Annotated in this window: 48 protein-coding genes (1 of these 48 only partly in view); 24 read left to right on the top strand and 24 right to left on the bottom strand. The window is 72.1% G+C overall.

Translation table 11 applies throughout. From position 1 onward, the window contains the following. Positions 1–95 precede the first annotated feature (95 nt). The 3 genes from AC3EUV_RS26385 to AC3EUV_RS26395 form a co-directional block, all read right to left on the bottom strand. Positions 96–929, bottom strand: coding sequence for a phosphatase PAP2 family protein (locus AC3EUV_RS26385; RefSeq protein WP_432147095.1), 834 nt, complete (start codon positions 927–929; stop codon positions 96–98). A gap of 118 nt (positions 930–1047) precedes the next feature. After that, the gene (locus AC3EUV_RS26390) at positions 1048–2097 is read right to left on the bottom strand and encodes a LacI family DNA-binding transcriptional regulator (RefSeq protein ID WP_432147096.1); all 1050 of its coding nucleotides are present in this window, start codon (positions 2095–2097) and stop codon (positions 1048–1050) included. Between the two features lie 24 nt (positions 2098–2121). Beyond that, on the bottom strand, positions 2122–3753 hold the full coding sequence (locus AC3EUV_RS26395; RefSeq protein ID WP_432147097.1) for a glycoside hydrolase family 13 protein: 1632 nt from the start codon (positions 3751–3753) through the stop codon (positions 2122–2124). A 224-nt stretch (positions 3754–3977) separates the two neighbouring features. Between AC3EUV_RS26395 and AC3EUV_RS26400 the strand changes: the two genes are divergently transcribed. The 5 genes from AC3EUV_RS26400 to AC3EUV_RS26420 are packed head-to-tail and all read left to right on the top strand — an operon-like array spanning position 3978 to position 9747. Next, positions 3978–5255 carry an extracellular solute-binding protein gene (locus AC3EUV_RS26400; RefSeq protein WP_435604022.1) on the top strand — a complete coding sequence of 426 codons (1278 nt, stop codon included), beginning with the start codon at positions 3978–3980 and terminating at the stop codon, positions 5253–5255. After that, positions 5252–6187: a carbohydrate ABC transporter permease gene (locus tag AC3EUV_RS26405; protein WP_432147099.1), complete on the top strand. Its 936-nt coding sequence runs from the start codon at positions 5252–5254 to the stop codon at positions 6185–6187. Before AC3EUV_RS26400 ends, AC3EUV_RS26405 begins: the two co-directional genes overlap by 4 nt. Before the next feature lie 2 nt (positions 6188–6189). Beyond that, positions 6190–7050, top strand: a complete 861-nt coding sequence (locus AC3EUV_RS26410; RefSeq protein ID WP_435604023.1) for a sugar ABC transporter permease — start codon at positions 6190–6192, stop codon at positions 7048–7050. Position 7051: 1 nt separating this feature from the next. Next, on the top strand, positions 7052–8695 hold the full coding sequence (locus AC3EUV_RS26415; RefSeq protein WP_435604024.1) for a glycoside hydrolase family 13 protein: 1644 nt from the start codon (positions 7052–7054) through the stop codon (positions 8693–8695). After that, a complete protein-coding gene (locus AC3EUV_RS26420; RefSeq protein ID WP_435604073.1) occupies positions 8680–9747 on the top strand; it encodes a LacI family DNA-binding transcriptional regulator in 1068 nt (355 codons plus the stop codon). Before AC3EUV_RS26415 ends, AC3EUV_RS26420 begins: the two co-directional genes overlap by 16 nt. A 126-nt stretch (positions 9748–9873) precedes the next feature. Here the strand turns inward: AC3EUV_RS26420 and AC3EUV_RS26425 are convergent, their stop codons facing one another. After that, entirely contained in the window at positions 9874–11508 is a 1635-nt protein-coding gene (locus AC3EUV_RS26425) for a serine/threonine-protein kinase (protein WP_435604025.1), read from the bottom strand. 161 nt (positions 11509–11669) lie between these two features. Here AC3EUV_RS26425 and AC3EUV_RS26430 point away from each other — a divergent pair, with 161 nt between their 5' ends. Beyond that, a complete protein-coding gene (locus tag AC3EUV_RS26430; RefSeq protein ID WP_435604026.1) occupies positions 11670–12026 on the top strand; it encodes a hypothetical protein in 357 nt (118 codons plus the stop codon). 65 nt (positions 12027–12091) lie between these two features. Here AC3EUV_RS26430 and AC3EUV_RS26435 read toward each other — a convergent pair whose 3' ends face one another. Both AC3EUV_RS26435 and AC3EUV_RS26440 read right to left on the bottom strand, forming a co-directional pair. After that, positions 12092–12280, bottom strand: a complete 189-nt coding sequence (locus AC3EUV_RS26435; RefSeq protein WP_435604027.1) for a DUF397 domain-containing protein — start codon at positions 12278–12280, stop codon at positions 12092–12094. Then, entirely contained in the window at positions 12277–13107 is an 831-nt protein-coding gene (locus AC3EUV_RS26440) for a helix-turn-helix domain-containing protein (RefSeq protein ID WP_432146636.1), read from the bottom strand. The genes AC3EUV_RS26435 and AC3EUV_RS26440 overlap by 4 nt, the downstream gene beginning before the upstream one ends. Positions 13108–13275: 168 nt before the next feature. Here AC3EUV_RS26440 and AC3EUV_RS26445 point away from each other — a divergent pair, with 168 nt between their 5' ends. Next, positions 13276–13758, top strand: a complete 483-nt coding sequence (locus tag AC3EUV_RS26445; RefSeq protein WP_432146635.1) for an ATP-binding protein — start codon at positions 13276–13278, stop codon at positions 13756–13758. Between the two features lie 289 nt (positions 13759–14047). Further along, positions 14048–14776: a CDP-diacylglycerol diphosphatase gene (locus tag AC3EUV_RS26450; protein ID WP_432146634.1), complete on the top strand. Its 729-nt coding sequence runs from the start codon at positions 14048–14050 to the stop codon at positions 14774–14776. 67 nt (positions 14777–14843) lie between these two features. Here the strand turns inward: AC3EUV_RS26450 and AC3EUV_RS26455 are convergent, their stop codons facing one another. Then, positions 14844–15161, bottom strand: a complete 318-nt coding sequence (locus tag AC3EUV_RS26455) for a cupin domain-containing protein (protein WP_435604028.1) — start codon at positions 15159–15161, stop codon at positions 14844–14846. Between the two features lie 512 nt (positions 15162–15673). Between AC3EUV_RS26455 and AC3EUV_RS26460 the strand changes: the two genes are divergently transcribed. The 3 genes from AC3EUV_RS26460 (at position 15674) to pulA (ending at position 21560) form a co-directional block, all read left to right on the top strand. Beyond that, positions 15674–18205, top strand: a complete 2532-nt coding sequence (locus tag AC3EUV_RS26460; RefSeq protein WP_435604029.1) for a winged helix-turn-helix domain-containing protein — start codon at positions 15674–15676, stop codon at positions 18203–18205. Positions 18206–18210: 5 nt separating this feature from the next. Then, the gene (locus tag AC3EUV_RS26465; RefSeq protein WP_435604030.1) at positions 18211–18735 is read left to right on the top strand and encodes a phosphotransferase; all 525 of its coding nucleotides are present in this window, start codon (positions 18211–18213) and stop codon (positions 18733–18735) included. A 176-nt stretch (positions 18736–18911) separates the two neighbouring features. Further along, a complete protein-coding gene (gene pulA / locus AC3EUV_RS26470) occupies positions 18912–21560 on the top strand; it encodes a pullulanase-type alpha-1,6-glucosidase (protein WP_435604031.1) in 2649 nt (882 codons plus the stop codon). Here the strand turns inward: pulA and AC3EUV_RS26475 are convergent. Further along, positions 21551–23698 carry an NACHT domain-containing protein gene (locus AC3EUV_RS26475; RefSeq protein WP_432146641.1) on the bottom strand — a complete coding sequence of 716 codons (2148 nt, stop codon included), beginning with the start codon at positions 23696–23698 and terminating at the stop codon, positions 21551–21553. The two genes, pulA and AC3EUV_RS26475, sit on opposite strands and share 10 nt — an antisense overlap. A 56-nt stretch (positions 23699–23754) precedes the next feature. Then, positions 23755–24537: a DUF6801 domain-containing protein gene (locus tag AC3EUV_RS26480; protein ID WP_435604032.1), complete on the bottom strand. Its 783-nt coding sequence runs from the start codon at positions 24535–24537 to the stop codon at positions 23755–23757. Positions 24538–25142: 605 nt separating this feature from the next. Between AC3EUV_RS26480 and AC3EUV_RS26485 the strand changes: the two genes are divergently transcribed. Both AC3EUV_RS26485 and AC3EUV_RS26490 read left to right on the top strand, forming a co-directional pair. Then, on the top strand, positions 25143–26021 hold the full coding sequence (locus AC3EUV_RS26485; protein WP_432146630.1) for a helix-turn-helix domain-containing protein: 879 nt from the start codon (positions 25143–25145) through the stop codon (positions 26019–26021). A 147-nt stretch (positions 26022–26168) separates the two neighbouring features. Beyond that, positions 26169–27077 (top strand): PE-PPE domain-containing protein, encoded by a 909-nt coding sequence (locus AC3EUV_RS26490; RefSeq protein ID WP_432146629.1) that lies wholly within the window; start codon positions 26169–26171, stop codon positions 27075–27077. Positions 27078–27081: 4 nt separating this feature from the next. Here AC3EUV_RS26490 and AC3EUV_RS26495 read toward each other — a convergent pair whose 3' ends face one another. The 6 genes from AC3EUV_RS26495 to AC3EUV_RS26520 all read right to left on the bottom strand — a co-directional run bounded on the left by AC3EUV_RS26495 (position 27082) and on the right by AC3EUV_RS26520 (position 31870). Then, positions 27082–27744, bottom strand: a complete 663-nt coding sequence (locus AC3EUV_RS26495) for a TetR/AcrR family transcriptional regulator (RefSeq protein WP_435604033.1) — start codon at positions 27742–27744, stop codon at positions 27082–27084. Between the two features lie 45 nt (positions 27745–27789). After that, positions 27790–28308: a GNAT family N-acetyltransferase gene (locus AC3EUV_RS26500; protein ID WP_432146627.1), complete on the bottom strand. Its 519-nt coding sequence runs from the start codon at positions 28306–28308 to the stop codon at positions 27790–27792. Between the two features lie 136 nt (positions 28309–28444). Beyond that, positions 28445–29131, bottom strand: a complete 687-nt coding sequence (locus AC3EUV_RS26505) for a TetR/AcrR family transcriptional regulator (protein WP_432146626.1) — start codon at positions 29129–29131, stop codon at positions 28445–28447. 47 nt (positions 29132–29178) lie between these two features. Further along, complete coding sequence (locus tag AC3EUV_RS26510; protein ID WP_432146625.1) at positions 29179–30264, bottom strand: PDR/VanB family oxidoreductase; 1086 nt, start codon at positions 30262–30264, stop codon at positions 29179–29181. 1 nt (position 30265) lies between these two features. After that, positions 30266–31180 carry a metal-dependent hydrolase gene (locus tag AC3EUV_RS26515; RefSeq protein WP_432146624.1) on the bottom strand — a complete coding sequence of 305 codons (915 nt, stop codon included), beginning with the start codon at positions 31178–31180 and terminating at the stop codon, positions 30266–30268. A gap of 54 nt (positions 31181–31234) precedes the next feature. Beyond that, on the bottom strand, positions 31235–31870 hold the full coding sequence (locus tag AC3EUV_RS26520; protein WP_432146623.1) for a TetR/AcrR family transcriptional regulator: 636 nt from the start codon (positions 31868–31870) through the stop codon (positions 31235–31237). 105 nt (positions 31871–31975) lie between these two features. Between AC3EUV_RS26520 and AC3EUV_RS26525 the strand changes: the two genes are divergently transcribed. After that, a complete protein-coding gene (locus tag AC3EUV_RS26525) occupies positions 31976–32398 on the top strand; it encodes a DUF4345 domain-containing protein (protein ID WP_432146622.1) in 423 nt (140 codons plus the stop codon). Positions 32399–32462: 64 nt separating this feature from the next. Here AC3EUV_RS26525 and AC3EUV_RS26530 read toward each other — a convergent pair whose 3' ends face one another. From AC3EUV_RS26530 to AC3EUV_RS26540, 3 genes are all read right to left on the bottom strand, one after another. Beyond that, complete coding sequence (locus AC3EUV_RS26530) at positions 32463–34442, bottom strand: hypothetical protein (protein WP_432146621.1); 1980 nt, start codon at positions 34440–34442, stop codon at positions 32463–32465. 98 nt (positions 34443–34540) lie between these two features. Next, positions 34541–34771: a DUF397 domain-containing protein gene (locus AC3EUV_RS26535; protein ID WP_432146620.1), complete on the bottom strand. Its 231-nt coding sequence runs from the start codon at positions 34769–34771 to the stop codon at positions 34541–34543. A gap of 50 nt (positions 34772–34821) precedes the next feature. After that, a complete protein-coding gene (locus AC3EUV_RS26540; protein WP_435604034.1) occupies positions 34822–37995 on the bottom strand; it encodes an alpha-N-acetylglucosaminidase in 3174 nt (1057 codons plus the stop codon). Positions 37996–38425: 430 nt separating this feature from the next. On the opposite strand from AC3EUV_RS26540, the gene AC3EUV_RS26545 reads away from it, so the two are divergent. Genes AC3EUV_RS26545 through AC3EUV_RS26555 form a run of 3 tightly spaced genes read left to right on the top strand, consistent with a single transcriptional unit; the run spans position 38426 to position 40798 of the window. After that, a complete protein-coding gene (locus AC3EUV_RS26545; RefSeq protein ID WP_432146618.1) occupies positions 38426–39217 on the top strand; it encodes a GNAT family N-acetyltransferase in 792 nt (263 codons plus the stop codon). Then, on the top strand, positions 39214–40098 hold the full coding sequence (locus AC3EUV_RS26550) for a lysophospholipid acyltransferase family protein (RefSeq protein ID WP_435604035.1): 885 nt from the start codon (positions 39214–39216) through the stop codon (positions 40096–40098). Before AC3EUV_RS26545 ends, AC3EUV_RS26550 begins: the two co-directional genes overlap by 4 nt. Continuing rightward, a complete protein-coding gene (locus AC3EUV_RS26555; RefSeq protein ID WP_432146616.1) occupies positions 40091–40798 on the top strand; it encodes a DedA family protein in 708 nt (235 codons plus the stop codon). Before AC3EUV_RS26550 ends, AC3EUV_RS26555 begins: the two co-directional genes overlap by 8 nt. Positions 40799–40805: 7 nt before the next feature. Here AC3EUV_RS26555 and AC3EUV_RS26560 read toward each other — a convergent pair whose 3' ends face one another. The 3 genes from AC3EUV_RS26560 to glnII form a co-directional block, all read right to left on the bottom strand. Continuing rightward, positions 40806–41441 (bottom strand): winged helix-turn-helix domain-containing protein, encoded by a 636-nt coding sequence (locus AC3EUV_RS26560; RefSeq protein WP_435604036.1) that lies wholly within the window; start codon positions 41439–41441, stop codon positions 40806–40808. Positions 41442–41655: 214 nt separating this feature from the next. Further along, positions 41656–42387 (bottom strand): rhomboid-like protein, encoded by a 732-nt coding sequence (locus tag AC3EUV_RS26565; protein ID WP_435604037.1) that lies wholly within the window; start codon positions 42385–42387, stop codon positions 41656–41658. A 137-nt stretch (positions 42388–42524) separates the two neighbouring features. Then, entirely contained in the window at positions 42525–43547 is a 1023-nt protein-coding gene (gene glnII / locus AC3EUV_RS26570) for a glutamine synthetase (RefSeq protein ID WP_435604038.1), read from the bottom strand. Between the two features lie 330 nt (positions 43548–43877). Here glnII and AC3EUV_RS26575 point away from each other — a divergent pair, with 330 nt between their 5' ends. From AC3EUV_RS26575 to AC3EUV_RS26585, 3 genes are all read left to right on the top strand, one after another. Beyond that, positions 43878–44786, top strand: a complete 909-nt coding sequence (locus AC3EUV_RS26575; RefSeq protein ID WP_435604039.1) for a Gfo/Idh/MocA family protein — start codon at positions 43878–43880, stop codon at positions 44784–44786. 91 nt (positions 44787–44877) lie between these two features. Then, positions 44878–46440 (top strand): AMP-binding protein, encoded by a 1563-nt coding sequence (locus AC3EUV_RS26580; RefSeq protein WP_435604040.1) that lies wholly within the window; start codon positions 44878–44880, stop codon positions 46438–46440. Positions 46441–46615: 175 nt separating this feature from the next. Beyond that, complete coding sequence (locus AC3EUV_RS26585) at positions 46616–46888, top strand: hypothetical protein (protein ID WP_018090148.1); 273 nt, start codon at positions 46616–46618, stop codon at positions 46886–46888. A gap of 91 nt (positions 46889–46979) precedes the next feature. On the opposite strand, the gene AC3EUV_RS26590 is transcribed toward AC3EUV_RS26585, so the two are convergent. Together AC3EUV_RS26590 and AC3EUV_RS26595 are read right to left on the bottom strand one after the other, a co-directional pair. Continuing rightward, the gene (locus AC3EUV_RS26590) at positions 46980–47546 is read right to left on the bottom strand and encodes a PadR family transcriptional regulator (protein WP_435604041.1); all 567 of its coding nucleotides are present in this window, start codon (positions 47544–47546) and stop codon (positions 46980–46982) included. Positions 47547–47620: 74 nt separating this feature from the next. Continuing rightward, the gene (locus tag AC3EUV_RS26595; RefSeq protein ID WP_435604042.1) at positions 47621–49636 is read right to left on the bottom strand and encodes an oxidoreductase; all 2016 of its coding nucleotides are present in this window, start codon (positions 49634–49636) and stop codon (positions 47621–47623) included. A 368-nt stretch (positions 49637–50004) separates the two neighbouring features. On the opposite strand from AC3EUV_RS26595, the gene AC3EUV_RS26600 reads away from it, so the two are divergent. After that, positions 50005–50874: a HalD/BesD family halogenase gene (locus AC3EUV_RS26600; protein ID WP_432146535.1), complete on the top strand. Its 870-nt coding sequence runs from the start codon at positions 50005–50007 to the stop codon at positions 50872–50874. Positions 50875–51037: 163 nt separating this feature from the next. Continuing rightward, the gene (locus tag AC3EUV_RS26605) at positions 51038–52849 is read left to right on the top strand and encodes a choline/carnitine O-acyltransferase (RefSeq protein WP_435604043.1); all 1812 of its coding nucleotides are present in this window, start codon (positions 51038–51040) and stop codon (positions 52847–52849) included. 30 nt (positions 52850–52879) lie between these two features. Here the strand turns inward: AC3EUV_RS26605 and AC3EUV_RS26610 are convergent, their stop codons facing one another. Further along, the gene (locus AC3EUV_RS26610; protein WP_432146533.1) at positions 52880–53749 is read right to left on the bottom strand and encodes an Fpg/Nei family DNA glycosylase; all 870 of its coding nucleotides are present in this window, start codon (positions 53747–53749) and stop codon (positions 52880–52882) included. A 221-nt stretch (positions 53750–53970) separates the two neighbouring features. Between AC3EUV_RS26610 and AC3EUV_RS26615 the strand changes: the two genes are divergently transcribed. Then, positions 53971–56256, top strand: coding sequence for a protein kinase domain-containing protein (locus AC3EUV_RS26615; protein WP_432146532.1), 2286 nt, complete (start codon positions 53971–53973; stop codon positions 56254–56256). 2 nt (positions 56257–56258) lie between these two features. Beyond that, positions 56259–56739, top strand: partial view of a protein kinase domain-containing protein gene (locus tag AC3EUV_RS26620; protein WP_435604044.1) — the 5' portion only. The gene runs 2177 nt beyond the window's last position; the window shows 481 of its 2658 coding nt (coding positions 1–481); the start codon lies at positions 56259–56261; its stop codon lies off the right edge, out of view.

Here is a 56739-nt window from a genome sequence, read left to right on the forward strand (position 1 = left end):
GCACCCCGACAGCCCCGCGCAGCGGACCGGCCCGCCGCAGGCGCAACGGCGAGAAAGCCAAAAACGTGGGCCGAAGGCAAAGCGCAGCGGAATGCTTAGGCCACAGCCACTTTCGCCAGCCGATGCGGCAACGACCCGTACCACACGGACGCAAACGCGAAACCGAGGGACAGGCACAGAACCCCGCCCAGCGCGTCCAGCCAGAAGTGGTTGGCGGTGGAGACGATGACCAGCAGGGTCGTGGCGGGGTAGAGCAGGCCGAGGATCCTGCACCACAGCGGCTTGGCCAGTAGCGCGATCGTGATGCCGCACCACAGTGACCAGCCGATGTGCATGGATGGCATCGCGGCGTACTGGTTGGACATCGCGGCGAGGTTGCCGGAGGCCATCGAGCCCCAGGTGCCGTGGTGGACGAGGGTGTCGACGAAGCCGCCGTCCGGCATCAGCCGGGGTGGCGCCAGGGGGTAGAGGTAATAGCCGATCAGGGCGAGGCCGGTGGTGGCGAACAGGGCCAGCCGGGCGGCGGCGTAGCGGCCGGGGTGCCAGCGGTAGAGCCAGATGAGGACGCCGATCGTGACGACGAAGTGCAGCGTCGCGTAGTAGTAGTTCATCGTGACGATCAGCCACGTCACGGAGTTCACCGCGTGGTTGACGGTGCGCTCGACGGCGATGCCCAGGAAGTGCTCCGCCTGCCAGACCCAGTCGGCGTTCTTCAGGGCCTGGATCTTCTGCTCGGGCACGGCGTTGCGGACCACCGAGTAGGTCCAGTAGCTGACCGCGATCAGCAGGATCTCGAACCAGAGGCGGGGGGAGCGGGGGGCCCGCAGACGGGCCAGTCGGCGGTCGGTCACCGGGCGGTCCGCGTGTTCCCCCTTGGGTGGCGGGGTGGTCGGCGGGCCGTCCAAAATCCTCGTATTCGCATCACCCATAGGCAGACAGTCTGCCAGAAACGGACGTCTTGCCGATCATCCTTCGGGCGGGTATTCGAGGCCCTGTATGGGACCTGGGGGGTACGTCAGAACCCCGTACGTACGGGTGATTCGGCGGTCAGTGAGCCCGCGACGGCTTCGGGATCCGGGCCGCCTTCGGGGCCGAGGCGGTCGAGCCGCGGACCACCAGTTCGGGGTGGAAGACGAACTCGCTGTGGGGGGCGGGGGTGCCGCCGACCTCTTCCAGGAGGGCCCGTACCGCCGCCTGTCCCATGGCCGTCACCGGCTGCCGGATCGTGGTCAGCGGCGGGTCGGTGAAGGCGATGAGCGGGGAGTCGTCGAAGCCGACCACGGAGAGGTCGCCGGGGACGTCGAGGCCGCGCTGGCGGGCTGCGCGGATCGCGCCGAGGGCCATCATGTCGCTGGCACAGACGATGGCCGTGGCGCCCCGCTCGATCAGCGCGCCCGCCGCGGCCTGGCCGCCCTCCAGGGTGTAGAGGGAGTGCTGGATGAACGGCTCCGCCTCGGCCGGGCCGAGCTGGAGCCGGTCCTGCATGCTGCGCACAAAGCCCTCGATCTTGCGCTGCACGGGAACGAAGCGCTTGGGGCCGAGTGCCAGCCCGATCCGCCGGTGGCCGAGCGCGCTGAGGTGGGTGACCGCCAGGTCCACCGCGGCCCGGTCGTCGGGGGAGACGAACGGTGCCTGCACCTTGTCGGAGAAGCCGTTGATGAGGACGAACGGGACGCCCTGGCCGCGCAGCTGCTCATAGCGCTGCATATCGGCGGAGGTGTCGGCGTGCAGCCCGGAGACGAAGATGATGCCGGCCACTCCGCGGTCCACCAGCATCTCGGTCAGCTCGTCCTCGGTGGAGCCGCCCGGCGTCTGGGTCGCCAGGACGGGCGTATAGCCCTGGCGGGTCAGTGCCTGCCCGATGACCTGGGCGAACGCCGGGAAGATCGGGTTCTCCAGCTCCGGAGTGATCAGTCCGACCAGCCCGGCGCTGCGCTGCCGCAGCCGCACCGGGCGCTCGTAGCCCAGCACATCGAGGGCGGCAAGCACGGACTGGCGGGTGGTGGCGGAGACACCGGGCTTTCCATTGAGCACCCGGCTGACGGTGGCCTCGCTGACACCCGCCTGTGCTGCGATATCGGCAAGCCGGGCGGTCATGGGTGGGACTGTACCGTTCGGCTCTCAGATTGCCCACCAGGTGCAGCTGTCGCCGGGGAGCACCGCGGCGGCGCCGTTGCCGGTCACCGGGGCGCTGGCCAGCAGCAGCGCGCCGGGCGGCGGCAGCTCCACGTCGTGACCCAGTGTGTTGACGGCGCACAGCAGGCCGGGGCGGGTGAAGGCGAGCACCCCGTCGGGTGCGGGGGCCCAGCTCATCTCGCCGTCGCCCAGTCCCGGCAGCCGGCGCCGCAGTGCGAGGGCGGTGCGGTAGAGCTCCAGGGTGGAGGCGGGGTCGCCGGTCTGGGCCTCGACGGTGAGGGTGGCCCAGTCGCGGGGCTGCGGGAGCCAGCTCCCCCCGTCGCCGAAGCCGTACGGCGGCAGCTCGCCGGACCAGGGGAGCGGCACCCGGCAGCCGTCGCGGAAGCCGTCCTGGCCGCTGGTGGCGGCGGCGCCGGGGGTCCGGCCGCCGCGGAAGAAGGCCGGGTCCTGGCGGACCTCGTCGGGCAGGTCGGTGACCTCGGGCAGGCCCAGTTCCTCGCCCTGGTAGAGGTAGGCGGAGCCGGGCAGGGCCAGCATCAGGAGGGTGGCGGCGCGGGCGCGGTCCAGGCCGCCGCCGAGCCGGGTGGTGTGCCGTACGACGTCGTGGTTGGACAGCACCCAGGTCGTCGGGGCGCCGACCGAGGTGGTGGCGGCGAGCGAGGCATCGATGACCTCGTGCAGGGCGCCGGCTTCCCAAGGGGCGTTCAGGAACTGGAAGTTGAAGGCCTGGTGGAGTTCGTCCGGGCGGACGTAGAGGGCGAGGCGCTCGGCGGTGGGGGCCCAGGCCTCGGCGACGCCGACGACCTGCCTGCCGTGGGTCTCGCCGTAGCCGTCCAGCAGGCGGCGCCAGGCGCGGTGGATGGTGTGCACCCCGTCCTGGTCGAAGAACGGCAGCACCTGATTGCCGATCAGCTTGGCCTGCTGGCCGTGGCCGATGTCCGGCAGGCCGGGCGCCTTGACCATGCCGTGCGCGACATCGACCCGGAAGCCGTCCACGCCGAGGTCGAGCCAGAAGCGCAGGATGGCCTCGAACTCGGTGTGCACCTCGGGGTTGTCCCAGTTGAGGTCGGGCTGCTCGGGGGCGAAGAGGTGCAGATACCAGTCGCCGCGGTCGGTGCGGGTCCAGGCCGGGCCGCCGAAGACCGACTCCCAGTCGTTGGGCGGGAGTTCGCCGTTCTCCCCCTTGCCGGGGCGGAAGAGGTAGCGCTGCCGGGCGAGTTCGGGGTCCTGGAACCACGGGTGCCGGTCGGAGGTGTGGTTGGGGACGATGTCGACGATCACCCGCAGGCCCAGGTCATGGGCGGTGCGGATCAGGTCGTCGGCGTCCTGGAGGCTGCCGAAGAGCGGGTCGACGGCGCGGTAGTCGGCGACGTCGTAGCCGCCGTCGGCCTGTGGTGAGGCGTAGAACGGGGTGAGCCAGACGGCGTCCACCCCCAGGTCCTTGAGGTGCGGCAGCCGGGCGCGGGCGCCGCGCAGATCGCCGATGCCGTCTCCGTCACTGTCGGCGAACGAGCGCACATACACCTGGTAGATGACGGCGTCGCGCCACCACCCCGGACCTCGGCCCGTTCCGGGGGCCTGGGGGGCGGGGCTGGGGGAAGTGAGCTCCTGGGTCATCTGCCGTCCCTGTCGAGATCAAGAGGCGTCGGTGCCTTCATGCAATCAACGCTCGGGCGGGCGACGGGTGACGGTGCCGAGGGCGCCCGGAGGGTCCCGTTCCAGCCATCTCGTTGCAATTCGTTCCCATGGTCTTGCAGAAATTTGCCGCAAGGTCTTTCGGTTTGTTTTCCGCGCTGTTACGTTCCTGACCGCCATCTGAGGCATTTCCCTAAGGAGTTCACATGCGGCGTGGCATACGGGGCATAACGGCCACCGCGCTGGTAGCGGGCCTGGCACTGGCAGCGACAGCGTGCGGCGGAGGCGACAGCGGCAGCGGCGGCGACAGCGGGGGTGAACTGTCCGGAACCGTGACCTTCTGGGACACCTCCAACGACGCCGAGAAGGCGACCTACCGCAAACTTGCCGAAGGTTTCCAGAAGGACCACCCCAAGGTCCACGTCAAATATGTGAACGTCCCCTTCGGTGACGCCAACGCCAAGTTCAAGAACGCGGCCGGCGGCAATTCCGGCGCCCCCGACGTGATGCGCACCGAGGTCGCCTGGGTCGCCGACTTCGCCAACCTCGGCTACCTCGCGCCGCTCGACGGCACCCCCGCCCTCGACAAGACCGACGACTACCTCCCGCAGGCCGTCGGCTCCACGAAGTTCAAGGGCAAGACCTACGCCGCACCCCAGGTCATCGACACCCTTGGCCTCTTCTACAACAAGAAGCTCCTCAAGGACGCCGGCGTCGAGGTGCCCAAGACCTTCGACGAACTGGCCGAGGCCGCCAAGAAGATCAAGGCCAAGACCGGCGCCACCGCCCTCTATCTGCGCGGCGACGACCCCTACTGGTTCCTGCCCTACCTCTACGGCGAGGGCGGCGACATGGTCAACGCCCGCGACAAGGTCGTGGAGATCGACGACGGCGCCGGTGTCCGGGCGTTCAAGACGATCAAGGACCTGGTGGACTCCAAGGCCGCGGTCACCGACGCCACCGACGGCCAGGAGAACCAGCTCAAGGCCCTCAAGGACGGCACCGTCGCGATGGCCGTCGACGGCCCCTGGGACATCGAGGGCGCCCGCGCCGGCAAGGCGTTCAAGGACAAGAAGAACCTCGGCGTCGCCCCCGTCCCCGGCGGCAGCACCGCCCAGGGCTCCCCGCAGGGCGGCTGGAACCTCTCCGTCTACGCCGGCAGCAAGAACCTCCGGGCCTCCTACGCCTTCGTGAAGTACATGAGCTCGGCCAAGGTCCAGCAGGAGACCAACGAGAAGCTCAGCCTGCTGCCCACCCGTAAGTCCGTGTACGAGGTGCCGGCCGTCAAGGGCAACGAGATGGTCCAGTTCTTCAAGCCCGCCGTCGACGGTGCCGTCCAGCGCCCCTGGATCGCCGAGGGCAACTCGCTCTTCGAGCCCGTCAAGGTCCAGATGAACAAGGTGCTCACCGGCGCCGCCACGCCCGAGCAGGCCGCCAAGGCGACCGGCGCCGCCTACCGGAAGCTGCTCAAGGACTACAAGTGACCCTTGCTGTACGGGTGCGCCGGGCGCTGGGCACCCACTGGTACGCGTGGACGATGGTCGCCCCGGTGGTACTCGTCATCGGGGTGATCATCGGCTACCCGCTGGTGCGCGGCGTCTTCCTCTCCCTCACGGACGCCAACGAGGCCAACGTCGAGCGGAACATCGGCGTCAACCATCTCCCCGCCACCTACAAGTTCACCGGCCTGGACAACTACCGGGCGGTCCTCTCCGACGGCGTCTTCTGGGACCGCCTCGGCTGGACCGTCCTGTGGACCGTCGCCTGTGTCTCGCTGACGTTCCTGACCGGCCTCGCCCTGGCGAACATGCTCAACCGCACCCTGCGCGGCCGCACCTTCTACCGCCTCGCGCTGATCCTGCCGTGGGCCATCCCCGCCTTCATCTCGGTCTTCACCTGGCGGATGCTCTACAACGAGAAGAACGGCATCCTCAACAAGCTGCTGGCCGGCGGCGGCATCGACGCGGTCCCGTGGCTCAACGACCCCACCTGGGCCAAGCTCTCGGTCATCGCCGTCAACGTCTGGCTGGGCGTGCCCTTCATGCTGGTCGCGCTGCTCGGCGGACTCCAGTCCATACCGGGCGAGCTGTACGAGGCCGCCGAGATGGATGGCGCGAGCGCCTGGCAGCGGTTCCGCCACATCACCGTGCCGGGGCTGCGGGCCGTCAGCAGCACCGTCATCCTGCTCTCCACCATCTGGACCTTCAACATGTTCCCGGTGATCTTCCTGCTGACCCGGGGCGGCCCCGGCGACGCCACCGAGATCCTGGTGACCTACGCCTACCGGCTCTCCTTCATCGACAGCCCCCGCAACTTCTCCGAGTCCGCGGCCTGGGGCGTCCTGATCCTGGTCCTGCTCTCCGTCGTCGCGGTCGTCTACCGGCGGGCGCTGCGCAAGCAGGGAGAGGTGTGGTGACCATGACCCGTACGCCCACCACCCGACCGCCCCGCAAGCGCAACGAGCGGTCCAGGCTCGCCTCCACCGCGCTGCACGCCGGTCTGGCCGTCGCGGCCGTGCTGGCGGTCTTCCCGCCCCTCTGGCTGCTGGTGACGTCCTTCAAACCGAAGAACGACGCCTTCTCCACCAGCCTGGTCACCCACTTCACGTTCGCCAACTACACCCACGTACTGGCCGACACCGAGTTCCTGACCTGGTTCCAGAACTCCGTGATCATCGTCGGGCTGACCACCGTCCTCGGCGTCTTCCTCGCCGCCACCACCGGCTACGCCGTCAGCCGCTTCCGCTTCCCCGGCATGCGCCCGCTGATGTGGCTGCTGCTGATCACCCAGATGTTCCCGGTCGCGGTGCTGATCGTGCCGCTGTACAACCTCCTGGCGAGCCTCGGCCTGCTCAACCAGCCCGCGGGCCTGGTCATCACCTATCTGACCATCGCCGTCCCGTTCTGCGCCTGGATGATGAAGGGCTTCTTCGACACGATCCCGGTGGAGATCGACGAAGCGGGCCGGGTCGACGGCCTCAACCCGTTCGGCACCTTCTGGCGGCTCGTCCTGCCGCTGGCCCGCCCCGGCCTCGCCGTCACCGGCTTCTACACCTTCGTCACCGCCTGGGCCGAGGTCGCCTACGCCTCCGCGTTCATGACCGGTGAGGAGAACCTGACGCTCGCCGGCGGCCTCCAGACCTTCGTCAACCAGTACACCAACGACTGGGGTTCGATGACCGCCGCCGCCGTGATCATCGCCGTACCGGCCGCGCTCGTCTTCGCCTTCGCCCAGCGCCACCTCGTAGCCGGACTGACCGCCGGCACCACCAAGGGTTGAAATGACTCCACAGCACAACGTCACCCCTGAGAACGTCATCCCTGAGAACGTCGCTCCTGCCACCGACTGGTGGCGCGACGCGGTGATCTACCAGGTCTATCCGCGCAGCTTCGCCGACGCCAACGGCGACGGCATGGGGGACCTGGCCGGCGTCCGCAGCCGGCTGCCGTACCTGCGCGACCTGGGCGTGGACGCCGTCTGGCTCAGCCCGTTCTACGCCTCACCGCAGGCCGACGCCGGCTACGACGTCGCCGACTACCGCACCATCGACCCGATGTTCGGCACCCTGCCGGACGCCGAGGCGGTCATCGCCGACGCCCACGCCCTGGGCCTGCGCATCATCGTCGACCTCGTCCCCAACCACTGCTCCGACCAGCACGCATGGTTCCGCCGCGCACTGGCCGAGGGCCCCGGATCGACGCTCCGCGAGCGCTTCCACTTCCGTAAGGGACGGGGCCAGAACGGCGAGGAGCCGCCCAACGACTGGGAGTCCCTCTTCGGCGGTCCCTCCTGGACCCGGGTCCCCGACGGAGAGTGGTACCTCCACCTCTTCGCGCCCGAGCAGCCCGACTTCAACTGGGACCACCCCGCCGTCCAGGACGAGTTCCGCTCCATCCTGCGCTTCTGGCTGGACCTGGGCGTCGACGGCTTCCGGGTGGACGTGGCCCACGGCCTGGTCAAGGCCCCCGGCCTGCCCGACATGGGCCACGGCGAACAGCTCAGACTGCTCGGCAACCAGGTGCTGCCGTTCTTCGACCAGGACGGTGTCCACGACATCTACCGCTCCTGGCGCACCGTCCTCGACGAGTACTCCGCCGGCAGCCGGCCCGGGGCGCTCCCCGGCGACCGGATCGCCGTCGCCGAGGCATGGACCCCCACCGCCGACCGCACCGCGCTCTACCTCCGCCCCGACGAACTCCACCAGGCGTTCAACTTCCACTACTTGAACGCGGGTTGGGACGCGGCCGAGCTCCGGGAGGCGATCGACTCCTCCCTCGACGCCATGCGCCCGGTGGCCGCCCCGACGACCTGGGTGCTGTCCAACCACGACGTCGTACGGCACACCACCCGGCTCGGCGGCGGCCTGGACCGTGCCCGTGCCGCCACCCTCCTGATGCTGGCCCTGCCCGGCTCCGCCTACCTCTACCAGGGCGAGGAACTGGGCCTGCCCGAGGTCACCGACCTGCCCGACGAGGTCCGCCAGGACCCCTCGTTCTTCCGGGACAGCGGCCAGGAGGGCCTGCGCGACGGCTGCCGGGTGCCGCTCCCGTGGAGCGGCGAGGCACCCCCGTACGGCTTCGGCGACGGCGGCAGCTGGCTCCCGCAGCCCGCCGACTGGGCCGCCCTCACCGTCGAGGCCCAGACCGGCGACCCCGCCTCCACCCTGGAGCTCTACCGCACCGCCCTCGCACTGCGGCGCCGGCTGCCGGGACTGGGCGCGGGCGACGCGGTCGAGTGGCTGGACGCCCCCGACGGCGTCCTGGCCTTCCGCCGCCCCGGCGGCCTGCTCTGCACCGTCAACACGACGGAGCGCCCGGCCCCGCTGCCCGCCCCCGGCCGGATCCTGCTCGCCTCCCGCCAACTCAACGCCCCTGACGGGGACTTCACCCTCCCCGCCGATACCACCGTCTGGTGGGAAGAGTGACCCTGCCCGACATCCATGCCACCCCCCGGCTCTCCGACATCGCCGCCCAGGCGGACGTCAGTGAGGCGACCGTCAGCCGGGTCCTGAACGGCAAGGCGGGCGTGGCGGCGAGCACCCGGCAGCGGGTGCTCGCCGCGCTCGACGTACTCGGCTACGAGCGTCCCGTACGGCTGCGCCGCCGCAGCGCCGGGCTGGTCGGCCTGGTCATCCCCGAGCTGACCAACCCGATCTTCCCCGCCTTCGCCCAGATCATCGAGCAGTCGCTGGCCGGCCACGGCTACACCCCGGTGCTGTGCACGCAGATGCCGGGCGGGGCCACCGAGGACGAACTCGTCGAGCAGCTGGAGGAACGCGGTGTCACCGGCATCGTCTTCCTCTCCGGCCTGCACGCGGACACCCGCGCCGACCCCACCCGCTACGCCCGGCTGGCCTCCCGCGGCGTCCCGTTCGTCCTCATCAACGGCTACAACGACCGCATCGACGCGCCGTTCGTCTCACCCGACGACGGCGCGGCGGCCCGGATGGCGGTGCGCCACCTGGCCGAGCTGGGGCACGAGCGGATCGGCCTGGCCGTCGGCCCGGCCCGCTATGTGCCCTCCCGCCGCAAGGCCGACGGCTTCGTGGCGGCGCTGGCGGAGTCGTTCGGCCTGTCGAGGGGGCAGGCCGAACGACGCGTCCAGCACACCCTCTTCAGCGTCGAGGGCGGCCATGCGGCAGCCGCGGCACTGCTCGACGACGGCTGCACCGGCGTCGTCTGCGGCAGCGACCTGATGGCGTTGGGCGTGGTACGGGCGGCGCGTCAGCGCGGCCTGGCCGTCCCCGCCGACGTCTCCGTCGTCGGCTTCGACGACTCCCAGCTGATCGCCTTCACCGACCCACCCCTGACCACGGTGCGCCAGCCGGTCCAGGCGATGGCGACGGCGGCGGTGGGCGCGCTGATCGAGGAAATCCACGAACGCGCCCAGGGCCGCCAAACGCCGCCCCAGCGCACGGAGTTCGTCTTCCGGCCGGAGCTGGTGGTGCGGGGGTCGACGGGGCGGGTGCGGACCTGACCGCGCGCCCGCAGGGGGAGGGACGGGCGCGGGCCGGTAGACCCTGGCGGCTCGGCCCTCCGCCGCCAACAGCCGAAACGGTGGCGAAGGTCCGGCCATCCGGACCGGACCCCGCGAGGAGCGGCCTCAGGGCTTGTCGACCTCAAGGTTGGCGATCGCGATCCGGGCGACCTCGCGGCCGCGGGCGGTGACGTCGCCCTTGCCCGGATAGTCCACCCACAGCCGGTACATGTCACCGGCGTGGGTCCGGTAGTAGAACGCCTTGGCCTCGCGCGGGACGTCCCCGTCGATGTCCACGCCGGTGCCGCTGGTGCCGTAGGTGACGGTGTTCAGGGCGGCATCGCGGTCCTGGTACGTGACGTTGGAGTCCGTGCTGCTGCGGGCCTTGGTGTCCGAGGACATCGAGATCCCCGGCCCCGAGAAGGAGCCGCCCTTGATCGCGTCCGAGTCCTTGAACGCCTGGGCGTCGGCGGTCCCCGAGATGTCGCTCTTCTGCCGCACGTGGTCCCACCGGGCCAGCGCGACCGTCACCGCTCCGCTGGGATCCTTGTACGTGATCACGGAGGGGGCCGCGTCGTCCTTGATCCGGAGGTAACCGGCGGGCACCGCGACGACCGCGCTGAGCGGCGCCGCCTCCTGGCGCATCCTCCACCCGTCCGGCAGCGGCCCGGCGAACGGATCCGCGACAACCACATAGGCAGTCATCGCCAGTGCCACGACTCCAGCAGCGCCCCCTACGAGTGCCCTGCGGCCGATCCGGCCCCCCTTACCGGCCTCAGGGGCACCGGCCCGCACGATCGGGGGCGGCGGCTGCACAGCCCGTTCGAGCAGCTCGCGCACCTGCGCCGCGCTCGGCCGGTGCGCCGGATCCTTCTGGAGCAGACCCTGGATGGCCTCGGCCAGCGGGCCGTCGCCGGCCGCGGTCGGGGCGACCGGGACGGCGTTCAGCACGGCCTGAAGCGTGGCAGGAGTGTTGGTGCGGCGGAACGGCGAGACGCCTTCCGTCGCCGCGTACAGGACGACGCCGAGTGACCACAGGTCGGAGGCGCTGCCGGGCTGCTGTCCCAACACCCGCTCGGGCGCGATGAATTCCGGCGAGCCGACGAACCCGCCGGTCTCGGTCAGCTTGGTCTCGCCCTCGATCTGCGCGATGCCGAAGTCGGTGAGGATGACGCGATCGTGGCGGCCGAGCATGACGTTGTCCGGCTTCACATCGCGGTGCAGGATCCCGGCGGCGTGCGCGGCTTCCAGCGCGCCCAGCACCTCCAGCCCGATCCGCGCGGCGTCGCGCGCGCTGAGCGTGCCCTCCTGGAGCGCATCGCCGAGCGAGCGCCCCTGGACGAACTCCATGACGATCCACGGCTGTCCCTCTTCGACGGCGACGTCATGGACGTTCACCACCGCGGGATGATCGAGGCGGGCCGCGGCCCGTGCCTCCCGCCGCATCCGCTCGAAGACCCCGGCCCGCTCCCGTTCCGGCAGGTGGTCGGGAATACGGGACTCCTTGGCCGCGACCTCGCGGTCCATGACCTCGTCCCGGGCACGCCATACGGTGCCCATGCCGCCGTGCCCGAGCCTGCTCAGCAGCCGGTAGCGGCCCGCCACGAGCCGGCCCGCACCCGGATCGGACGGCGGCGGTGAAACCTGTGTGGCCGGAGCCTGCGACTGCTCCGCGGCCGGCACGTGGGCAGGCTGCGGCGGCCGCAGCCGGAAGCTGGTGGGATCGTGCGGACCCTGTGCGGTTCCCCCGTTGTCATTCATGTGCTCATCTTTATCCTCAGCGACGTCCGGCGTGCCACTGGGGTCAGGGGCAGGTGACCGCCGAGAAAGGCCACTGGAGGAATCGCCGATAGGTGAAAAATAACCCCGCTGCCTAGCGTCCCTTCCCGGACGAGCTGTCATTCCGGAAGGAAGAGAACGACATGAAGAGGCGCAGGAACGCGGGACGCACGCTGGCCATGGGCGCCATGGCCGCCTCCCTTCTGATCCTGGGAACGGGTGCCGCGCACGCCGCGACCGGCACGCTGGAGTTCTCCGGGAACGGTGAGCGGACGCTGACCAACCCCACGGACGGCGCTTGCTACAAGCTCGCCAAGAAGACGGGGCCGTGGGACTCGCTGGGCTACAAGACGATCACCAATCACACCAACAAGAAGGTGACTTGGTACACCGCGGACAATTGCAAGGGAGACGGCTCGGTCGTTGAGCCCGGCAAGACCTCGGAGTCGAGCCCCACCTGGTGGCCGCTGGTCTCCATCCGGTACGTCAAGATCGGCTGACCGCACGAGTCCGGGGCCGCGGGCGGCGTGCCGCCGTGGCCCCGGGGTCAACCCGTGCGCCGCCGTCAGGCCAGTGCGACGGCGTACCCGACGAACTCCGCCCAGGCACCGGCCGGTATGGCGAGCTGCGGGCCGGCCTTGTCCTTGGAGTCGCGGATGTGGACGGTGGCGGGGCAGGTGGCGATCTCCACGCAGCTGTCGCCGTCGCTGCCGCTGTAGCTGCTTTTGAACCAGGCCAGTTCGGTGCTGCTCATAGCGCTCCTCGCATCTGCGTCAGCAGGCTCCGGGAGTCCTCCGGTGTGAGGGCCTGCGAACGCAGTTTCGCATAGCGCATGTGCAATGTGCTGATGGTCTTTAGGTCAGGGATGAGTTGGCCGCTTCGTTGCCCCTCGCAGTAGGCGTACCAACGGTTGCTCGGCGTCTCCAGCAACTGCAACGGCCCGTCCATCCCGGCGTGAACTCCCCTCGCCAACGGCATGACTTGCAGCTCGACGTTCCGGAGCCGGGTGCTCTCCAGCACATAGTCGAGGAGTTCCCGGCAGACGTCCGCGCCACCGGTCCGCCGCAGAAAGACATGCTCCTCGACGATGAAGCTGAACGCCGTGTTCGGCCGGTCCCGCAGCAGCTTCTGCCGGTCCAGTCGGGCGGTCATCTGCGTCTCGGTCTCCTCGTCGGTCAGCAGCGGAATGCGGTGCTCGAACAGCTCCCGTGCGTACGCCTCGGTCTGCAACAGCCCCGGCACCAACCGGCATTCGTACGTATACAGACTGATCGCCTTCTCCTCCAACCGGGCCCACTGCCGGAACCACGCGGCTAATCCCGGCTGCCGCGCCAGCTGCGTCGCCATCGCCCGCAGCACCCCGAAGGCGTCCAGCACCCGCTCGGCCCGTTCGATGAACTCCGGTGGCGGGAGCCGGCGCCCCTGCTCGATCGACGCGACGGTCCCGGCGGAGAATCCCACCCGCCGCGCCAGCCCTTCCTGCGTCAGCTTCGCCCGCCCCCGGAACGCCTTGACCACGGCCCCGAACGCCCTGAGGCTGTCGGTGGTTTCGGGCTCGCTGTTGCCCGCTTTGCCGGCCATACCGGCCACCTCCCATGCGTCTGTCGTGCCCCACGCACAACTCACCCATGGTTACGGTCCGTTACCGCCGATGTCTACCCTTTGCGCTCGTACGCTGACGCTCCGTACGAGCTCCGTAGGGGCGGAAATCCTGGCCATGGCCGCCATACGGGCGCCACCGTGGAGCGCATGCCAGCCCAAGCAACCTCCCGGGCGCCCCAAGCCCCGGTCACCGTACGTGTGTTCACCCAGCGCTTCAGCGCGACCTGCCTCGGCGCCCGCCTCGCCCGGCATCTCGCCGTCCACCGGCTCGATCTGTGGGGCTTTCCCTATGGCGGCGCGCTGTCCGATGCCGCCGCCGCAGTCGTCGCCGAACTCGCGGCGAACGCCGCCACCCACGGCCGCGTACCGGGCCGGGACTTCGAACTGCGCCTCGCGACCCTGTCCTACGCCCATGGCGATACCGATGCGGCCCGCCCCGCCACCCTCCGCATCGAGGTCGCCGACACCCGCACCGAGAAGCGCCCGCCGTCCCCCGATGCCCTGGTATTGCCGCCGCCCGACGGTGAAACGGGGCGGGGCCTGCTGCTGGTGGCCGCGCTCGCCGCCCGCTGGGAGGTCGTCGACCGGGTTCCGGTGGGCAAGGTGGTCCGCGCGGAACTGGACCTCTAGCGCCACCCGGCCGCGGACGCTCGACACAGCCAGCAGATGCGCCCGCTCAGGGTTGGTGACACGGTGGTTTTACAGCTTGAGCCAGGCCCCAGGCTCTGACCCACGCGCCCGCCGGAGGCAGCGTGATGCCGTCTCCGGCAACGCCCGGCCCGCCGCGGGCCGGCACTGGTGGCAACCCTCGAAGTCCGTTCGACCGGTGGGTAGCGGACGCTTTGCCTCTTTGCGTGGCGGGACCAGGGCGTTACCGCCGGGCAGCCGCTGCCCGGCCGATCAGCGTGGAGATGCTGCGATGACCATCGAAAAGAACAGGGAGAGCACCCTCTCCGCACCGCCCGATCCCCAGTTGTGCGGAAGCACTACGGACGATGACATTCTCTGGAAAATGGCGTGGGAGTGCCAAGAGAGGCCGAAGGGGAGCCGTTGGCTCGTGGCCAAAGGGCAACAGGGACACCTCCTGGTTCCCACCGATCGCATCAAAGGGATCGAGTGCCCGGACCTGGTGTCCGGCGCCTACTCCGACAAGGATCACAACTACTGGCAGGTGGCCTGGGACAGGGCCTACGAATGGTTCTCAAAGCCGCCCTGGGGGACCTTCGGACTGGGGATCAACGCGGCCGGGTCGCGCTCTCACGAGCAGCTGCACATCCATATGTCTCTGGTCGTCCAGGGGGTGACAACCGACCTCGCCAAAGCAGCGGGCACGATCACCGGGGATTTGACTCGTTGGCCCTACCAGTTGGTCACGGTCAACGGCTGGGACAAGCAGCAAATGACGCGTGACCCGCGGAGCTACCGCGTGGTCCACACGAATAACCTGGATTTCAACCTCTTCGCTGCGCTCCATGACTCCATGATCACCATCATGGGGGAGAAAATGGCAGCCCAGACGTTGATCGTCATTGGGGCGGGAACCAGCCAGAAGGATGGGTTCTACCTTCTGAACAGCCGGAAGGACCTCACGGTTCGCCCTGATGCCCCGGGAATTGGGTACTGCGACAGTCTCCTCGTCTGCAAGTGAACAGCGAAAAGCGGCGGCAAATAGCGACGGCGAAGCACGGGGGCTGAAGACCGCCGGCCGCAAGGGATCAGTCGCCCCCTGGTCCCTCGGGTACTTCCACGATCACCAGGGTGCCCCGGCTCCCCGGCCGAACGGCATGCCGGACGCCCGCCTTCACCAGGTACATCTCGCCCGGCCCCACTGTCACCTCGGCATCCTCCACGCTCAGTTCCAGCTTGCCGTCGAGCACGAGCAGCACTTCGGCGGTGCCGTGTGCCTCCTCCTCGACCGGTAGCTCGTCCATGCGCAGCACCTTGACGCAGGCCGTCCCCACCTCACCCAGTGGACGCGAGCTCCAGGCGTCCGGCAGCGCGGCCGCGGCACGGAACAGGTTGACCACACTCATGACATGCCTCCCGGCGGGCCTCTCCGGTCATGCCTGGAGAAGCCCGCGCATCGCGATCAAGAAAGGATGACGCGACGCTATCCGGGCAGCGGCAGCAGGCGGTCGACCGTTCGGCAAAACCTCTCACCGTGCTGGACAGGTATCCGGTGGAGGGCTCGGGAGGGTTGGGAGGGGTCATTCGGTACGTCAAGATCGGCTGATCCCGGGAGTTCGGGGGCCGGGGCCCAGGGGCGCGTGCGGGGGCTGCTCCAGGGCCGTCCATGCACCCGCTCCGCCCGTTCGCACCTGGGCAATCTCCGTCCGAGGAGTGGCCACCGCTTGACGACCCATCAAACGAGCTGCTGGGGTGGCGATTTCGAGTCCCTCAGCCGGAGGTTGCCCAGGTGTCCAGGTCGGATCTTCGTGCGTTATTCCGGTCGAATGATCGTGAGCTGAAAGCCGTCGATTACTTCGCCGACCGACGGGACGAGTGGGCCACGGTGGTCGAGAGTCTCGCTCGTCATACACAGGCGGTGAGCGGGTCCGGGTTCGACGTCGAGGATCTGGAGACGCCGCGGCGTAACGTGCTTGTCTTCTACGGGGTCGGCGGCATCGGCAAGTCCACGCTGTCGCGTGGTGTCGCCGAGCACCTTGTGGACGGCGGAGCACACGATGTCGGCTGGCCTCCGCTGGACCCCCAGTTAGGGCGGGTGGCGCCTGTGCGCGTCGACTTGTCCCGTGACTCCGGCAGCGACTTCGAGTCCCTGATGCTTGCCCTGCGGCTCGCGGTCGCCGAGCTGGGGGAGCCGATGCCGGCATTCGACCTTGCGTTCCAGCGCTACTGGGAGCGCAACCACCCAGGTGAGCCGCTGGAGGAGTACTTACGGCGCCGTACGTGGTTCAGCCGGTTTCCGGGATCGCGATCCTTGTCCGGGCAGATGCAGTCAGTGCTGTCAGACGTCGCGCAGGCGGTGTCTTTGCCCGGGACGGTGGGCGTACTCGCAGGAAAGGGACTCCGGTCGGTCATCCGTGCGTTGCGGGACCGGCGTCACCAGGTCCGCTCGCTCGCCGAGTGCCGCCGTCTGGCCGACCTTCTCGAAGCTGAACCGGACCTGGAAGCACTCAGCTACTACTCGCATCTGCTTGCCTGGGACCTCAGCAGGGTTCCGGTCAAGCGCCAGGCCACACTCGTCGTCCTCCTGGACACCTTTGAGGATGTCGGGGACCGCGTGCACCGCGACCTCGAGCGGCTGATCCAGCGGGTGGTGTGGCTGATGCCGAACGCACTCTTCGTCATCACCGGCCGAAACCGTCTTCAGTGGGACGACGCCAAACTGGAAGGGCAGCTGGACTGGGCGGGACCGGACTTCTGGCCGCTGCTCGTCGGTGGCGCAGGGCAGGAACCGCGTCAGCACACTGTCGGATACCTCTCCGCGGAGGACTGCGAGAGGTACCTTTGCGAGCGGCTGACCGTGGACCGCCGGCCGCTGATGGATGACGGTGCACGGCATCTGATCACCGCCAACTCGCACGGGTTGCCGCTGTACCTGGACCTCGCGGTGATGCGGTTCTTGGACATGTACCGCAAGAACGGGCGCGCCCCGGTAGCGAGTGAGTTCAATCTGGACTTCCCGGCGCTGGTCGCCCGAACCTTCCGGGATCTCACACCGAGCGTGCGGCAGGTCCTCAGAGCGGTGAGCCTGCTGGATTCCTTCTCTGTCGAGTTGGCAGCTGCCGCCGCGGGCCTCGATCATGACGCCCCCGCGCTGGAGTTGGTCGAGCGTCCCTTCGTGGACCTGGATCCCGGCGCCCCATGGCCCTACCGGCTGCACAACCTCGTACGCGATGCCATGCGTGAGGCGGACTCGACGAGCGAGGACCGCTGGAGTCCGGCGGACTGGCGGCGGGCCGCTCAACGCACAGTCGATGCCCTGGAACATGAGGTGGACGGCGACCGAGGGCGTCTGGTCGCCGCCTTGCGGCAGGGCTTGACGATCGCCCGTGACTACGGCCTGGAGCTCGGATGGCTACAGGACGCCGCGTTCCGCTACGTCGCCGACTTCGTGTGGGAGCCCATCGAACTGCCTCCCCCAGCTGTCGAACAGAGCCGTAGTGCCCCGATCGGCAGTGCGGCGGACGCCCTGGCCATCGGGCTGTCCGCGATCGCACGGCGGCAGCGGCGTCATAGGGGTGAAACGGCTGAGCAATTGCGTGCGGTGCTGGCGTCCGGGAAGTTGCCCGACTCGCTGTTGGAGCTGCCGCGGTATTTCCTAGCGGAGTGTGACCGCGACCTCGGGAACTTCGCGAGCTCGCTGGAGGGGATGCGGCAGGTCGTCGAGGCCGGGGGACGGCTGGCGCCCACCGCGGCCCGTGGCCTGGTACACCTCGCGCGCCGCGTGGGGCGCTTTCCTGAGGTGCATGCCGCAGCCGAGGCCCTGGGCGTGGAGGGCCGCCGTGATCGGGCACTCGGCGACCTCTGGTGGACCCAGGGGGACGTGGCACTGGCCTGCTCCTCGTACGCGGTCAACCGCGATGAGGCGCTACGGCGTGACCAGCCGGGCGAGGCCGCACTGTCGCAGGCGTGCCTGGCCTTCGCTGCCGCGTTCCGGGACCGCCCACGAGCCGGGGAGGAGATCGAGCGGGCACGGGACGACCTGGGAGGAGTGTCGATCCGGTGGGCGGAGCTCCAGACGAAGATCGCATGTCTCGTACGGGATGCCGGTGTCAGCCTTGACCTGCCCGTCCGCGCGGAGGAAGTCGTCGACGAGGCCCGCGAAGCGGGGCTGACGTCGTCCATCGCATATGTGCGCTTCGCGGTCTGTCTTCACGCCGCCGTCGTGGACCAGCCTGCCCTGCGCGCCGAGGCACGGGAACGGCTGCACGAATGTGTACGAGGAGAGGAATTCGCCTACTTGGCCGAACTGTCGTACCTGATGGCAGGGGAGGATCCGCCCGAGGATCTGCCGCGCGCCGAATGGATGGACGAGCGAAGTCGGGTGCGCGCACGCTGGGTTGCAATTGTCGAGGATCGGCGCCGAGAAGCCGCCGCACACAGAGGAGCTTGATCCGGGTGGCCACATATACCAAGCTGGACGAGATCGACCTGCCCGCCGTGTCCGAGCGCTATGGGCTCCGGGACTCGCAGCTGGAACCCCTCAAGGGCGGTGCAGCGAATTCCAGCTTCCACCTGTCGAGTGCTTCCGGCGACTTCACGCTGACCATCCTCGACAATCACGACCTCGTCAGCGCCCAGCGTCTGGCGACGCACACGCAGGCCGTGTATCGACTGGGCGTACCGACCACCGAGGTTGTCCCCGACCTTGACGGAGCGCTGATCACCACTTTCGACGGCCGCCCGGTAGTCCTGAAGAAGTGGATCACAGGGGAGGTGCTTCAGCCCCTTCCGATTCCCCTGCTGCCCGAGGCGGGGCGCATCCTTGCGCAACTGCACTCCCTGGCACCGGAGTCGGAAGGGCTCGCCGACCTTCCCGTCGGCACGCGCCGCCTTTCGCCCGAGCAACTGGATGCCATTCCGCATTTCGCCGACAACGAGCTGCATTTGATCCTTCGTGAGCCGCTGTCGGCCGGTGGGTGAGCTGACCGGAGAAGTGGACGATCTCCTGGACACCGGTCCGGCCATCCGGGCGCGTAGGGCCCGCGTCAGGGCGGGTCTCCGGTTGGCCGGACCGGCTACTGCGGGAACGTAACACCCTTGCAATGTCTTGCGTAAGGTCTTGCAACGGGGAATCGGCGCGGATAGAACCATGACCCATGTCCTCCTCCACCCGCCGGTTCCGCCGGCGTCTGGCCGCCGCGGTCGCCCTGGTCCTCGGTACGGCGACCCTGCTGGTCTCGTCCCCGCAGCAACCGGCGCAGGCGGCGCCGCCCCCTCCGGACAAAGCTCTGGCCCAGTGGATCGACCGTGACACCGTCGTCTGGAAGGGCGCGGAACGCAGCGCCGCCCAGCTGGAGTTCGGTGCGCACGGCGCTCGCATACGGCTGACGCCGGGCAGCCTCTCGCCGTCCGAGCGGGCCGCCTATCCGCATCTGACGGGGTACCCGGCCTTCACCGTCGATCCCCGCGACCGCCATCTGGCCGGTACCGCGCTGCGCGGGAAGCTCCTGGCCGCCCAGCGCGCGGCGGACGGGCGGCGCACCACCACCGGCGTCCAGATACCCGGCGTGCTGGACGACCTCTATGGGGCCCGTGCCCAACATGCCGCGCTGGGGCCGGTGTTCGGCCGCGACGGCCGGCCCACCCTCGCCGTCTGGGCGCCCACCGCCCGCACCGTCGCCCTGGAACTAGACGGCCGTACGGTCCCGATGCGACGCGATGACCGCAGCGGCGTCTGGCGTGTCCAGGGGCAGCGGGACTGGGCCGGGAAGCCCTACCGCTATCTCGTGACGGTCTTTGCGCCCGCTGTCGGGAAGACCGTCACCAACAAGGTCACCGACCCCTACTCGACCGCCCTGACCACCGATTCGGCCCGCAGCCTCGTCACCGACCTCGATGACCCGCGGCTCGCCCCGGACGGATGGTCACGGCTGGCGAAGCCCGCCGCGGTGCCGCTGCGCCGGGCCCGCATCCAGGAGCTCCAGATCCGCGACTTCTCCGTCGAGGACCGCACCTCCCGCCACCCGGGGCAGTACCTCGCCTTCACCGACCGGCGCTCGGACGGGATGCGGCAGCTGCGCTCCCTCGCCCGGTCCGGCACCTCCTACGTCCATCTGCTGCCCGCCTTCGACTTCGCCACCGCACCCGAGCGGCGCGCCGACCAGGCCCGTCCCGGCTGCGACCTCGCCTCGTACGCCCCCGACTCCGACCGCCAGCAGGACTGCGTGACCAAGACCGCCGGCCGCGACGCCTACAACTGGGGCTATGACCCGCTGCACTACACCGTCCCGGAGGGGTCCTACGCGTCCGACCCGGGCGGGACGGCCCGGACCGTGGAGTTCCGGCGGATGGTCCAGGGGCTCAACGGGGCCGGGCTGCGTACCGTCATGGACGTCGTCTACAACCACACCGCCGCGAGCGGCCAGGACCCGCGCTCCGTCCTGGACCGCATCGTCCCCGGCTACTACCAACGGCTGCTCGACGACGGCGGGGTGGCCACCTCCACCTGCTGCTCCGGCACCGCGCCCGAGCACACCATGATGGGCAAGCTCGTCGTCGACTCGGTCGTCACCTGGGCCAGGGAGTACAAGGTCGACGGCTTCCGCTTCGACCTCATGGGGCACCACCCCAAGGCCAACATCCTCGCCGTCAGGAAGGCGCTCGACGCGCTGACCCCGCGGAAGGACGGCGTCGACGGCAAGAAGATCGTCCTCTACGGCGAGGGCTGGAACTTCGGCGAGGCCGCGAACGACGCCCGCTTCGTCCAGGCAACCCAGCGGAACATGGCCGGCACCGGCATCGCCACCTTCAACGACCGGGCCCGGGACGCGGTACGCGGCGGCGGCCCCTTCGATGCCGACCCCCGCGTCCAGGGCTTCGCCTCGGGCCTGTACACCGACCCCAACTCCTCGCCCGCCAACGGCACTCCGGCCGAACAGCGCGCCCGGCTCCTCCACCACCAGGACCTCCTCAAGGTCGGCCTTACCGGCAACCTCGCCGACTACGCCTTCACCGACACCACCGGCCACCGCGTCACGGGCTCCCAGGTCGACTACAACGGCGCCCCGGCCGGCTACGCCGCCGCCCCCGGTGACGCGCTCGCCTACGCCGACGCCCACGACAACGAAACCCTCTACGACGCCCTCGCCTACAAACTCCCGCCGCACACCCGCCCCGCCGACCGCGCCCGTATGCAGGTCCTGGCCCTCGCCACCGCGGCCCTCTCCCAAGGCCCCGCGCTCTCCCAGGCGGGCTCCGACCTCCTGCGCTCCAAGTCCCTGGACCGCAACTCCTTCGACAGCGGCGACTGGTTCAACGCCCTGCACTGGAACTGCGCCGACGGCAACGGCTTCGGCCGCGGTCTGCCCCCGGCCGCCGACAACAAGGACAAGTGGCCCTACGCCCGGCCCCTGCTGGCCGACCCCGCGCTCCGGCCCGGCTGCACCACGATCCGCGGGGCCTCCGCCGCCTACCGCGACCTGCTCCGTATCCACGCCACCGAACCGGCCTTCGGCCTGTCCAGCACTGCCGCGGTCCAGTCGCAGCTCTCCTTCCCCCTCTCCGGCAAGGACGAGACCCCCGGCGTCCTCACCATGCGGCTCGGCAACCTCGTGGTCGTCCTCAACGCCACTCCGGACCGGCGGCACCAGACCGTCCGCGACCTGGCGGGCCGGCACTACGCCCTGCACCCCGTCCAGGCCCACGGCGCCGACCGCACCACCGCCACCGCGTTCTACGCACCCGCGTCGGGCACCTTCACGGTTCCGGCCCGCACGGTGGCGGTCTTCCGCCAGGGTCAGCAGTAGTCGGGTGGTTCGGCCGGGCGGGCGTGGATCTGGCCGCGGGTGAGGAAGTCCTGGAGCTCGCGGTGGCGGAACTGGTAGGCGATCCCGGCGGTGCGCGTCAGACCCGCCTCGCAGCACCAGTCGAGGAAACGGCCGAGGCGCCAGGGCAGTGGCTGGTGGGACCACCAGCGGCGGGTGCAGAGCAGGAAGGCGGTGTAGCGGACACCCGCGGCGCCGAGGGCCGGTCCGGCGCCGGTCCTGAACAGGGGGCCGAACGCACGCCAGGGCCTGAACAGCACGTCGAGCGCGCCCCGGAAACCGCATCTGAACAGGCGGTTGTAGAGGAGCGCGAGCACCCGCCCGCCGCCGAGACCGAACAGCAGCATGTAGATGAGGACGGCCCCGAGCGAGAGTACGGGGCCCAGGGCGAACCAATAGAAGGGGACGAACGCGAGCCCGACGACGAGGCCGGTCGCGAACCCGGTGACGAGGTCGTCCCGCACCATGCCGCGCGGCGACGCGTTTCCGTGCGGCTTGCGCACTTCGGGCGCGTCCGAGAGCACGCCCGCCAGCCCGGATCCCACCATCGCGCCACCGGCGAGCCCTACCAGCAATCCGTAGACGAGCCCGATCACCGGCCCGACGACATTCCCGATGTAGAGCACGACGATGAGCCCTCCCCAGAAGAGCCCACCCACCAGCCCGTTCACGAGCTGGTGTCGTCCCGCAGGGGTTTTGGCGGTGACTCGTTCCAGCCGGGACGGCATGGGCCAGGGCGGGATTCCGGCGAGAAGACTGCCCGCCACCAGGAGCGTCACATTCGTTGCGTACACGTGCCAGGTATCGAGCAGGGCGGCAGACAGGTCAGCAAGGGCCCACAGCACGCTGGTCAGCAGGACGTGGACGGTGCGGGCGCGGCGCCGGCCGGTGAGCGGCCACAGTTCATGGAGTACGAGATCGGTGCCCGAGAGACGCCGGCCGGCCACCTCGCGGGCGCTGGTGGTGTTGGCGTGCAGGTAGCCGGCGAGGACCGTCAGCCAGGTGCGTACCTGCAGCCGGGTGTAGGGCGCCCTTGTGCCGCCGGTCGGGGAAGCGGCAAGGATGAACAGATGCAGCAGGTGGTCCCGGATCTGCTCGGGGGTCCGGAGGGTGGGCTGGAGGAGATCCGCGGGATCACGGGCCCAGCTGCCGTCGCCGTGACGTTCGTCGTAGACGGCGAGGGCCAGGGTCAGCCGCCAGGGTGTGGACAGGCCCCGGGCCAGTGGACCGGCCGGGGCGGCGTGGAGTGCGTTCAGGACGGGTTCCCAGCGGGCCGGCTTGCGGGCGCGAGCGGTGACGAACGCCTCGGTCGCGGCCAGGCTTACGGGGGCGATGTCGATACGGGAGGCGTCCTCGGCCCACATGTCCGCACCTTCGAGCGCGACGTAGGGGGCGCTGCGGCAGGTGAGGACGAGCTGGCCCTTGGTGGTGCCATGGACGTAGCGGTTCATGGCCTCCAGAGCGGCTGCGGCGCGGGAGTCGCGCCCGGGAGTCCTACTGGCGTCCATTTCGTCGAGCCCGTCGAGCACGGGGAGGATCAGCCGGGCGGCGACCAAGGCGGCTGCCGCGGTGGGGCGTAGCCGGTAGGCACGGGTGAGGTGGTCGGCGAGCCAGTCGTCGAGCGTGTTCCGGTGGGGGTCGAAGGTGGACAACGACAGGCGTACGGGAACGGGGCCGCCCAGCGTGCGGTCGGCGAGGAGCAGCAGTATGAGGTGGAGGGCGAGCACGGTCTTGCCGGCTCCGGGTGCGCCGGTGATGACGAGGCGGCCGGGCCGGAGCGCCTGGTAGTAGGCGGCGACTTCTTTCAACGTGCCGTGGGGTGCTGCGCCGGTGCCGTGGTGGGCCGGGGAGGGCAGGAAGGTGAACTCGACGTTGATGGTGCGGTCGCTGTCGCCGAGGAGTCTCTGCCGGGCTTCCTCCTCGCGTTTCCGGACGTCGACGGCGAGGCGGTCGGCGAGTCCGGCGGTGTCGGTGTCCTGCCATGCCTGCGAGAGCGTTGCCTGGTGCAGCCCCGCTACCGCCAGCATCAGGCTGACCAGCCCGACCGCCAGCCCGCCCGGGTCCACCTCCCCGGTGCCCGCCCGGACGGCTATGGTGACCGCCACCCCCACGGTCACCACCGTCAACGCCAGCCACCCCCACCGCGTGTGACGTGCCGTGGCAGGGTTCGCCCCGGTCACCTGCTGCGTGCGCGGAAGCGGAAGGCGGCGGCCACAGCAAGGGTGCCCAGGACAACACCTCCCGCAGCCAGCGCGATCAGACTCGTGGTGCCCCGGCTGCCGGTCGTCGCCAGGTTGCCGGAGGGGCCGGCCGAGCCCTCCGTGGTCGCGCCCGCCTTCGCACCTCCGCTCGGGTTCTGCGACCCAGTGGTACCGGAGGTGGCCGTACCAGCCGTACCACCCGTCCCGGACGGGTCCGGGCCGGCCGTCGTCCCCGCCCCAGCGATGCCGAGCGACGCCACGACGTCGTTCTGCCGGGGATCCAGCGTGCACGGCACATCGAGCTTGACCGTCATGACGCCGCTCGCGGTGACATGCGCCATGAGGTCACCGATGGTGATTTTCGCCCTGCCCGGCCGGCTGAAGGTGCGGCTCGGCGCGGCGCCGGTCGCCTTGACCACGAACGGTCCGGACGCCGGGACGCTGGTCCTGCCCACGTAAAACGGCACACTGAGATTGGTGTCGCCCTCCGGCGCTTTCACCCGGACCTTCGCTTCCACGGTGCCCTGGATGCTCTTGATGCCGGCCTTGCGCAGCCCTTTCGCGTCAGCCGCGCTCACCGGCACCGCCGCACGGATGGCGAATTTCGGGGTGGGCCTGCCGACCGCGGCCGACGTCGGGACATCCGAGTCGATCTTCACCGTGCCCGGCCGGTCGTGGGCCGCCAGAACCGAGCAGGTGTAGCGGAGTTTGAGCGATAACGGGTCGGCGGCCGCCGGCCCGGCTCCGAAAACTCCCACGCTTGCGCCCGCAACCCCTGCCGCCATCGCCAGTCCCCAGGCTCTACGGGCCACGGGACCGCTCGGGACGGCACGGGATGTCCTGTGCTGCGCACGCAGGTTCTGGATCAGCTTGTCGCTTGCCATCTTGATCCTCGGTCAAGTACGTGGGTCTCTGGACAAGGCCCACGGGTTCGTCCACCAGGCGGGGCGGTTGCGGGGCCCGTCCCACCTCAGCCGGCGGGGACCCGCCTTGCCCTGGCGCACAGCGGGTCCGTGACCGATCGTAGGGCCGGATCGTGCGCCGCGAATTGCCCGCGCGCGTAAGGAAATTGTCACAGTGCGCAACAGACAGGTCAGCGCACCCGTATGCGCATCGATCCGCCTATGGCGCGCGCTGCCCGGACTGCACCACCCTTCACTACAATGCGCGGCACCACCCGGGGGGTCTCCTGCCGTGCGCGCGAGAACCGACTCTGGACAGGCACGCTGTGAGAAGGCCGCGGTGAAGGGTGTCTTCGATGGCCTTGGGAACCTACGTTGTGGATTCGTGGACAACCCGGGACGTGACGTCGGGTGAGCGCACCGACCTCTGGGCCGAGCGCGTGACGTCGTATCAAACCCGGATGAGCTACAGGTACCCGCACACCGACGACTTTCCTGCGGGCACGATCCGCCAGTGCACCGACACCTATCAGCTCGTCCAGTGGTGGTCGGACACGATCAAGTACACCCGGACCGCGGGCCAGGTGCGGCACGACCCGGACGAGGACTACCGCTTGCTGTTACCGGTCGCCGGAGAGCTGCTGCTGCGGCAGGACGACCAGGAGCTACGGCTGGTGCCGGAGACCGGGTGCCTGCTCACGTTCGCCGCACCGTTCGAGATCCTCCAGGACGACTCCATGCGGGCGTTCATCCTGTCGATCCCCGCTCAGGAGGTGAACGGGCGACTGAACCGGTCCTCGCCGCTCGCCACCGGCCTCGACCTGACCCGCGGCCTGGGCCGGGTGGTGGGCGACATGCTGACCGGCCTGCACGAGGAGCGCGACACTCTCACCAGCGGCCAGTTCGACGCGGTGTCGGACCGGCTGGTCGAGCTGCTGTGCATGCTCGTCGCAGGCGACGACCGTCCCACCGCACCGGGCCATCTGGCCGAGGTGGAGACGGCGGTCCGCCGGTACATCCGCGAGCACGCGACCGACCCCGACCTGACCGGCGCCACCATGGCGCGGGCGCTGGGCTGGTCGCTGCGCCAGGTGCAGCTGGCCCTGAAGCAGGCCGGGACGACCCCCCGCGAGCTGATCCGCGAGGAGCGGCTGCGGTTGGTACGGGACCGGCTGCGGGCCCCCGCGTACCGGCACATGACGATCACCGAGCTGGCGTACGCCTCGGGCTTCTCCTCCTCAAGCGCGCTCAGCACCGCATTCCGGCAGCGCTTCGGGGTGTGCCCCCGCGAGATGCGGCACGCGGCCCCCCGGTCCACCGGCGACCCGCGCCGCAGCTGATTGACGTTCCCAGCCCTCCGGTCCAACCGGCCCGCGGCCAGACTTTCACGAACACCTCTGTTCGCAGAACCTCTCTCGACGCTACCTTTGGCGTCGCACGGGGCCGGAACTCCCGTTCCCCCCAAGCCGATTCGAGACGAGGTGCACATGCGAAGGGCACGATCGTTACTCGCGATACTTGTCGCGCTGCCCATCCTGGGGCTGAGCACACCGCAGGCCGTGGCGGCCGCCCCACCGGCGCAGACCCGGGCCGACTGCCCGAACACGATGATCTTCGAGGTCGGGGGTCACCTCGATGGCGATGCCACGGTCTACGACCGCAGCAACGCCGCGCTCCCCGAAGGCGTTTCGTTCACCAAAATCCACTACTCGGCGTCCATCGCCCCCTACCCCGGCGACACCAAGACGCTGGACGACTCCGTGGCCGAGGGCATCGCCACGCTCGACGCGGCCGTCAAGACCTTCCACGGCGCATGCTCCGCCGGCCACGTGACCATCGCCGGCTACTCGCAGGGCGCGATCGTCGCCGGCGATGAGCTGGCCGCCCTCTCCCGCAGCGACGCCGTCCCGCACGACCAGATCAACGGCGTGCTCTACGGCGATCCCCGGCGGCCCGGTGTGGACGGCGGCCCGGGCGGCATCGAAACGAACCTGCCGACGATCCTGCCGGGCATGACCATGAACGGACCGCGCGGCTTCGGCGACCTGACGGTCAAGGAGATCTGCAACACCAACGACGGCATCTGCCACTCCGAGAACGTGATCACGAACCTGGCGTGCTTCGCCAACGGCGTGGTCGGCTACTTCACCGGCGACCACGGCTACGACATCAACCCGCACGCCGTCTCGGGCGGCGGCGACCAGCTGCACCGCCAGACGCCGAAGGTCCCGCTCTGCGGCCCCGGGCTACAGATCCCGCACAAGACGCCGCACGCACTGTTCGACAGCGACCGCACAGCGGCCCGGCAGCAGATGGCCGGATACCGCATGATGGTCCTGCCGCTGCTGCCCGCCGGTCTACGGGACCAACTGGCGCGCTTCCCCTGGCTCCCCTAGCCGTTCAGCCAAGGAGCCGTACCGCAAGCCGGACGAGCGGATCCTCCAGTCCGCGCAGGCCCTTCAGGTCGTCCGCGACCAGGTGCGCGGTCACCAGCTGCGCGGCGGCCGCGACCAGGGCTTCGCAGCCGAAGCTCCGCTCGTCCGCACCGTCCTCGTCCTCCACCTGGAAGATCTCGGCGAGGGCGCCTGCAAACCATCGCTGCCACTCCATGCGGATGGCCATCGCCGCAGGCCCGGCGGCGTACACCTCCACGAGGAACAGCCGGGCAAAGGCGGACTGTTCGGTGAGGGTCCGCAGATAGAGGTGCAGCAGTCGGCGGAAGGTTTCCTCCGGAGGCACCGGCCCGGTTGCCTCCGGAGAGCCGGCCGCCGACTGCCGCGCGGCCTCCAGCAGGCCCGCCAGCTGCTTCGTGGCGGCGTCCAGAGCCTGGACGAAGCAGTCCTCCTTGGAACGGAACTGCTGGTAGAACGTCTCCCGCGACACCCCGGCGCGCCGGATGATCTCGGCAACCGAGGTCCCCACGTACCCCTTGTCCTTCATCGCCTCGGCGGTGGCGGTCAGCATGCGCAGCCGCTGCGAGGTCACCACCTCTTCACGGCTGAGATGGTGCCGGCCGCTGGGCAGCGGCCCGGGCCGGGCAGCATTGCGCCGGGACTCAGCCACTCTTCCCTCCACAGATCGGATCGGGCTCAAGGATCCAGGGACGCCTCAGGCGCCCAGCCGCTTTTCGAGAAGGGTGACGGCGTACGGGCTGCCGCCGTTGCCCTCCTTGGACTGCTCCCCGGCGACGGTGTAACCGGCGCCCTCGTAATAGGTCCGCAGCCGCGGGTTGGACGAGACACAGTCCAGCCGGGCCCACGCCCGCCCCGCCCCCGCTATCCGCTGCTCGGCATGCGCCAGCAGCGCCCGTCCCGTCCCGGCCGGTGCGTGCCGACGGTCCACCATCAGCCGGTGCACATAGCCCGCCTCCGGCGGCTGCGGCCCCCACGCGGGCTCGTCCTCCCACCACAACTCGAAGGCACCCACCCGCCGCCCGCCGACCTCCGCCAGCCAGACCTCCCCGTCCTTCTGCCGCAGCCGGAAGTGTTCCTCGTCTTTGTCGCCGGGCTTCCACTGGTCGATCCCGCTTTCTTGCATCCAGCGGGCGGCCCTGTCGTATAGCTCGACCAGGGCGGTGAAGTCGTCGTCTTCGCCCGCGCCGACGAGCCTGAAGGTGATGTCTCCCATGCGGTTGATTTTCCTCCTACGTTTCCGGCTTTCCCGCCGTGGGGGTTGTTCGTCGTTGCGCCTGCGGCGGGCGGGGTCCGCTGCCAGGCGAAAGAACGAGGTCCCACACGGCGGGACAGCCGAAAACGCGGGAAGGCTAAGTGAAACGCCCTAGGCGAGACACAAGATCCGCGAACATCCCATCCTCCGGCTCCGCGGCCAGTATGCGGCGGACCACGACGGCCATCTGGCCGTCGTACGCCGCACTCACCGCCGCCAGCGCAGCGAAATCGTGGACGAGCTGGCGTTCCAGTTCGGCGCGTGGGACGCGGCGGCCGTCCAGCCACAGGAGTGCGGTGGTTTCGGCGAGGGAGACCCAGGAGCGGACCACCAACTCCAGCCGTGGGGCGGGGTCGGGGATGCCGAGGTGGGACAGGATCTGTTCGTAGGCGGCCTGGCGGACGCCGTCGATCATCGCGCCGGTGCGGGTGGAGCCGATGGCCGGGCCGCCGCGCATCAGGGCGGAGAAGCCGGGGCCGTGCTCGGCCACGAAGTCGAAGAAGCGCTCCATGACCCGCAACAGCCGGGCGCCGAGCGGGCCTTCGTGCGGTTCCACGAAGCGGGCGGTGAGTTCCTCGGCGGCCCGGCGCAGCGCGGCCTCGTACAGCTGCTGTTTGCCGGGGAAGTAGTGGTAGACGAGCGGCCGGGAGATACCGGCCGCCTCGGCGACCTCGTCGATCGAGACATCTTCCGGGGAACGGTGGCTGAAGAGGTCGAGCGCGACAGCGATCAGCTGCTCACGCCGCTCCTCGACGCCCATTCTCCGTCGCGTCCCGGTCGTCATGCGGCCACCCTAACGACCTGGGGCGCGGCACGGAATCGCCGGTCTCATCACAGATCGAGCACAAGACGTCCACCGCGTGCCCGGGAGACGCAGAGCAGCAGGGAGTCCGCGCGTTCGGCGTCTGTCAGCAGGTCATCGCGGTGGTCCACCTCTCCGGACAGCACCCGTTGCCGGCAGGTGCCGCAGAATCCGCGCTCGCAGGAGTACGGCAGATCGGGCAGCGCCTGGTCGCGGATCGCCCGCAGCGCACTGGTGTCCGCGGGGACGGTGACCGTGCGGCCGGTGCGGCGCAGCTCGACCTCGAACGGCGCGTTGCCGGTGGGCGGGACGGGGGCGGCGGGTGTGAACCGCTCGGTGTGCAGGGTCAGTCCCTCGGTCACGGCGGGCAGGAGCGCCGCGACGGCGTCCATCAGGGGCTCGGGGCCGCAGCAGTAGACGGCCGCCCCCGGTGGCGCGGCGGCGAGTTCCGCCGCCAGATCGGGGCGCCCGTCCTCGTCCTCGGCGACCACCTTCAGCCGGCCGTCGCCGGGGCCCGCCAGCTCGCCGAGCTCCGCCAGGAACGGCATCGAGGCCCGCGAACGCCCGCAGTACAGCAGCCGCCACGGCACCCCGGCCCGCTCGGCCTGCCGCACCATCGGCAGGAGGGGGGTGATGCCGATGCCGCCCGCGAGGAAGACGTAGGCGGGAGCGTCCCGGAGGGGGAAGCGGTTTCGGGGGCCGCGGACCTCGACGAGCGTCCCCTCGTGCAGCCGCTCGTGCACCTCGCGTGAGCCGCCGCGGCCGTCCTCGATCAGCCGGGCGGCGAGGGTGTACGCACCGGGCGTCGCGGGGTCGCCGCACAGCGAGTACTGGCGTACGGCCCCCGAGGGCAGCACCAGGTCGAGGTGCGCGCCGGGCTCCCAGTCCGGCAGCCCCTCGCCCGCCAGGCGCAGCCGGACCACGCCCTCGGCCTCCGCCGTACGCTCCACCACCTGCAACTGCCGCGTCCCGGGCGCCTGCTGGCCCTGCCCGGAGATGGGGTGTTCCAGCGCGGGCAGGGGCCACAGGGGGGAGGTCTGGATCCGGCGGCGCAGCGCCCGCCGGGCGGCCAGGGCGCCCGCGGCGATCAGCACGACGGTGCGGACCCGGGGCATCTCAGGCACCTCCGGCGGTACGGGCGTCGGCCGCGGTCGCGGCGGGGGAGGCGGCCAGATAGGCCATGGCCTGCTCGGTGCTGCCGTAGTGGGAGGGGTGGTAGGTGCGGCTCAGGTACTGCGGGATGGAGCGGGCCATGGCCCCGGTCGTCGGCAGCACGCCCCGCCGCCCGGCGCGGACGAACTCCCGTACGCTCGCCCTCCCGTCGGTCAGCGACGGGTCGTTCGCCAGGAAGAAGCGGGTGCCGCGCTGCCACAGGAAGACCAGCGCGGTGAAGGCCGTGGCCCAGGTGCGGACCCGCCGCCGGTAGCCGCCGTCGAGGTGGACGAAGAGGTCGAAGGCCACCGAGCGGTGCTCGACCTCCTCCGCGCCGTGCCAGCGCAGCAGATCCAGCATCGTCGGGTCGGCGCCCTTGGCGTCCAGCGCGCGGGCGTTGAGCACCCAGTCGCCCAGGAAGGCGGTGTAGTGCTCGATGGCGGCGATCAGGGCGACCCGCTCCAGCAGCCACCACCGCCGGGGGCGGCCGGGCGGCAGGGTGCGGTCGCCGAGCAGCTTCTCGAAGAGCCAGTCGACCTGCGCGGTGTACGGGGCCGGGTCCAGCCCCTGCGCCTTGAGGTGCGGCAGCACCTCGTCGTGCGCCTGCGAGTGCATCGCCTCCTGGCCGATGAACCCGATGACGTCCGCCCGCAGCCGGGGGTCGCGGAGGTGCGGCAGCACCTGCTTGTAGACGTGCACGAACCAGCGTTCGCCGGCCGGCAGCAGCAGATGCAGCACATTGATGGTGTGGGTGCTGAACGGATCGCCCGGTATCCAGTGCAGCGGGGTGTCCGCCCAGTCGAAGGCGACGTTGCGGGCCTTCAGCGGGGGGTGCTCGGACGCGGCCGGCTGGGGCCGCAACGGGGCCGTATTAGACATGGCGTCAATGTACTGGGGGGTAAGGAATGCCGATACCCCTCGGGCGGCGAAAGGTCAGGGGGTTGCCTGCGGGTCCGCGGGGGGCTCCTCCTCGCCGGTCAGCAGGCGGTCGAGATCCGTCACCGGGCGCAGCGCTCCCAGGAGCGCGCCCACGCACATCTCGCGCAACTCGGTGCGGCTGAAGGTCTGATGCGTCAGCCACTCCACGCAGAGCGTGCGGACGAACACCAGCCAGCTCATCAGGACCGCCGGCACCAGCTCGCCGGGCCCGGCGCCGAGGCCGGTGGAGTCGAGCAGCCGGCGGCGCAGCTCGGCCAGCTCGTCGGTGATGACGGTCTGGATCACCGGGTCGCCGGCGAGCACCCGGTTCGCCGCGAGCACGGTGTGGCGGTTGGCGGCGAAGTAGTCGATATGGGCGTCGAGTCCGGCGCGCAGCTGCTCGTGCACGGGGCGGGCCGGATCGAGTTCCGTACGGGTCAGCAGCCGGTCCGCGGCCTGCTGGTAGACCGCGGCGAACAGGTCGCGCTTGTTCGGGAAGTAGCGGTACAGCAGGGCGCGGGAGACGCCGGCCCGTTCGGCGACCTCCTCCATGAACACCTCGTCGTACGGCTTCGCCGCGAAAAGCTGTGCTCCGGTGTCGAGCAGCTGGCTGCGGCGCTCGGCGGGGTCGAGTCGGCGGCGTGTGGTCATGGTCCCGAGGTTACTTGACACCTGTCTACTACCGGCCGTACGTTCCCATTAATAGACAGGCGTCTACCAGCGGGCATCTGCGGACGGGGAAAGGGTGGCCGGGGCATGGCCGGACTTCTCAAGTGGCTGGCGCTGGCGATGGGGGCCGCCTGTGTGGCGATCGGCGCGTTCCACTTCGCCCTCGGCATCGACTCGGTACCGGGAGAAGGCGCGGCGGGTGCCACCGTCGACAGCCGGGAGCGCTTCTACGGGGCCGTCTTCCTCGGCTACGGCCTCGCCTGGATCCGGACGGCCCGGCGCTCACCGATCCCTGCCACGGCGGTGCGGTGGCTGGCCGGCATCTTCCTGCTCGGCGGCCTCGGCCGGCTGCTGTCCCTGGCCGTCTATGGGCCGCCCCAGTGGTTCCAGCTCGCCCTGACGGCCCTCGAACTCGCCCTGCCGCCGCTCTACTTCTGGCTGGCGGCCGCCGATGAGCGAGCGGCAGCGGCCCGGCCTTCGCCACGGCGGGCGGAACGCGTGCTTCCGTAGGCCGGTCCGGTCCCCAGGCCGGTCCGGTCCCTGGGACACCCGCCGGGCGACGGCCGGACGTCCGCTAGCCGAGCGCCTCGATCCGCCCGCCGTCCGTCAGCCTGCCGGTCAGTTCCGCGCGGTCGCCCGCCTTCGCCGGGACCGCCAGCAGGCGGCCGGTCGTCCGGCCGGAGACGCCGCCGGTGGCCCGGACCGAGGCGACCTGGGTGCTGCCCGCGGCCAGCAGCCACCAGCGTTTGTCGGCGGCCTTCCACAGGACCCCGGCCAGGGCCCGCGGGGCACGGGGGCCGCAGGCGGTGCCGCCCTCGGCGCGTGCCGCGATCGTGCCCGGTGTGTACGGCTTGCCGGCCGGCGTGGGTGTCTGGATCTGTGCCATCGTGCGGCTGCCCGGGCCGCGCCAGGTCTCGGCGCGGGTGCACAGCCAGGCGGCGGTTCCGGCTCCTCCGGGCAGCGGCTGCCGGGCGAACTCCCAGGCGTTGACCGTACGGACCCCCTGGCCGCGGGCCACGGCCAGCTGGCAGGCCGTGCGGGCCCAGGCCGTCCGGGCCTTCGGGGAGGTCACGTCGCCCGGCTTGCGCGGGCTGCCGTACGTCAGGCGGGCGGGGACCAGTTCACCGAGATCGGTCAGCAGCCGGCCGCCCGTCCGCAGCGCCGGCCAGGTCGTGCACTGCCCGGTGGGCTGCGCCGTGGGCACCGGATCGGTCACCCCGCCCGCGCCGACCGCCACCGGCTGGTCCACCGCCTCCGGCTTGACCAGATCGACCAGCCGCGCCGCCTTCACCCAAGGGGCGGTCAGAAAGCGCACATTGCCCTGGGTGCGGCTCACCACCAGCGCGGTCGCCGAAGCCGCCGCCGCGCCGTCCGTCCGCGCGAAGTCCAGCGCCGCGCCGGTGCCGTCGCCCTGCCCCTCGCCGTCCGCCGCCTCCGCATAGCGCACCACCCGCAGCCCGTCGTGGAGGAGCACCACCACGGCATGGTTCACCACCCCCGCGAACAGCAGCTGGGCCGGACCGGCCGCCGGACCGGCCGGGGTGCCGGGGGTCGCCGAGACCTGGACCCCGGCCCCGGGCCTGGCCCATACGGCCAGCGCCCGCCGCAGCAGCGCCCGGTCGTGGATCCGGTCGCCGCGGGCGGGCCAGGCCGCGAAGTCCTGCCGGGCCGCGTGCTTCCAGGCGGTCGCGGAGGACACCGTCAGCTTGCCCGGGTCCAGGGCCGCCTCGGCCGCGGCGTTCTGCGCGTACGGCGGGGCGGCGGCGCCGTCCGGGCCCCAGCCCTCGCCCGGCAGCCCCAGCAGCGCCCCGCATACCAGCACGGCCGCGCCCGCCGCCAGCACCGCCCGGCCGTGCTGCCGCCGCCGGATCAGATCCGTCGGCCTGGCCTGAAGCGCACAGGGGTCGAACTCCGCAGACTCCAGCAGCGAACGGTCCCGGCTGCCGGCCGGGGTCGTGGCCCGCTCCGCCTCCTCCAGCGCCTCCCGGGGGTGCGCCACCCCGGCCGCCTCCAGCACCCGGCGGGTCTCCGGCGCGCTCAGCCGCTCCAGATCGCGCAGCACGAACGCCGCCCGGCCCGGCCCGGACAGCGCCGACAGCGCCTGGTCCAGCGCCAGTTCGTCGGCGCCCCCGGAGCGCGGGAAGAGCCGCAGGCCCCACACCTGGGGGAGCAGCGGCGGCAGCGGCAGCCACCGGCGGGTCCGGCCGCCGGCCAGGGCGGCCCGCAGGACCCGCAGCCGGACGAAGGCGTAGCCGGGGTCGATCGCCGCGTCCGCGCCGGTGCGCGGGGCGGGCAGGCCGGCCCCGCGGGTGGAGCTGCGCTGGCGCGGCAGGGTCCGCTGCACCACACCGTGGGCGGCCAGCACCCGCCGGCTGCGGCCCGGGCCGGACGGCAGGACGAGGTAGGCCAGCCGGACCAGCCGGGGGTAGTGCTCGACCAGCGCCGCCTCGGCCTGCTCGACGTCGATGACGTCACCGAAGTCCTCAAGGCTGCCGGGGGAGGTGCGTTCCGGGCGCCGGGGTGTCGCCTGCTGCTGTTTCTGCTGCTGCTTCACGTTCCGTGAAACGAGTGAATCCTGTGATGGTCACCGGCCCTCCCCGCACCCCGGGGGGCGCCGGGAGGGCCGGTGACGGGCCGCCGGGACCGGCGGCTTCAGGGCTGGAGGTCGAACTCGCCGTCCCGTGCGCCGAGGACGAAGGCGCGCCACTCCGCCTCGGTGTAGCGCAGGACCACCTCGGGGTCCGTGGAGTTGCGCATGGCCACCGCGCCCCGCTCCAGGAAGGCGATCTCCACGGCCTCCTCGGCGTCGCCGGGGGCGCGCTGCCAGGTGGCGTCGGAGATGTCGAGGGCGTAGAGCCACTCCTTCTCAGCTGCGGCACTCATACCGTGATCCCCTCGCTCGTGGTGCGTTCCCGGGTCAGCGTACGCGGCGCTCAGGCGAGCTTCCAGCGGCGGAATACGGCCGTCCCGCCGTCCCCGGAGGCCGAGTTGGCGGCGGACTGGTGCAGCCCGGTGTCCTGCCGGGCGGCGGCGCCGGGTACGGCGACGGTGGCGAGGTCACGCCAGGCCGTGCCGCCGTCGGTGGAGCAGGCGCCGGTGTAGCTGCCGGAGTTGCCGCTGTCCGTGCCGCGGGTCAGCCGGAGCAGTACGGGGGCGGTGATGCCGGTGAGCCGCCGGTAGGTGTCCAGGGTGCCGTCGCCGTTGGCGTCGTAGGACAGCACCACGCCGTTGGCGGGCGTCACCGACAGGTTGAGGAAGCCGGCGGCGTCCGGGGTGCCCGGGGCGGCGGCGGTGAGGCGGTTGCGGACGATGATGCCGGCGCGGGCCCAGGGGCCGGTCGGGTCCTGCGCGGTCACCTCGACGGTGACCGAGCCGCCCGCCGCGAGGGCGTCCGGCCGGTAGAGCGCGCCGAACTCCGCGGTGGTCTTCCACAGGTCCGCGCCCCCGCCATGGATGGCGAAACGGTCCGCCAACTGGCCGAAAACCGCCGCATTGGTGGTGACCGTCCGCAGCCCCGGGTCCAGCGGCCCGGCCACGAACAGCGTGCCGTGCCGCGGCGTACGGACCCGCGGTGCGCCCTGTGGGCCGTAGTCGACGGTGAGGTCGTAGGGGAGCGGGTGAAGCGGGGCCTCCAGGGGGCCGGCCGGGGCGGTGACCCGCCAGTGGGCGCGGCCGGTGCCGCCGGGCGGGACCGAGGGGAGCGACACCGGGCCCGAGGCGGTGGCGTCGACGCCGGTCAGGGCGAAGTCCACCCGGCCGGTCGCCCGCAGACCGTTGACGTTGCGCAGCGCCGCGGTGACCGTGGCCCGGCCGCCGGGCGGCAGCGCGGGCGGGTCGGCGGTGACCGTGACGGTGCCCTGGTAGGGGGCCTTCGCGAGGGTGTCGTGGACCCGCCGCGCGGTGCGGTAGGCGTCGGTCGTCGGGCGCAGCGGATGGCGGGTGCGGGCGCGGGTCCAGGGCTCTTCCATGGCGTACCAGTCGAAGGTCTTCGGCGGCCGGTCCGCCGCCAGGGCGTCCGCGAGCTCGTCCAAGTACGCCTGCCACTGCGGGAGATGGACCTCGCCGATCAGGCCGTGCCAGTCGCGGTTGGCGTAGTTGGCGAGCGAGCCGCCGTCGGCGGTGGGCCGGTCCGCCCAGGTGGTGATCAGCGCCCGGGCACTGTGTTCCAGCCGCGCCTCCTCCTCGGCGCCGGTCGCCATCGCGCGGGCGTCCGCCAGCCACGGCCCCAGCAGGAACTGCCGGTGGGCGCCGGTGACCTCGTCGCTGAGCCGCATCAGCCGGAGCCAGAGTTCGGACAGCGCCCGGAAGGCGTCCCGGTCCTTGCGCCGGTAGGCGTCCTGGAGCTGCCCGATCAGCTGCCAGGACCGGTTGGCCAGCGCCTGCCGGGCGGCGTCCGTCAGATCGTGGCGGTAGGCGTCGCTGCCGCGCAGCGCGGGGCGGACCGTGAGCAGCGCGGCGAACGCGGTGTCGAAGGCCGCCGGGTCGAAGGCGGGGGTGTGCGTGGCGTAGACCGTGCCGGAGCGGGCGGCGAGGTGCGGACGGGCGGCGAAGACCGAGTCGTGCGGGCGGCCGTCCTTGCTGGAGATCGCGTACGTGCTGGTACGCAGCGCGGCGAACGCGGCACGGGCGTGCGCGTCGCGGGCGCCGTAGCGGAGGTCGGCATAGCCGTCGAACCATGCGGTGCGGTCCACCGGCCGCTCCCGCCAGGCCAGTTCGCCGAACAGCTCGCACGCGGCCGGGTCGCGCTCGGCGGCCTCCGGCATGTACGCGGTGCCGACGAGCCGGCTGCCCGGCTTGTCGCGCCAGGCGGTGAAGCGCTCGGCCCAGATGTGGGTCTTGGCGCCGAGGGTGGTGCGGCCGCCGAAGTTGGGGATGGAGCCGAAGGCGTACGGCACCCCGCCCCAGTCCCGCTCCCGGTCGGTGACCGTGTCCAGGTCGCTGAGGCCGTCCACGATCAGCATCCGGTCGTGGTCGACGGCGTCCAGCAGATCGCGCCGCGGGTTGTCCTGCCAGCCCAGGATCACCCAGGTCGCCCCGGGGCGGGCGGTGCGCAGCGCCTTCTCGACCGCGCGGGCGGCGTCCGGCACCGGTACGTCACCGGGGTCGCCGCCCTCGTGCAGCAGATCCATCTTGAAGTGGTCTGCGGGGCCCAGGAGTTGCTGCTGATGGCGGTAGAAGGCGGCGGCGACGGCGGCGAAGACGCCGGTACGCGGATCGAGCCAGTCGGGGCGCTTGAGGCCCGACCAGGTGCCCTGGGGGACGGTCCGGGCGCCGGGGTTGCGGGCGGCGAAACCGTCCGGGACGGTGCCGAAGTAGCCGGGGAGGACCGGGTGCATGCCCAGCTCGCGCAGCCGATCGGTGATCCGGCGCCCCAACTCGGCGCGCTTGGCGATCAGTTCCGGGCTGGTGGGGCCGCCGTAGCCGCTCATGTTCTGGAGCAGCCACCACGGCTGGTGCGAGGGCGCCGGGAGCCAGCCGCGGGCCTCGGCGTCGGAGTAGCCGAAGCCGGTCAGCAGCCGGTGGTAGACGGCCTCGGTGCCCGGGGTGACCAGCACCTCGTTCACCCCGCGCAGCGCCAGTGCGTCGATCAGCCGCTCCCAGCGCGGCCAGTCCGCGTACGGGGCGGTGTAGCCGTCGTGGGTGTCATTGAGGGCGAACCGGTGCGGCAGCGGGGTCGCCCGCTCGACGGGGCCGTCCGGGGCGGGCAGCCGGCCGGGCAGCGCCACCTGGTCGCCGGCCCACGACAGATGGGCCCGGCAGGTGTACTTGAGATACCAGTTGACGCCGGTCAGCACCGTCGCGGGAGTGGTCCCGGCGACCGTGATACGGCCCGTACGGCCCTTGATCCGGAAGCGGTCGCCGGCGCCGTCGCGGGCGAGCGGCAGCAGCGTGAACTGGTCGGCGTGGCCGGGCAGCAGCCGCCGCAGCGCGGCCCGGGCCGGTGCGGTGTCGTCCACGGGTGCTTCCTCCTGGCGCCGGGCGGGTGGCGCCCCGGCGGAGGCGGCAGCGGGGGTGGCGGCAGCGGGGGCGGTGGCGCCGCCCAGCGCCGCCCCGGCGCCGATCGCTCCGGCGGTTCCCAGCAGTGCGCGTCGTGACGGTCGGCTCACGTGTGCCCCCAGTGCTCGGTGCTCACAACAGTCCCGTGCGGAGGGCACGCTAACGGTCGGCCCGCCGCGGTCCAAGTAGGCCGTCGGCCCGCCCCCACGACGATCAGAGCCGGTGACATCACGGCCGGCACGAACCGCGTGACCGAGACCCCGGCTCCACGTCCGGCCCGAGCCCCGGGCCCCGGGTCGCGGCGACCAGTGTTCTGCGGACCCTCACCCGTTCGCTCCCTGGGCTTCACGCGCCCGGCCGTCGGACCCGGGAACAGTCTTCCGCGTAGAGAAGGGCCAGGTCATGGGGTTATGCCCCGGCCGGGGCGTACCCGGCACCACCGCGGAGCGGCGCACCGTCCGCCTCGCACGGCCCCACCGGCCCCGCTGTCCCCACCACCCGCCGACTCACCAGCCTCCCCCCTCCCCAAGGAGAGCTCTCATGAGCATGGCACCGGCCGCGTCCGCCGCCGTCCCCCGCACCGCTCCCGCTCCCGCACCGGCGGCCGCCCCCGCCGAGCCCGGCTACACCGCGGAGATCGCCGACACCCGCGCACAGATCCGTGCCGCACAACGCCTGCGCTACCAGGTCTTCGCCGAGGAGATGGGCGCGACCCTGCACTCCCCGCTGGCCGGCCATGACATCGACGCCGTCGACGACCTCACCGACCACCTCATCGTCACCCACGACGCCACCGGCGAGGTCGTCGGCACCTACCGGCTGCTGCCGCCCGGCCGCAGCCCGCGGCTGTACTCCGACGGCGAGTTCGACCTCGGCGCGCTGGCCGACCTGCGCTCCTCCCTCATCGAGGCCGGCCGCTCCTGTGTGCACCCCGACCACCGCAACGGCGCGGTCATGACCCAGATGTGGGCCGCCCTCGCCCGCTACACCCTGCTCTCCGGCCACCGCTACCTCGCCGGCTGCGCCTCCGTCCCGCTCGCCGACGGCGGCACCGCCGCCGCCCACGCCTGGGAGCTGGGCCGGACCCGCTACGCCGCACCGCCCGAGCTCCAGGTCACCCCGCACCACCCCTGGCACACCACCCTCCCCGTCCCCGAGCGCCCCGCCCTCGCCCAGCTGCCGCCGCTGCTCCGCGGCTATCTGCGCATCGGCGCCGTCATCTGCGGCGCGCCCGCCCACGACCCCGAGTTCGAGGTCGCCGACTTCTTCGTCGTCCTGGACATGGAGCGGCTGGGCGACCGCTACCGGCGCTACTTCCTGGGGGAACGGTGAACGGCCCCTGGGACGTCCACTCCGACTGCACCCCGGACTGCGCCGCGCACGCCCTGCCACGGGTACCGGCGACCCGGATCGCCCGGCGCGGCGCCGCGTTCGCCCGCACCGTGCGGCGGGCGCTGACCGACGGCGAGCGGATGGCCGAGCCGGGCCGGCTGCGGACCCACGCCCGCGGGCTGCTCGACGCGCTGGACATCCGGGTCGACGGCGTGGCCCCGCTCGCCGCCGGGGGCGGCACCGGCACCCTCGTCGTCGTCAACCACATCTCCTGGCTCGACATCCTCGCCCTGCTCGCCGTCGAACCGGTCACCCTGCTCGCCAAGCGCGAGGTCGGCGGCTGGCCGGTGGTCGGCGGCCTGGCCCGCCGGGCCGGTACGCACTTCATCGACCGCACCCACCCCCGCCGGCTGCCGCACACCGTGCGGGAGGTGTCCGAACTGCTCGCCGCCGGACGGTCGGTGGCGGTCTTCCCGCAGGCCACCACCTGGTGCACCGCCGAGGCGGGCACCTTCCGCCGGGCCACCTTCCAGGCCGCCATCGACGCGGGCGCGCCGGTCCGTCCGGTGACGCTGGACTACCGCCAGCAGGGTCTGCCCAGCACGGTCGCCGCGTTCTGCGGGGAGGACACCTTCGCGGGCTCGCTGCGCCGGGTGCTCGCCGCCCGGGCCCTGACCGTAGGTGTCACCGCGCATCCGGTGCTGTGGCCGCTCGACGCGGGCCTGGACCGGCGGGAGCTGGCGGCGCGGGCGGCCCGGGCCGCGCTGGGCGGGCGCCCGGTGACGGCGGCGACGGGCGGCGCGGCCCGGCCGGCCGGGTCCCTCCGGCCCGCCGTTCCGGTGCCGCATGCCCCGCCGCGGGACACCCCGGCCCATGTTTGAGCAGCTGGACCAGCTCACCGCGGCCCTTCAGGGCATGCTGGGCTCGCCCTGGCTGTGGCTGGTCGTGTTCCTGGTGTCCGGCCTGGACGCGCTGCTGCCGTTCATGCCGAGCGAGACCACGGTCGTCCTGGTCGCCGTGCTCATCGGCCCCGACCCGGCGCTGCTCGCCCTGCTGGCGGGCGTCGCGACGGCCGGGGCGCTGGCGGGGGACTGTCTGGGCTACGCCGTGGGACGGTACGCGGGCCCGCGCGCGAGCGCCCGCCTGCTGCGCGGTGAGCGCGGCCGGGCCCGGCACCTGCGGGCCCGCGACCGGGTCGAACGGCACGCCGCGCTGCTCATCATCGCCGGCCGCTTCCTGCCCGGTGGCCGGGTGATCGCCGCCCTGTCCACCGGGAGCGTCCGCTTCCCGCTGCGCCGCTTCGTGGCGCTGGACGCGGTGGGCGCGGGCCTCTGGGCGGTGTCCAGCGCGGCGCTCGGCGGGCTGGGCGGTGCGGCGCTCACCGACTCCCCGGCCAAGGGCGTGCTGCTGGTCTCCGGCAGCGGGCTGGTGGCGGCGGTCGGCGTGGCCTGCTGGCACCGGTGGGGCGGCCCGGCGGACCGGGACGAGCCGCAGCCGGGCGGTCCCGGCGCGGGCGCGGCACCCGGCCGGGAGGGGGAGCGGATCCCCGCCCGGCCGGGCCTGCGACAGGAGGGCGTCTGACCCGGCCTCAGATGCTCGGCACGTACTTGTAGCCGACCCGCCGCACCGTCACGATCGACGACCGGTGCGCGGCGCCCAGCTTGCGGCGCAGCCGGGCGACATGGACATCGACGGTGCGGCCGTCGCCGACGTGCCCGTAGCCCCACACCGTGGTCACCAGCTGGTCGCGGGTGTGCACCCGGTGCGGATGCGCCACCAGATGGGCCAGCAGCTCGAATTCGAGGTAGGTAAGGTCCAGCGGCCGGCCCTGGACCTGTGCGGTGCGCCGTTCGGGGTCGATCCACACGCTCGCGTCACCGGTCGCCTCGGGCGCCTCGGGCGCCTCGGGCGCGGCGGCCGGCGGTGCGGCGGTGGCGGCGGCCTGTTCGGCCGGTACGAGGACGAGATAGCCGACCATCGGCGGGCGGCCGGGCAGCGCGGGCAGGCTGTGCTGGGGCGCCGGCAGCCAGGTCGCGCCGGAGTTCAGCAGCTCGGCGACCGACACGGCGCTGGGGTGCGGAGCCCCGTCGGCGGGGGCGGTGGCGGGCGGATGGGCCTCGTCGGGGGTCACGGCGCGCAGCCGGTGACGGTGGGCGTGCGCCGCGGAGGCGGCGGGAAGCGGAGCGGTCGCGGAACCGGCGGTCAGGGTACGGAGGTTCGTCATCAGGAGTCAGCTCTTTCGCGCAGCGGGGCGTCGGGGACGTCATGCGCGCGGGCAGGGCGGTGGACGCCGGTCAGCGGCGTCGGAGAGGCGTGTGCGGGCCCGCGCTCAGTGCGCGCGGCAACACAGACGGTCGAAGGCGTGCGCCTGCCGGGACGGCCAGAACGGCTCCAGGTCGCTGCGACCTGTCGCGGTGTCGGTGAGGCTGGCCATGGCCCTATTGAACCAGACGGTCGGTGATCTGTCCCCGGTGCGGAGCGCCCGGTGACGGGATTCCGCCGCGCATCCCCGCCCCCATCGCCACCCCGAGCGCCAGGGCCGCCAGATGCCCGGCGTCGGTGAACGTGCGGCTCCGGCGCAGCACGGGAGCGGTCGCCAGCGCCAGTAGTCCGCCGGTGGCCGCCGCCCGGATGCCGCGGTGCGGGACGGTGGCGGCGAGGGCGCCCACCGTGGCGTTGAAGCCGTAGCTGGCTCCGACGTCGATGGCCTGTGTCGTGGGGTCCGGCGGGGTGTCCCCCGTGGGCCCGTGGGCGGGACGGCCGTGCTCCTGTGCCCGCAGGCCCGCGTAGACCAGCAGGCTGGCCCCGATGTGACCGGCCATGAACACCCCCGCCGCCCGCCCGGTGCCCCAGCGCGCCTCGGCCGTACCGAGGGCGGCGAGCAGCGCGGCGCCGTACGGCAGCGGCAGCGGATGTTCGACGAACGCCGCGCTGGTGACCAGCGTCCGCCAGCGCCCGGCCCGCAGGTTGGCGACATTGGTGGAGTGCGCGCGCAGCAGCTCCGTGCGCCGCCGGGCGGGCAGCCGGGCGGTGGCGTGGGCACCGAGCTGTACGCCGCCGATATACAGCGGCGTGGCCCAGGGCACGGCGGTGCGCCGGAGGCGGGTCAGCATCTCGGGCCGGCGGGGTCCGGTCCGGGCCGGTCCGGTCCCGGCGTTGATCGTCAGCATGCCCACAGCGTGCCAGCAGCCACTGACGAACGGTCCGGACCTGTCGCGCAAGGCGGCAACGGGCCGCCGCCGCCCCGGACATGCGGAGGGGCCGGACCCCGTCCGGTCCGGCCCCGCTCACCCGCCCCTCGGAGGCGTCAGACCTGCATGCGCCGCGCCAGCTCGGTGCAGCAGGTGTCCACCATCAGCCGGGTGACCACGTACGGGTCGACGTTGGCGTTCGGCCGCCGGTCCTCGATGTAGCCCTTCTTCTCGACCTCGACCTGCCAGGGGATGCGCACCGAGGCACCGCGGTCCGAGGCGCCGTAGGAGTACGCGTCCCACGGGGCGGTCTCGTGCGCCCCCGTCAGACGGTCCTCGATGCCGGTGCCGTACTGGCGGACGTGCTCCAGCGGCTTGTCGCCCTGGCCCAGCGCTTCACAGGCGGTGATGATCGCGTCGTAGCCCTCGCGCATCGCCCGGGTGGAGAAGTTGGTGTGCGCGCCCGCGCCGTTCCAGTCGCCCTTGGCCGGCTTGGCCTCCAGCGAGGCGGTCACGCCGTAGTCCTCCGCGACGCGGTGCAGCAGCCAGCGCGCCACCCACATGTGGTCCGAGACCTCCAGCGCGGGCAGCGCGCCCACCTGGAACTCCCACTGACCGGGCATGACCTCGGCGTTGATGCCGGACAGGCCCAGCCCCGCCGCCAGGCACAGGTCCAGGTGCTTCTCGACGATCTCCCGGCCGAAGATCGCGTCCGCGCCCACCCCGCAGTAGTAGTCGCCCTGGGGGGCCGGGTAGCCGCCGCCCTCGGGGAAGCCGAGCGGGCGGTCGCCCTTGAGGAAGGTGTACTCCTGCTCGATGCCGAAGATGGCTTCCTGGTCGGCGAACTTCTCCGCGACCGGGCGCAGCAGGGCACGGGTGTTGGAGGGGTGCGGGGTGAGGTCGGTGTGCAGCACTTCGCACAGCACCAGCAGGTGGTCGCCGCCGCGGATCGGGTCCGGGCAGCTGAAGACCGGCTCCAGTACGAGGTCCGACGCGTGGCCCTCGGCCTGGTTGGTGCTGGACCCGTCGAAGCCCCACCGGGGCAGCTTGCTGCCGTCGGTCAGGATCTTGGTCTTGGAGCGGAGCTGGGCGGTCGGCTGGGTGCCGTCGATCCAGATGTACTCGGCCTTGATGGTCACGGGGTCCTCTTCACGGTCGGTGCGGGTACGGTGCGGGCGTACCGGAGCACTCTCGCAACGCGCCATTTCTCGTCCGTTGCTCGTTTGTGAACCGCAGGTTACCTAGCCGGACATCCCGGCTTTTCCAAGGTTTTCTTCGCCGGAAGCCTGGGATTGCTGCCTTGCTACGCCTGTCTTCTCGCTATTCCGATGTGACGGAGACCTCAGGCGGACGCCACGTCGGCCGCCCCTCGGACCCCGGCCGGCCCGCATCACCGGACCGGCCCCGGACCCCACGGCACGGGCCGCGAAATCGGCCTCCCGCCCCGCACCCCGCGAGACACTGGCCCCATGACGACCCTGCGCATCGGACTCCTCGGCACCGGCCCCTGGGCGCGGAGGGTCCACGCCCCCGCCCTGGCCGCGCACCCCGGCGTCGAGCTCACCGGCATCTGGGGGCGCCGGCCGGAGGCCGCCGCGGCGCTGGCCCAGGTCCACCACACCCGCCCGTACGACGGGCCCGACGAGCTGTTCGCGGCCTGCGACGCCGTCGCGATCGCGCTGCCGCCGTCCGTCCAGGCCCCGCTGGCGGTCCGCGCCGCCGAGGCCGGCCGTCACCTCCTCCTGGACAAGCCGGTCGCCACCTCCGTGCCCGAGGCCCGTGCGCCGGCCGCGGCCGCCGACCGCGCGGGGGTCGCCTCGGTGGTCTTCTTCACCGCGCGCTTCGGGGAGCAGGAGGGGGAGTGGATCGCGGCCCAGGCCGCGGCCGGCGGCTGGTTCACCGCGCACGCCGACTGGCTCGGCTCGGTCTTCGCCGAGGACAGCTCCAGCCCGTACGCCGCCTCGCCCTGGCGCCGGGCGAAGGGCGGGCTGTGGGACGTCGGCCCGCACGCGCTGTCGGTGCTGCTGCCGGTCCTCGGGGACGCGGAAGCGGTCACCGCCACCCGGGGGCCGGCCGACACGGTGCTGCTGACGATGCGTCACAGCAGCGGGGCGGCCAGTACGGCGACGGTCGGCCTGGCCGCCCCCGCCGCGGCCGCCGGCGTCGAGATCACCCTCCGCGGCACTGCCGGGATCACCACCCTGCCGCGCCGCCTGGACGGCCCGGAACCGGCCTACCACCGCGCCGTCGACGCCCTGCTCGCGGCCGCCGCGACCGGTCTGCCGAACGCCTGCGATGTCCACTTCGGCCTCCGGGTCACCGAAATCCTGGCGGCGGCCGAGGAGACGCTGAGCCCGCTGATGCCTCTGGAGGCATGACCACATGGCGAAATTGGTCGTGGAGGGCATCAGCGGCGGTCCGTAGCGTCAGGGCCGTCAGCTGTCCGCCCGGCCCAGGGAGCCCCACGCCATGACGCCCGCCACCGGTTTCACCAGCTATACCGAAGTGCTGCTCGCCGCCCTCGCCCACGACCGGTCCCGGCCCGTCCTGACCACGGCCGACGGCGACGAGGTCACCGCCGGTGCCCTGTACGACACCGTGCACCGGATGGCGGCGGTGCTGGCCGGCCGCGGCATCGGCCACGGACGGACCGTCAGCCTCCTCAGCGGCAACCGCCCCGAGGTGCTCGCCGCCCGCTACGCCGCCAATCTCCTCGGCGCCCGCGTGGTCTTCCTCTACGACGGGATGGCCGCCGAGACCCTGGCCCGGATCGCCGAGAGCGCGGAGACCGCCCTGCTCCTGGTCGACCCGGCCCTGTACGGCACCGCACGGGCGCTGCTCCAGCACACCCGCGGCCCCGCGCCCGACGTGCTGACCCTGGGGCCGGTGCCCGCGGCCGCCGGCCCGGTCCCCGACCTGCTGGCCGCCTGCGCCGCCCTCCCCGCCACGCCCGAGGTGCCGGGCGGCGCCGTCCGGCCCGAGGACGACTGGTGCATCCGGCACACCGGCGGCACGACCGGCATCCCCAAGGGAGTGCGGATGCCGCACGCCCCGTACGCCGTGATGCTCCGGCACCACCGCATGGAGGGCGCCGGGGACCCGCCCCGCTTCCTCGCCTGCACCCCGCTCGCCCATCTCGCGGGCGTCCTCGCCGATGCCACCCTCGCGGCCGGCGGCACCGTCGTCCTGCACCACGCCTTCGACCCCACGGCCGTCCTCGCCGCCGTCGCCCGCCACCGCATCACCCACCTCTGGCTGCTGCCCCCGCTCCTCTACCGTCTGCTCGACGACCCCGCGCTGCCTGACACCGACCTCAGCTCCCTCACCCGCATCACCTACGGCGGCTGCGCGGCCTCGCCCTCCCGGCTGGCGCGGGCCGCCGAGGTCTTCGGGCCGGTGCTGTACGGGGTGTACGGCATGTCCGAGGCGATGACGATCACCGAGGCCCGTCCGGAGGACCACCGCGCCACCGGGCCCGGCGGCCGGATCACCGCCGGGCGCGCGCTGCCCGGCGTCATGCTCGCCATCCGTGACGCGGACGGGCGGGAGCTGCCGGCGGGGGAGCGGGGCGAGGTCCACGTACGCTCCGCCGGTGTGATGACCGGCTACTGGAAGCAGCCGGAGCTGACCGCGCAGGTGCTGCCCGGGGACGGCTGGCTGCGCACCGGCGACGTCGGCATCCTGGACGACGACGGCCGGCTCTACCTCGTCGACCGGGTCAAGGACCTGATCATCGTCGTCGGCGGCCATGTCCACCCGGCGGAGGTCGAGGATCTGCTGCACACCCACCCGGCGGTCGCCCACTGCGCGGTCTACGGGGTGCGCGGGCCGGACGAGACCGAGGAGGTGCATGCCGCGGTCGTCCCGGCTCCGGGCCACCGGGTGGACCCCGCCGCCCTGCGGGCCTTCGTCACCGAGCGCCAGGGGGCCCTGTACGCCCCGGCCGCGGTCCATCCCGTCGACGCCATCCCCCTCACGCCCGTCGGCAAGCCGGACAAAGCGCGGCTGCGCGCACGGGCCGCCGCGGCCTGACCCGGGGGCGTCCGCAGAGCGGTCCGAGGAGCCGTCCGCGGGGCCGTCCGCAGAGCCGTCCGCGGGGCCGTTTCCGGGCCGTCAAATCCCCTCTGGCCAGGGGCTTTTGTCAGTGGTGGCCAGTAGAATGGGAACCAGTCAGTGAGGGTTTTCCCAACGCTCCAGGAGGTCGCCGATGGCCGCTGCCACACTCATGACGAAGCCTCTCCCGGCCCACCCACTGCCCAAGAAGCCGCTGCCCGCCGGATGGCCGCGCGAGCGGTATGAATCGCACAACCGCCGCCTGAAGGCCATGCGGCTGGCCATCGCCCTGCTCGACACCGGCGTCTACCGCCCCGAGCAGGCCCACAACCGCAAGATCCGCAGCACCGCGGCCGAGATAGGGGTGCACGCCCCGTCCGACACGACCTGCCGTCTGGTGCGCGCCCTGATCTACGACAACTGCTGACGGCTCCCGGCGCATCAACAGGGCGGCCGGTCCCGGGACTTCCCCCGGGGCCGGCCGCCCCATGCTTCCCCGGCGGGTCCGCGGGTGCGGCTCATCCGTCCGCGCCGTCCCCCGGGGCCGTCGCCGCGTCCAGGTCCGTCACCTCGGCCAGCGCCTCCGCCAGCCACTCCACCCAGAAGGTCTCCAGCCCGATCCCGGCCCGCAGCACCAGCCGCCGCAACCGGTCCTCCGGGTCCGCCGCCGCCCCGAAGTCGCGGTCCTCGATCTCCTGGTACTCCGCCAACTGCCGCCGGTGCAGCATCAGATGGCGCCGCAGCTCCGCATCGAGCCCGGCCCGGCCCACCACCGCCGAGGCCCGCAGCCGCAGCAGCAGCGCGTCCCGGATGGGCTTGGACTCCTGCTCGCCGGAGGCCCAGCGGGTCAGCTCGGCCCGGCCCGCGGGCAGCACCTCGAACTCCTTCTTCTGCCCCCGCGACGGCTGCTCGCTCGGCAGCGCCCGGATGAACCCGGCCTGCTCCAGCTTGCCCAGCTCGCGATAGATCTGCTGATGGGTGGCCGACCAGAAGTAGCCGATCGACCGGTCGAACCTACGGGTCAGCGCCAGCCCCGACGACGGCTTCTCTAGCAGGGCGGTGAGGATCGCGTGCGGGAGTGACATGGGGGAATCCTAGGTCGCGGCGGCCGGCCGCGGCGGGCCCGCGCAGCCCGCCGTGCCCCGGCCGCCGCCGCAGCTCACAGGGCCGCCGCGAGCTCCGTGCCCTGCTGGATGGCGCGCTTGGCGTCCAGCTCGGCGGCGACGTCCGCACCGCCGATGAGATGCACCGAGCGCCCCTCGGCCCGCAGCTCCTCGTACAGGTCCCGGCGCGGCTCCTGCCCGGTGCACAGCACGATGGTGTCCACCGGGAGCGTGGTGGCCGTGCCGTCGACCGTGAGGTGCAGGCCCTCGTCGTCGATCCGCTCGTACGCCGCCCCGGCGACGCTGGTCACGCCCCGGTGCCGCAGCTCCGCACGGTGGATCCAGCCGGTGGTCTTGCCGAGTCCGGCGCCGACCTTCGACGTCTTGCGCTGGAGCAGATGCACCTGCCGCGGCGCCTTGGGGCGCTCGGGGGCGCGCAGCCCGCCCCGGTCGCCGTAGCCGGTGTCGACGCCCCAGGCGCGGAAGTAGACCTCCGGGTCCTGGCTCGCCGCGTCGCCGGCGTCGGTGAGGAACTCCGCGACGTCGAAGCCGATGCCGCCCGCCCCGATGATCGCCACGCGTTCGCCGACCGGCGCCCCGTCCCGCAGCACATCGAGGTAGCTGACGACGCTGGGGTGGTCGATGCCCTCGATCTCCGGGGTGCGCGGGGTGACGCCGGTGGCGACCACGACCTCGTCGTACGCCCCGAGGTCCGCGGCCGTGACCGGGGAGTTCAGCCGTACGTCCACGCCGTGGGTGTCGAGCTGGTGGCGGAAGTAGCGCAGGGTCTCCTCGAACTCCTCCTTGCCCGGTATCCGCTTGGCGATGTTCAGCTGCCCGCCGATCTCGGCCGCGGCGTCGAAGAGGGTGACCTGATGGCCGCGCTCGGCCGCGGAGACGGCGCAGGCGAGTCCGGCCGGCCCGGCGCCGACCACGGCGAGCCGCTTGCGCCGCCGGGTGGGGGAGAGCACCAGCTCGGTCTCGTGGCACGCCCGCGGGTTGACCAGACAGGACGTGATCTTCCCGCTGAAGGTGTGGTCGAGGCACGCCTGGTTGCACCCGATGCAGGTGTTGATCGCCTCGGCCCGGCCGTCCCGCGCCTTGGCGACGAAGTCCGGGTCGGCGAGGAAGGGCCGGGCCAGCGACACCATGTCGGCGCGACCGTCGGCGAGCAACTCCTCGGCGACCTCAGGGGTGTTGATGCGGTTGCTGGTCACCAGCGGGATGTTCACCGAGCCCATCAGCCGCTTCGTCACCCAGGTGTAGGCGCCGCGCGGCACCGAGGTCACGATGGTGGGGATACGGGCCTCGTGCCAGCCGATACCGGTGTTGATGAGGGTGGCCCCCGCCGCCTCGATCTCCTGGGCGAGGGTGACCACCTCCTCCAGGGTGGAACCGCCCGGGACGAGGTCCAGCATGGAGAGCCGGTAGATCAGGATGAAGTCGGTGCCGACCCGCTCCCGGGTGCGGCGGACGATCTCCAGCGGGAAGCGCATCCGGTTCTCGTACGAGCCGCCCCACCGGTCCGTGCGCCGGTTCGTCGCGCCGACGATGAACTCATTGATCAGATAGCCCTCGGAGCCCATGATCTCGACGCCGTCGTACCCGGCGGACTTGGCCAGCTCCGCCGCCCGCACGTAGTCCTCGATGGTCTGCTCGACCTCGTCGTCGGTGAGCGCGTTGGGCACGAAGGGGCTGATGGGTGCCTGGAGCGCGCTCGGCGCGACCAGGTCGGGGTGGTAGGCGTACCGCCCGAAGTGCAGGATCTGCATCGCGATCCGCCCGCCCGCGGCGTGCACCGCCTCGGTCACGGTCCGGTGCTGCGCGGCCTCCGCCTCGGTGGTGAGCTTGGCCCCGCCCTCGTACGGCCGGCCCGCGTCGTTCGGGGCGATACCGCCGGTCACCATCAGGCCGACGCCGCCGCGTGCGCGGGCTGCGTAGAAGGCGGCCATCCGCTCGAAGCCGTTCTCGGCCTCCTCCAGCCCGATGTGCATCGACCCCATCAGCACCCGGTTGGGCAGGGTGGTGAACCCGAGGTCGAGGGGGCTCATCAGGTGGGGGTACTGGCTCATGGGGGCCTCCAGGCGCGGTGGTCGTGGCAGTAGTTGTAGACCAGCCTCGGCGAGTTATGCAACAAGTTGCAAAAAACGTGACGCAGACGACTCCGCCGCCCGCCGGGGCGCCCGGCCCGCACCGCACGGCGCGCAGTTGCCGGGTCGCGCAGTGCGACGTGTCACAGACAACCCGGCGACGCTGTGGGAGCTTCAACTGTGCTGCTCCTCGGTGGAGTTGCTGCAAGAGGAGTTGCCGGAGAGCCGGGGCGCGGACCCGACGGCACGCGGACCGCGGGGACGGCCCGGAGGGGGCGTTCCCGGCGGGACCGCGGGGCCGCGGGCGGACTCCGGCTCACGACGGTCTGCCCGTATGTGGAGAGGATCGAATGAGCACTGCGCAAGCCCTCACGCTCGACCAGGTGGTCGACACCGCCCGGTACCCCCTGCCGGAACCCGACAGTGCCGGGGGCCGGGCCGTGATCTCCCGGGCCCGGCACGAACTCCGGACGCTCGGCTGCACCGTGCTGCCGGACTTCGTCCGCCCGGCGCTCCGCACCGCGCTGGAGCAGGAGTGCGCCGCCATCGCCCCCCAGGCGCACTACGACGTCGAGACGGTCAACGTCTACAACATCGCCGTGGACGCGGACCTGCCGGCCGGCCACCCCGGCCGACGGACCTTCCAGCGGGGCAACGCCTTCGTCCCGCGGGACCGGATCCCGGCGGAGTCCCTCATCAGCCGGCTCTATACCGACCCGGTGTTCCAGGACTTCCTGGCCCGCTGTTTCGGGCTGCCGCGGCTGCACGAGCTGGCCGACCCGCTCTCCGGCCTGGTGCTCAATGTCGTCGCCCCGGGCATGGAGCACCCCTGGCACTTCGACACCAACGAGTTCACCGTCAGCATGCTCACCCGGCAGGCGCAGGACGGCGGCGTCTTCGAGTACTGCCCGAACATCCGGTCCGCGCACGACGAGCGCTTCGACGACGTCCGGGACGTCCTGGACGGCCGGGGCGAGCGGCTGGTCCGGCGCCTGGCGCTGCATCCCGGCGACCTCCAGCTGTTCCGGGGGCGCTACTCGCTCCACCGGGTGAGTCCGGTGCGCGGCGAGAGCGCGCGGCACTCCGCGATCTTCGCCTACAGCGAGCGGCCCGGCGTCATCGGGAGCGTGGCCCGCACCCGGCAGCTCTTCGGCCGGGTCCTGCCCGCCCACACCGCGGCCGAGGGCCGGGCCATCCGGGGCGACCGGCTGCTGGACTAGCGGACGGCCCGGACATCACGCCGTACGCGTACCTCCCCCGCGCCCCACGCCATGGGGTGACGGACACGGTGGGTGACGGCGCGACCATGGATGAGTGACAGCACAGGTTCCCACGATCCGAATCGAGAGAGCAGAATTGAATAACCGTCAGGAAAGGGCCGCCATGACGACCTTCGCCCAGGAGGACAGCCTCCCGCGGGTGCCGCTGCCCACGCTGGAAGCGAGCTGCGAGAGGTTCCTCGCCTGGTGCGCGCCGCTGCTCACCGCCGACCAGCTGGCGGCGACCGAGGCGGAGGTGGCCGCGTTCCTCCGCCCCGGCGGCCCCGGCCGGGTGCTTCAGGCGGCACTGGAGGAGTACGACGCCACGGAGGGCGTCCACAGCTGGCTCGACACCTTCTGGCCGTACCGCTATCTGGGCCGCCGGGACCGGATCGCGCTCAACGCCAACTTCTTCTTCCTGTTCCGCGACCCCGACCCCGGGCAGCCGCAGTCCCAGGTGGAGCGGGCGGCCGGGCTCATCGCCGGCGCCGTCGACTACAAGCGCCGGCTCGACCAGGAGGCCATCCCTCCGGTGGTGCAGCGGGGCGTGCCCCAGTCGATGGTGCAGAACCGGTTCCTGTTCTCCGCCACCCGGATCCCCGGCGCGGAACAGGACACCGTCCGCAGCCCCTACACCGACGCCTGGCCGGGTCCGTCCGGGGCCCGGCACATCGTGGTCTTCCACCGCGGCAACCTCTTCCGGATGGAGGTGCTCGGCGCGGACGGGGTCCCGCACAGCCTGGACGACCTCGAAGCGGGCCTGCGCGCCGTGCAGAAGGCCGGCGCCGAACCGGCCGCGCCCGGCACCTCGGCCGGCCACCTCACCACCATGGCGCGCGCCGAATGGGCCGCCGCCCGGGAGTCCCTGCGCGCCCACCCCCTCAACGCGGACGCCCTGGACGACATCGAGACCGCGCTGTTCTGTGTCTGCCTGGAGGACGACGCCCCCACGGACGTCCAGGAGGCCTGCGACCAGCTGCTGTACGGCGACGGCGGCAACCGCTGGTTCGACAAGGCGGTCTCCCTGATCGTCTTCGCCGACGGCCGGGCGGGCATCAACGTGGAGCACTGCGAGCTGGACGGGACCACCATCCTCAGCTTCACCGACGCCCTGCTCAGCGCCCCGGCCGAAGAACACTCCCGCCGGTCCGGCGCCCGCTCCCAGGGGCTCCCGTCCGTGCAGCCGGTCCTCTTCGAGCTGGACGACACCCTCCGGGCGCAGGTGCGCTCCGCCGCCGGCGCCTTCGCGGAGTACGGCGCGAACACCGCCACCCGCACCGTCTCCTTCGACGACTTCGGCAGCACCACCGCCAAGGCGCTGGGCGCCTCGCCGGACGCCTTCGTCCAGCTCGCCTACCAGCTGGCCCATCAGCGGGCCAAGGGACACCTCGGCGCCACCTACGAGTCGATCGCCACCCGCCAGTGGCGGCGCGGCCGGACCGAGGCGATGCGCGTCGTCACCCCGGAGATCCAGGCATTCGTCGCCGCGATGGAGGACCCGGCGGCCTCCCCGGACACCCGCCGGGCCGCGTTCCGTGCCGCCGCCGGGAAGCATGTGGCGCGCGCCAAGGAGTGCCAGGCCGGCCAGGCCCCCGAGCAGCACCTGTGGGAGCTGGAGCTGATCCAGCGGCGGCGCGGCGCGGAACTCGGGGTGACCGGGCAGCCCGCCCTCTACCGGAGTCCGGGCTGGCTGACGATGCGCGACGACTACCTGAGCACCAGCTCCGCCCCGTCCGAGAACATCCAGTACTTCGGCTTCGGCTCCACCAGCAGCCGCTGTATCGGCGTCGCCTACGTCCTGCTGCCGGACCGCTTCCACCTGTACCTCAGCACCCCGCTGGCGGTGGCCGGCCCGATGGAGGTCTTCGCCGACCGGCTCCGCGAGGCGGTGGCCGAGCTCCGGGAGCTGCTGGCGTCCGGCCGGTCCGCGGACTGACCGTCCCGGGCGGGCCGGCGGCCGTCCCCGCTACTTCAGCAGCCGGGACAACCGCCGGTCCGCCAGGGGCTTGCCGCCCGTCTGGCAGGTCGGGCAGTACTGGAGCGCCGAATCGCTGAACGACACCTCACGCACCGTGTCCCCGCAGACCGGGCAGGGCTCCCCCTTCCGCCCGTGCACCCGCAGCCCGCTCTTCTTCTCCGCCTTGAGGTCCTTCAGCGCCAGCCCACGGGACCGCTCGACCGCCTCCGTGAGCGTGCTTCCGACCGCCGCGTACAGCCGCTCCACCTCCTCCCCGGAGAGCGACGCGGCCAGTTTGAACGGCGACATCCGGGCCAGGTGCAAAATCTCGTCCGAGTAGGCGTTCCCGATCCCCGCCAGCACGCTCTGGTCCCGGAGCACGCCCTTGATCTGCCGCCGCTCGCCCTCCAGCAGCGCACGGAAGGCGGCCAGGGTGAAGCCCTCGCCGAGCGGATCGGGCCCGAGCCGCGCCACCCCGGGCACCTCCAGCGGATCCCGTACGACATACACGGCCAGGTGCTTCTGACTCCCTGCCTCCGTCACATCGAACCCCGCCCCGTCATCCGGTCCGGCGAGCCGCACCCGCAGCGCCAGCGGCCCCTTCCCGGGCCGCGGCGGCACCGCCGGCAAGGCGTCGTTCCACCGCACCCACCCCGCCCTGGCCAGGTGCAGCACCAGATGCAGCGCCCCGACTTGAAGATTGAGAAACTTCCCGTGCCGCGTCACCCCCTCGCACACACCCCCTTCGAGCGCGGTGACCGGCGGGTCGTAGGTCTTCAGCGCATGCACGGCCACGGGATACACCCGGCCGACGGCCCGGCCGGCCAGACGGCCGGCGAGGAACTGGGCCAGTGACTCAACTTCCGGCAATTCAGGCATAACGCCAGTCTGCCCGGAGGGCGCGCCCGGCGCGTGGCGGCGGGGGGGCGGAACCGGTCCGTCAATCCCGTTGAGCGGCGCCGAGCCACCGCCGCCCCGACGCGCCGCCGACGCCAACAGCCGCCACACCACCGCATGTTGGGCCGATCTGTTGATCCGAACCGGGGTGGCTGCCCACGCCTCCGGCAGTAGCCTGTGGGGGCTCATTGAAGGGGGATGCGATGAAGCAGCTCGAGGCCGCCGACCCGCGGCAGATCGGGCCCTACACACTCCTGGGCCGGCTGGGTGCCGGCGGGATGGGGGCGGTGTACCTCGGCCGGGCCCGGGGCCGCACGGTCGCGGTGAAGGTGGTGCGGCCGGATCTGGCACGGGACGACGCGTTCCGGGACCGCTTCCAGCGCGAGGTCGAGGCGGCCCGCCTGGTGTCCGGGGCCTTCACGGCGCCGGTCGTGGACGCCGACACGCGGGACCGGATCCCCTGGATGGCGACCGCCTTCGTCGTCGGCGTCTCGCTGGACCAGGCGGTCAGCACCCGGGGCCCGCTGCCCGAGGGCGCGCTGTGGGCGCTGACCGCCGGAGTGGCGGAGGCGCTGGCCAGCGTGCACGACGCCGGGCTGATCCACCGGGACCTGAAACCGGCGAACGTCCTGCTGGCGCTGGACGGGCCGCGCGTCATCGACTTCGGCATCGCGCGGGCCGTCGACGGCACCGCGCTGACCTCCACCGGCGCGATCATCGGCTCGGCCCCGTACATGTCGCCGGAGCAGGCGGTGGGGGAGGCGCTCACCCCGGCCAGCGACATGTTCTCGCTGGGCTCGGCGATCGCCTTCGCCGCGGGCGGGGACAGCCTGTTCGGCGCGGGCGCGGCCGCGGGCGTCCTCTTCCGCATCGTGCACACCGAACCCGCTCTCGACGCGGTCCCGGCCGGGCTGCGGGACCTGATCGCGTCCTGTCTGGCCAAGGACCCCGACGACCGGCCGAACCCGCGCCAAGTGTCCGAGTTCGTCGAGCGGGAGGGCCACCCCATCCCGTCCGGCGGCTGGCTCCCGGAGGCGCTCGCCGCCGACATCATCGCCGTCCGCGCCGTCATGACGACGCTGCCCGAACCCCCGCCGACCCGCCCGTTCACCCCTGTCACTCCGGCCGTCGGCAGCCCGGCGGGCGGTCCGGAGTCGGGCCGCCCGGAGACGATCGGCCCGGCCGCCGACCACTACGGCGCGGACCGCCCCGACACTGCCGATGCGGACCGCCCCTGGACGAGCCGCCGCAAGCTGCTCCTCGGGGTGGCCGGCGGAACGCTCGCGGTCGCCGGCGCGGGCACCTGGCTCGGACTGGCCCTGAGCGGCACCGGAAAGGCCGACGACGACTCGGGCGGCCGCCCCCGCCCCTCCGGCGACGACGTACGCGAAGCGACCCTGGCCTGGAAGGAGAAACAGTCCGCGACCTGCCCACAGGTGCTCTCGTCCCACGGCGTGGTGGCCTGCCCCTCCCTTGAGCGCGTCCTGGGGCTCGACGACGAGGGCAAGACGAAGTGGACCGTGAACGGCGCCGACCACGGCATCACCTTCTCCGTCCAGGGATCGATGCCGAACGTCATCGCCGCCGTGGGCGACGGCCACCTGTACGTGGCCGGGATGTCGATGAAATCGACGGCCATGCGGAGCGCCGTACTCGCGATCGACCTGGCCAACGGGAAGGCCGCCTGGACGGCCACGCTGGACCGGCCGCACACCCGGGGCGTGCTCCGCTTCTGCGGCATCCTGGACGGCACGGCGTATCTGATCGGCTGGGGGGACGGCAAGGACCACGGCCCGAACCCCGCGGGCTACCACGTCTGGGCGCTGGACCTCGCCTCCCGTAAAACCTCCTGGTTATACGGCGAGAACGCGGACCTCATCTTCTCGGCCCTGCCGCAGCGCGGTGACCACACCCTGTTCGCGGGCACCACCCGGGTACGGGCGCTCGACGCCGAGGGCGAGGTCGCCTGGTCGAAGCAGGCGGAGCCGCACACCCTCGCCGCCGCCGGGCGGCACTTCGTCCTCGTCGACGGCGGCAGCCGGATGTCGGCACTGGACCCGGCGACCGGGAAGAGCCTGTGGACGGTGCCGGACGTCGTCCCGGCGTCCCTTCGTGGCGACGGCATCGCCACCGACAAGGACGGCAAGATCCTCTACGCCCTCTACCAGGACAAGGACCACGGCTACTCCCTGGGCGCCCTGGACAGCGGCACCGGCCGGACGCGATGGAAGGTACCGCTCCCCGCCGACTCCAAGGACTCCCGGTCCTTCGGCGCCCGTCTCCTGTGCGCCGACGGAAACCTGTACCGGATGGGTCCGGACTCGGTCGTCTGGGCATGTGACCCCTCGAACGGCAAGCCCCGCTGGAAGTACACCGGCATGAAGGGAACCGATCCCACGAAACTGGCGTGGACAGCCGGTGACGGGCGACTCTGCCTCTCGGACCCGACGGCCACGACGGTCGCCGCTCTCCACGCGAACGGAGCCTGAAAATGGAGCCGTTGGACCCCTCGGACCCGCTTCGGGTCGGCCCCTACACCCTTCTGGGCCGCCTGGGATCGGGCGGCATGGGCTCGGTCTACCTCGGGCGGTCGGCCGGCGGCCGCACGGTCGCGGTGAAACTGATCCGCCCGGAACTGGCCGGCGACACCGGCTTCCGCGCCCGGTTCCGAGCCGAGGTGTCGGCGGCGCGGGCCGCGTCCGGGGCCTTCACCGCCGCGGTGGTCGACGCGGACCCGGACGCCACCGTGCCGTGGATGGCGACCGCCTTCGTCCCGGGCATCTCCCTGCACCGCGCGGTGGAGATCGGCGGCCCGCTCCCGGAGACCGCGCTGCGGGCCCTGACGGCCGGCGTCGCCGAGGCCCTGGTGAACATCCACGCCGCCCGGCTCACGCACCGCGACCTGAAACCCGCGAACGTCCTGCTGGCCCTCGACGGGCCGTACGTCATCGACTTCGGCATCGCCCGGGCCG

This window comes from Streptomyces sp. bgisy130, assembly GCF_057708345.1.

Excerpts from the sequence above, each read along its gene's own strand:
- AC3EUV_RS26385 (WP_432147095.1), bottom strand. The coding sequence starts at position 929 with ATGGGTGATGCGAATACGAGGATTTTGGACGGCCCGCCGACCACCCCG.
- AC3EUV_RS26390 (WP_432147096.1), bottom strand. The coding sequence starts at position 2,097 with ATGACCGCCCGGCTTGCCGATATCGCAGCACAGGCGGGTGTCAGCGAG.
- AC3EUV_RS26395 (WP_432147097.1), bottom strand. The coding sequence starts at position 3,753 with ATGACCCAGGAGCTCACTTCCCCCAGCCCCGCCCCCCAGGCCCCCGGA.
- AC3EUV_RS26400 (WP_435604022.1), top strand. The coding sequence starts at position 3,978 with ATGCGGCGTGGCATACGGGGCATAACGGCCACCGCGCTGGTAGCGGGC.
- AC3EUV_RS26410 (WP_435604023.1), top strand. The coding sequence starts at position 6,190 with ATGACCCGTACGCCCACCACCCGACCGCCCCGCAAGCGCAACGAGCGG.
- AC3EUV_RS26415 (WP_435604024.1), top strand. The coding sequence starts at position 7,052 with ATGACTCCACAGCACAACGTCACCCCTGAGAACGTCATCCCTGAGAAC.
- AC3EUV_RS26425 (WP_435604025.1), bottom strand. The coding sequence starts at position 11,508 with ATGAATGACAACGGGGGAACCGCACAGGGTCCGCACGATCCCACCAGC.
- AC3EUV_RS26430 (WP_435604026.1), top strand. The coding sequence starts at position 11,670 with ATGAAGAGGCGCAGGAACGCGGGACGCACGCTGGCCATGGGCGCCATG.
- AC3EUV_RS26435 (WP_435604027.1), bottom strand. The coding sequence starts at position 12,280 with ATGAGCAGCACCGAACTGGCCTGGTTCAAAAGCAGCTACAGCGGCAGC.
- AC3EUV_RS26440 (WP_432146636.1), bottom strand. The coding sequence starts at position 13,107 with ATGGCCGGCAAAGCGGGCAACAGCGAGCCCGAAACCACCGACAGCCTC.
- AC3EUV_RS26445 (WP_432146635.1), top strand. The coding sequence starts at position 13,276 with ATGCCAGCCCAAGCAACCTCCCGGGCGCCCCAAGCCCCGGTCACCGTA.
- AC3EUV_RS26450 (WP_432146634.1), top strand. The coding sequence starts at position 14,048 with ATGACCATCGAAAAGAACAGGGAGAGCACCCTCTCCGCACCGCCCGAT.
- AC3EUV_RS26455 (WP_435604028.1), bottom strand. The coding sequence starts at position 15,161 with ATGAGTGTGGTCAACCTGTTCCGTGCCGCGGCCGCGCTGCCGGACGCC.
- pulA (WP_435604031.1), top strand. The coding sequence starts at position 18,912 with ATGTCCTCCTCCACCCGCCGGTTCCGCCGGCGTCTGGCCGCCGCGGTC.
- AC3EUV_RS26485 (WP_432146630.1), top strand. The coding sequence starts at position 25,143 with ATGAGCTACAGGTACCCGCACACCGACGACTTTCCTGCGGGCACGATC.
- AC3EUV_RS26490 (WP_432146629.1), top strand. The coding sequence starts at position 26,169 with ATGCGAAGGGCACGATCGTTACTCGCGATACTTGTCGCGCTGCCCATC.
- AC3EUV_RS26500 (WP_432146627.1), bottom strand. The coding sequence starts at position 28,308 with ATGGGAGACATCACCTTCAGGCTCGTCGGCGCGGGCGAAGACGACGAC.
- AC3EUV_RS26505 (WP_432146626.1), bottom strand. The coding sequence starts at position 29,131 with ATGACGACCGGGACGCGACGGAGAATGGGCGTCGAGGAGCGGCGTGAG.
- AC3EUV_RS26510 (WP_432146625.1), bottom strand. The coding sequence starts at position 30,264 with ATGCCCCGGGTCCGCACCGTCGTGCTGATCGCCGCGGGCGCCCTGGCC.
- AC3EUV_RS26515 (WP_432146624.1), bottom strand. The coding sequence starts at position 31,180 with ATGTCTAATACGGCCCCGTTGCGGCCCCAGCCGGCCGCGTCCGAGCAC.
- AC3EUV_RS26520 (WP_432146623.1), bottom strand. The coding sequence starts at position 31,870 with ATGACCACACGCCGCCGACTCGACCCCGCCGAGCGCCGCAGCCAGCTG.
- AC3EUV_RS26525 (WP_432146622.1), top strand. The coding sequence starts at position 31,976 with ATGGCCGGACTTCTCAAGTGGCTGGCGCTGGCGATGGGGGCCGCCTGT.
- AC3EUV_RS26535 (WP_432146620.1), bottom strand. The coding sequence starts at position 34,771 with ATGAGTGCCGCAGCTGAGAAGGAGTGGCTCTACGCCCTCGACATCTCC.
- AC3EUV_RS26545 (WP_432146618.1), top strand. The coding sequence starts at position 38,426 with ATGAGCATGGCACCGGCCGCGTCCGCCGCCGTCCCCCGCACCGCTCCC.
- AC3EUV_RS26555 (WP_432146616.1), top strand. The coding sequence starts at position 40,091 with ATGTTTGAGCAGCTGGACCAGCTCACCGCGGCCCTTCAGGGCATGCTG.
- AC3EUV_RS26560 (WP_435604036.1), bottom strand. The coding sequence starts at position 41,441 with ATGACGAACCTCCGTACCCTGACCGCCGGTTCCGCGACCGCTCCGCTT.
- AC3EUV_RS26565 (WP_435604037.1), bottom strand. The coding sequence starts at position 42,387 with ATGCTGACGATCAACGCCGGGACCGGACCGGCCCGGACCGGACCCCGC.
- AC3EUV_RS26575 (WP_435604039.1), top strand. The coding sequence starts at position 43,878 with ATGACGACCCTGCGCATCGGACTCCTCGGCACCGGCCCCTGGGCGCGG.
- AC3EUV_RS26580 (WP_435604040.1), top strand. The coding sequence starts at position 44,878 with ATGACGCCCGCCACCGGTTTCACCAGCTATACCGAAGTGCTGCTCGCC.
- AC3EUV_RS26585 (WP_018090148.1), top strand. The coding sequence starts at position 46,616 with ATGGCCGCTGCCACACTCATGACGAAGCCTCTCCCGGCCCACCCACTG.
- AC3EUV_RS26590 (WP_435604041.1), bottom strand. The coding sequence starts at position 47,546 with ATGTCACTCCCGCACGCGATCCTCACCGCCCTGCTAGAGAAGCCGTCG.
- AC3EUV_RS26595 (WP_435604042.1), bottom strand. The coding sequence starts at position 49,636 with ATGAGCCAGTACCCCCACCTGATGAGCCCCCTCGACCTCGGGTTCACC.
- AC3EUV_RS26600 (WP_432146535.1), top strand. The coding sequence starts at position 50,005 with ATGAGCACTGCGCAAGCCCTCACGCTCGACCAGGTGGTCGACACCGCC.
- AC3EUV_RS26605 (WP_435604043.1), top strand. The coding sequence starts at position 51,038 with ATGACGACCTTCGCCCAGGAGGACAGCCTCCCGCGGGTGCCGCTGCCC.
- AC3EUV_RS26610 (WP_432146533.1), bottom strand. The coding sequence starts at position 53,749 with ATGCCTGAATTGCCGGAAGTTGAGTCACTGGCCCAGTTCCTCGCCGGC.
- AC3EUV_RS26615 (WP_432146532.1), top strand. The coding sequence starts at position 53,971 with ATGAAGCAGCTCGAGGCCGCCGACCCGCGGCAGATCGGGCCCTACACA.